At 74.6% G+C, this 57,671-nt stretch carries 41 protein-coding genes and 1 pseudogene (1 of these 42 only partly in view); 25 read left to right on the top strand and 17 right to left on the bottom strand.

Going from position 1 to position 57,671, the window contains the following annotated elements:
• Both HP550_RS22940 and HP550_RS05820 read right to left on the bottom strand, forming a co-directional pair.
• Nucleotides 1–959, bottom strand: partial view of a DUF11 domain-containing protein gene (locus tag HP550_RS22940; protein ID WP_175346643.1) — the beginning only. It extends 2,293 nt beyond the left edge of the window; only the first 959 of its 3,252 coding nucleotides appear in the window; its start codon is at nt 957–959; its stop codon lies beyond the left edge, outside the window.
• A 124-nt stretch (nt 960–1,083) separates the two neighbouring features.
• On the bottom strand, nt 1,084–1,707 hold the full coding sequence (locus HP550_RS05820) for a helix-turn-helix transcriptional regulator (RefSeq protein WP_175346642.1): 624 nt from the start codon (nt 1,705–1,707) through the stop codon (nt 1,084–1,086).
• A gap of 168 nt (nt 1,708–1,875) precedes the next feature.
• Between HP550_RS05820 and HP550_RS05815 the strand changes: the two genes are divergently transcribed.
• The 3 genes from HP550_RS05815 to HP550_RS05805 are packed head-to-tail and all read left to right on the top strand — an operon-like array spanning nt 1,876 to nt 5,452.
• Nucleotides 1,876–3,204 (top strand): COG1470 family protein, encoded by a 1,329-nt coding sequence (locus HP550_RS05815; RefSeq protein ID WP_175346641.1) that lies wholly within the window; start codon nt 1,876–1,878, stop codon nt 3,202–3,204.
• Between the two features lie 52 nt (nt 3,205–3,256).
• Complete coding sequence (locus tag HP550_RS05810; protein WP_246280597.1) at nt 3,257–3,523, top strand: PAAR domain-containing protein; 267 nt, start codon at nt 3,257–3,259, stop codon at nt 3,521–3,523.
• 12 nt (nt 3,524–3,535) lie between these two features.
• Nucleotides 3,536–5,452 carry a zinc ribbon domain-containing protein gene (locus tag HP550_RS05805; protein WP_175346639.1) on the top strand — a complete coding sequence of 639 codons (1,917 nt, stop codon included), beginning with the start codon at nt 3,536–3,538 and terminating at the stop codon, nt 5,450–5,452.
• 10 nt (nt 5,453–5,462) lie between these two features.
• On the opposite strand, the gene HP550_RS05800 is transcribed toward HP550_RS05805, so the two are convergent.
• The 4 genes from HP550_RS05800 to HP550_RS05785 form a co-directional block, all read right to left on the bottom strand.
• Nucleotides 5,463–5,840, bottom strand: a complete 378-nt coding sequence (locus HP550_RS05800) for a DUF2255 family protein (RefSeq protein WP_175346638.1) — start codon at nt 5,838–5,840, stop codon at nt 5,463–5,465.
• Nucleotides 5,837–6,244: a (R)-mandelonitrile lyase gene (locus HP550_RS05795; protein WP_175346637.1), complete on the bottom strand. Its 408-nt coding sequence runs from the start codon at nt 6,242–6,244 to the stop codon at nt 5,837–5,839. The genes HP550_RS05800 and HP550_RS05795 overlap by 4 nt, the downstream gene beginning before the upstream one ends.
• Nucleotides 6,245–6,274: 30 nt before the next feature.
• On the bottom strand, nt 6,275–7,288 hold the full coding sequence (locus tag HP550_RS05790) for a zinc-dependent alcohol dehydrogenase family protein (RefSeq protein ID WP_175346636.1): 1,014 nt from the start codon (nt 7,286–7,288) through the stop codon (nt 6,275–6,277).
• 151 nt (nt 7,289–7,439) lie between these two features.
• Nucleotides 7,440–9,113: a sensor histidine kinase gene (locus HP550_RS05785; RefSeq protein WP_343048003.1), complete on the bottom strand. Its 1,674-nt coding sequence runs from the start codon at nt 9,111–9,113 to the stop codon at nt 7,440–7,442.
• A gap of 220 nt (nt 9,114–9,333) precedes the next feature.
• Between HP550_RS05785 and HP550_RS05780 the strand changes: the two genes are divergently transcribed.
• The 6 genes from HP550_RS05780 (at nt 9,334) to HP550_RS05755 (ending at nt 25,825) form a co-directional block, all read left to right on the top strand.
• Nucleotides 9,334–10,806, top strand: coding sequence for a glutamate synthase small subunit (locus HP550_RS05780; protein ID WP_175346634.1), 1,473 nt, complete (start codon nt 9,334–9,336; stop codon nt 10,804–10,806).
• A 93-nt stretch (nt 10,807–10,899) separates the two neighbouring features.
• A complete protein-coding gene (locus HP550_RS05775) occupies nt 10,900–13,716 on the top strand; it encodes a metallophosphoesterase family protein (RefSeq protein WP_175346633.1) in 2,817 nt (938 codons plus the stop codon).
• The gene (locus tag HP550_RS05770) at nt 13,713–17,156 is read left to right on the top strand and encodes a DUF6603 domain-containing protein (protein ID WP_175346632.1); all 3,444 of its coding nucleotides are present in this window, start codon (nt 13,713–13,715) and stop codon (nt 17,154–17,156) included. Before HP550_RS05775 ends, HP550_RS05770 begins: the two co-directional genes overlap by 4 nt.
• Nucleotides 17,153–19,972, top strand: a complete 2,820-nt coding sequence (locus HP550_RS05765) for a hypothetical protein (RefSeq protein ID WP_175346631.1) — start codon at nt 17,153–17,155, stop codon at nt 19,970–19,972. The genes HP550_RS05770 and HP550_RS05765 overlap by 4 nt, the downstream gene beginning before the upstream one ends.
• Nucleotides 19,969–24,087 carry a hypothetical protein gene (locus HP550_RS05760; RefSeq protein WP_175346630.1) on the top strand — a complete coding sequence of 1,373 codons (4,119 nt, stop codon included), beginning with the start codon at nt 19,969–19,971 and terminating at the stop codon, nt 24,085–24,087. Before HP550_RS05765 ends, HP550_RS05760 begins: the two co-directional genes overlap by 4 nt.
• 1 nt (nt 24,088) lies before the next feature.
• Nucleotides 24,089–25,825 (top strand): hypothetical protein, encoded by a 1,737-nt coding sequence (locus HP550_RS05755; RefSeq protein WP_175346629.1) that lies wholly within the window; start codon nt 24,089–24,091, stop codon nt 25,823–25,825.
• Here HP550_RS05755 and HP550_RS22935 read toward each other — a convergent pair.
• Complete coding sequence (locus HP550_RS22935) at nt 25,822–26,832, bottom strand: ketopantoate reductase family protein (RefSeq protein WP_175346628.1); 1,011 nt, start codon at nt 26,830–26,832, stop codon at nt 25,822–25,824. The two genes, HP550_RS05755 and HP550_RS22935, sit on opposite strands and share 4 nt — an antisense overlap.
• A 95-nt stretch (nt 26,833–26,927) precedes the next feature.
• Here HP550_RS22935 and HP550_RS05745 point away from each other — a divergent pair, with 95 nt between their 5' ends.
• The gene (locus HP550_RS05745; protein ID WP_425484420.1) at nt 26,928–29,612 is read left to right on the top strand and encodes a phosphoenolpyruvate carboxylase; all 2,685 of its coding nucleotides are present in this window, start codon (nt 26,928–26,930) and stop codon (nt 29,610–29,612) included.
• 3 nt (nt 29,613–29,615) lie between these two features.
• Here HP550_RS05745 and HP550_RS05740 read toward each other — a convergent pair whose 3' ends face one another.
• The 3 genes from HP550_RS05740 to HP550_RS05730 form a co-directional block, all read right to left on the bottom strand.
• Nucleotides 29,616–30,362, bottom strand: coding sequence for a ferredoxin reductase (locus HP550_RS05740; RefSeq protein WP_175346658.1), 747 nt, complete (start codon nt 30,360–30,362; stop codon nt 29,616–29,618).
• A gap of 59 nt (nt 30,363–30,421) precedes the next feature.
• On the bottom strand, nt 30,422–31,024 hold the full coding sequence (locus tag HP550_RS05735; protein WP_175346627.1) for a sulfite oxidase-like oxidoreductase: 603 nt from the start codon (nt 31,022–31,024) through the stop codon (nt 30,422–30,424).
• Between the two features lie 137 nt (nt 31,025–31,161).
• Entirely contained in the window at nt 31,162–32,547 is a 1,386-nt protein-coding gene (locus tag HP550_RS05730; RefSeq protein WP_175346626.1) for a DEAD/DEAH box helicase, read from the bottom strand.
• Between the two features lie 212 nt (nt 32,548–32,759).
• Here HP550_RS05730 and HP550_RS05725 point away from each other — a divergent pair, with 212 nt between their 5' ends.
• Genes HP550_RS05725 through HP550_RS05715 form a run of 3 tightly spaced genes read left to right on the top strand, consistent with a single transcriptional unit; the run spans nt 32,760 to nt 36,758 of the window.
• Complete coding sequence (locus HP550_RS05725; RefSeq protein ID WP_175346625.1) at nt 32,760–33,512, top strand: ABC transporter ATP-binding protein; 753 nt, start codon at nt 32,760–32,762, stop codon at nt 33,510–33,512.
• A complete protein-coding gene (locus HP550_RS05720) occupies nt 33,512–36,058 on the top strand; it encodes an ABC transporter permease (RefSeq protein ID WP_175346624.1) in 2,547 nt (848 codons plus the stop codon). Before HP550_RS05725 ends, HP550_RS05720 begins: the two co-directional genes overlap by 1 nt.
• A gap of 55 nt (nt 36,059–36,113) precedes the next feature.
• Complete coding sequence (locus tag HP550_RS05715) at nt 36,114–36,758, top strand: CYTH domain-containing protein (protein WP_175346623.1); 645 nt, start codon at nt 36,114–36,116, stop codon at nt 36,756–36,758.
• Here HP550_RS05715 and HP550_RS05710 read toward each other — a convergent pair.
• Nucleotides 36,755–37,018 carry a hypothetical protein gene (locus HP550_RS05710; protein ID WP_175346565.1) on the bottom strand — a complete coding sequence of 88 codons (264 nt, stop codon included), beginning with the start codon at nt 37,016–37,018 and terminating at the stop codon, nt 36,755–36,757. The two genes, HP550_RS05715 and HP550_RS05710, sit on opposite strands and share 4 nt — an antisense overlap.
• Before the next feature lie 68 nt (nt 37,019–37,086).
• Nucleotides 37,087–37,629: pseudogene (locus HP550_RS23195) on the bottom strand (CHAD domain-containing protein); the annotation flags it as partial.
• A gap of 158 nt (nt 37,630–37,787) precedes the next feature.
• Here HP550_RS23195 and HP550_RS05700 point away from each other — a divergent pair.
• Nucleotides 37,788–39,533 carry a hypothetical protein gene (locus HP550_RS05700; RefSeq protein ID WP_175346622.1) on the top strand — a complete coding sequence of 582 codons (1,746 nt, stop codon included), beginning with the start codon at nt 37,788–37,790 and terminating at the stop codon, nt 39,531–39,533.
• On the opposite strand, the gene HP550_RS05695 is transcribed toward HP550_RS05700, so the two are convergent.
• Nucleotides 39,520–39,723: a hypothetical protein gene (locus HP550_RS05695; RefSeq protein WP_343048000.1), complete on the bottom strand. Its 204-nt coding sequence runs from the start codon at nt 39,721–39,723 to the stop codon at nt 39,520–39,522. The genes HP550_RS05700 and HP550_RS05695 overlap by 14 nt on opposite strands.
• A 57-nt stretch (nt 39,724–39,780) precedes the next feature.
• Between HP550_RS05695 and HP550_RS05690 the strand changes: the two genes are divergently transcribed.
• Complete coding sequence (locus tag HP550_RS05690; protein WP_175346621.1) at nt 39,781–40,218, top strand: MarR family winged helix-turn-helix transcriptional regulator; 438 nt, start codon at nt 39,781–39,783, stop codon at nt 40,216–40,218.
• Here HP550_RS05690 and HP550_RS05685 read toward each other — a convergent pair.
• Nucleotides 40,205–40,573, bottom strand: coding sequence for a VOC family protein (locus HP550_RS05685; protein ID WP_175346620.1), 369 nt, complete (start codon nt 40,571–40,573; stop codon nt 40,205–40,207). The two genes, HP550_RS05690 and HP550_RS05685, sit on opposite strands and share 14 nt — an antisense overlap.
• A 108-nt stretch (nt 40,574–40,681) precedes the next feature.
• Here HP550_RS05685 and HP550_RS05680 point away from each other — a divergent pair, with 108 nt between their 5' ends.
• The 5 genes from HP550_RS05680 to HP550_RS05660 all read left to right on the top strand — a co-directional run bounded on the left by HP550_RS05680 (nt 40,682) and on the right by HP550_RS05660 (nt 46,785).
• The gene (locus HP550_RS05680; RefSeq protein ID WP_175346619.1) at nt 40,682–41,458 is read left to right on the top strand and encodes an LLM class F420-dependent oxidoreductase; all 777 of its coding nucleotides are present in this window, start codon (nt 40,682–40,684) and stop codon (nt 41,456–41,458) included.
• A gap of 28 nt (nt 41,459–41,486) precedes the next feature.
• On the top strand, nt 41,487–43,109 hold the full coding sequence (locus HP550_RS05675; RefSeq protein WP_175346618.1) for a metallophosphoesterase family protein: 1,623 nt from the start codon (nt 41,487–41,489) through the stop codon (nt 43,107–43,109).
• 70 nt (nt 43,110–43,179) lie between these two features.
• The gene (locus tag HP550_RS05670) at nt 43,180–44,751 is read left to right on the top strand and encodes a D-alanyl-D-alanine carboxypeptidase family protein (RefSeq protein ID WP_175346617.1); all 1,572 of its coding nucleotides are present in this window, start codon (nt 43,180–43,182) and stop codon (nt 44,749–44,751) included.
• Between the two features lie 36 nt (nt 44,752–44,787).
• Nucleotides 44,788–45,465, top strand: a complete 678-nt coding sequence (locus HP550_RS05665; RefSeq protein WP_175346616.1) for an iron dependent repressor, metal binding and dimerization domain protein — start codon at nt 44,788–44,790, stop codon at nt 45,463–45,465.
• Nucleotides 45,466–45,552: 87 nt separating this feature from the next.
• Nucleotides 45,553–46,785, top strand: a complete 1,233-nt coding sequence (locus HP550_RS05660) for an MFS transporter (RefSeq protein ID WP_175346615.1) — start codon at nt 45,553–45,555, stop codon at nt 46,783–46,785.
• On the opposite strand, the gene HP550_RS05655 is transcribed toward HP550_RS05660, so the two are convergent.
• The gene (locus HP550_RS05655) at nt 46,723–48,513 is read right to left on the bottom strand and encodes a helicase HerA-like domain-containing protein (protein ID WP_175346614.1); all 1,791 of its coding nucleotides are present in this window, start codon (nt 48,511–48,513) and stop codon (nt 46,723–46,725) included. The genes HP550_RS05660 and HP550_RS05655 overlap by 63 nt on opposite strands.
• A 78-nt stretch (nt 48,514–48,591) precedes the next feature.
• Here HP550_RS05655 and leuS point away from each other — a divergent pair, with 78 nt between their 5' ends.
• The 5 genes from leuS (at nt 48,592) to holA (ending at nt 56,173) form a co-directional block, all read left to right on the top strand.
• A complete protein-coding gene (gene leuS / locus HP550_RS05650; RefSeq protein WP_175346613.1) occupies nt 48,592–51,492 on the top strand; it encodes a leucine--tRNA ligase in 2,901 nt (966 codons plus the stop codon).
• Nucleotides 51,493–51,527: 35 nt separating this feature from the next.
• The gene (locus HP550_RS05645; protein WP_343047999.1) at nt 51,528–52,457 is read left to right on the top strand and encodes a DegV family protein; all 930 of its coding nucleotides are present in this window, start codon (nt 51,528–51,530) and stop codon (nt 52,455–52,457) included.
• A 107-nt stretch (nt 52,458–52,564) separates the two neighbouring features.
• On the top strand, nt 52,565–53,608 hold the full coding sequence (locus HP550_RS22135) for a ComEA family DNA-binding protein (RefSeq protein ID WP_343047998.1): 1,044 nt from the start codon (nt 52,565–52,567) through the stop codon (nt 53,606–53,608).
• Nucleotides 53,605–55,143 (top strand): ComEC/Rec2 family competence protein, encoded by a 1,539-nt coding sequence (locus tag HP550_RS22930; RefSeq protein WP_175346611.1) that lies wholly within the window; start codon nt 53,605–53,607, stop codon nt 55,141–55,143. The genes HP550_RS22135 and HP550_RS22930 overlap by 4 nt, the downstream gene beginning before the upstream one ends.
• Nucleotides 55,144–55,162: 19 nt before the next feature.
• Nucleotides 55,163–56,173, top strand: coding sequence for a DNA polymerase III subunit delta (gene holA, locus HP550_RS05630; protein WP_175346610.1), 1,011 nt, complete (start codon nt 55,163–55,165; stop codon nt 56,171–56,173).
• A 10-nt stretch (nt 56,174–56,183) separates the two neighbouring features.
• On the opposite strand, the gene HP550_RS22925 is transcribed toward holA, so the two are convergent.
• Together HP550_RS22925 and HP550_RS05620 are read right to left on the bottom strand one after the other, a co-directional pair.
• Nucleotides 56,184–56,807, bottom strand: a complete 624-nt coding sequence (locus tag HP550_RS22925; RefSeq protein WP_175346609.1) for an EAL domain-containing protein — start codon at nt 56,805–56,807, stop codon at nt 56,184–56,186.
• Nucleotides 56,808–56,906: 99 nt separating this feature from the next.
• Nucleotides 56,907–57,635 carry an EAL domain-containing protein gene (locus tag HP550_RS05620; protein ID WP_175346608.1) on the bottom strand — a complete coding sequence of 243 codons (729 nt, stop codon included), beginning with the start codon at nt 57,633–57,635 and terminating at the stop codon, nt 56,907–56,909.
• Nucleotides 57,636–57,671: the final 36 nt, after the last annotated feature.

Genomic DNA, 57,671 nt, shown 5'->3' with positions numbered 1-57,671 from the left:
TGCGTGCTGGTGAACGCGACCGAGCTCCCGGCCGGGCTCCAGCTGCCCTCCGACCCCTGGGGGCGGCAGCACGAGGACGCGTAGGGGTCGACGACCGTCGCCGGCAGCAGGTCCGGACCGCCCATCACCAGGAGCGCGAGCGAGCCGTCCGCCCGGAACTGGGTCGTCGTGAACACCAGCCGCCAGCCGCCGGAGATGACCTGGGCCGCCGGCTGGGTCTCCGAGATGCCCGGTGTCGCGGTGAGCTGGGCGATCGGCGTCGCGTCGGCGGTCACCCCGAACAGGTCGGGCTGTCCACCGTCGCGTGCCCCGGCATAGACGATCCGCTCGTCGTCGAGCCAGGTCGGCCACGTGTCCTGCGAGCCGGGGCCGGTGAGGAACGTGAACCCCGCCGACGCCCGGCACCCCTCGCCCTCGGTCGGCACCGGTGCGATCGCGACGTCCCAGTCACCGCGCGCGTCGGTGGCGAAGGCCACGAGCGTGCCGTCCGGGGACAGCACGGGGTGCGACTCGCGGGCGGGGTCGCACGTGACGCGCTGGTCGGTGGGCAGCTCGGCGGCGGGCTCCGGCAGCACCGAGACGTACACGTCGCCGGCGTCGTCCGGGCCGGCCGCGTCGACGGTGCTCACCCACGCGACCCGCGGCCGTCGCTCCGGGGACACCCACGACGAGCCCTCGCCGTCCTGGCGGCGACCGGTGGCCAGGTCCTGTGACGACACCCTCGTGCCGGCGACCCAGGTGTGGTCTCCCGGGCCGTCCACCTCCGCGGACAGGGTCGCCTCCCGCAGGAGGCTGGACCGGTCGACGAACCCGAGCCGCGGGTGCGACACCGCCGGGACCGGCAGCCCGGGGGGGTCGGCCGTGGGGAGTGTGGGCAGGGCGATGGCGGCGGCGCCGCCGACGGGCAGCAGGAGCAGGGCGCACAGGCCGAGGCCCACCCACGCCCGCGCACGTGCCACGAGTTCGCCCCTCCCTGTCCGACGCCGTCTGCGCTCGACCCACCCTGCGCGTCGGCCGGTCGCGACCACAGCCGACCCCGGTCAGCCCTCCGGGCACGCGTGCCTTCCCGAAAGTGCAGGTGCCTCAGATCAGCCCCTCGCGCAGCGCGTACGCCACGGCGTGCGAGCGGTTGCGCAGCTGGAGGCGGGTGGTCACGTCGTGCAGCACGTTCTTCACGGTCCGCTCGGAGTACGCCAGGTGCTGCGCGATCTCCGCGGTGTCGTAACCGTCGGCGACGAGCTTGAGCACGTCGATCTCGCGCGTCGCCAGCCCCGTGAACGTCAGCCCCCGCGGGCGCAGCACCTGCCGCTGGAGGGTGCCCACCTGGTCGAGGAGCCGGCCGAGCAGGTCGGGGGGCACGCTGCCCTCGCCGGTCGCCGCGCCGCAGATCACCCGCACCAGCCGGTCGGGCGTCGCCTCGCTGCGTCGCACCAGCCCGAGCACGCCCGCCTCCACCGCGGTCACGACGTCGCCGTCCTCCAGGCGTCCCGCGACCAGCACGGCCTGGCTCGGGCTCTGCCGGCGCACCATCCGCACCAGGCGCAGGGCGTCGTCGTCGACGGCGTCGGCCACCACGACGGCGACCTGCGACGACGCGGCCTCGTCGGCCGGCAGCACGCGCACCTCCGGCCGCGGCCGCAGCGCGCTGACGACGCCCGCCTCGGAGATCGGGTCCCGGGCGCTCACCCACACAGCCACGCGTTCCATGTCCTGCTCCTGCCCCCCTGCGGCACCCCCTCCGGGTGCTCCGTCCGGACAGCATGCGCGGCGGGACTGATCGTGCAGTCAACATCGGCTCAACGGGCAGGGGCGCTGCCCCATCGGCCGTGCGGGGAGCCGTTCTCGCGCGTGCCAGGTCGGCCTAGCGTCCGCAGCATGACGACGACGGCGAAGCTGGACTCGGCGCGGGTGGAGCTCAGCCCCGGCACCGAGGCGGTCGTGCCGCTCCAGATCCGCAACACGGGTGAGCGCGTGGAGGGGTACCAGATCGAGGTGCTCGGACCTCCCGCGGCCTGGACGACGGTCGAGCCCGCGCTCATCGAGGGTCTGTACCCGGGCACCGCGACGACGGCGACGGTGCGGTTCTCCCCGCCGCGCTCGTGGTCCGTGCCCGCCGGCCAGCTCGACTTCGGCATCCGGGTGGTGCCGTTCGGGCACGCCGAGGAGGCCGTCACGCCCGAGGGTGTCTGCGAGGTGCTGCCGTTCCTCGACACGACGGCCGAGCTGCTCCCGCGCTCGTCGCACGGTCGCAGCGGGGCGAAGCACCAGGTCGCGCTGGACAACCGCGGCAACGTGCCGGTGACCATCTCGCTCACGGCGGCCGACGACGGGGGCGTCCTGGACTTCCGGGTGCGCCCGCAGATCCTCACCGTGCCCCCCGGGACGGCCGAGTTCGCCGACGTCCGCGTGAAGCCGGACGGACGGGTGTGGCGGGGCGCGGACCGGACGATGCCGTTCATCGTCACGGTGGCCGCCGAGAACTCCTCACCGGTGCTGCTCGACGGCACCCACGTGCAGACCGCGACCATCCCTCGGTGGTTCTTCAAGGCGCTGCTCGCGGCCCTCGCGCTGCTGGCGCTGCTCGTGCTCCTGTGGTTCACGGTGCTCAAGCCGGCCGTGGTCTCGGCCGCGGAGTCGTCGGTCGAGGACGAGGTAGCCGCGGCGCAGGCGGCGGCCGACGAGGCCCAGGAGGCCGCCGCGGCCGCCCAGCAGTCGTCGGCCGGCGCCGGTCAGGCCGCCGCCGCGGCGCAGCAGCAGGTGGCCGAGATGCAGGACCTGACGGAGAACTTCCTGCCGCCCTCCGAGATCCTCGCGCCCACCATGCAGCGCATGACCGTGCAGACCGGCCCGGGGACCTCGGCCTCCGCGGACGACTTCGTCGTCCCTGCCGGCTCGACGCTGCGGCTCACCGACCTGGTCCTCAGCAACCCGCAGGGCGACTTCGGCCGGCTGGTCCTCTCCCAGACGCCCGCGGGCAGCAGCGACGCCGTGGTGCTCTTCGACGTGGCGCTGGAGAACTTCCGGGACAACGACTTCCACTTCCAGACGCCGATCGTGCTGCCGGCGGGCACGACGCTCACCATGACCGTCCAGTGCCGCCTGCCGGGGACGCCGCAGAACCTGACGCCACCGCCCGGCCAGTGCGACGATGCTCTCGTGTTCAGCGGGACGCTCGCCACCCCGGCACCGGCACCGGCGCCCTGACATGCCCACCGGCCCGGCACTGCGCGTCGGTGACATGGCGATGTGTCCGCTCATGGACGGTCCCAAGCCGCACGTCGGCGGCCCGATCACCCCGGCCGCAGGGGTGATGACGGTCCTCATCGGTGGTCAGCCGGCGGCGGTCGCGAACGCGATGCCGGGCTCGATCCCGTGCGTGTCCCCGGCGCCCAACGGCATCGCGATGGGTTCGCTGACCGTCCTGATCGGCGGCTTCCCGGCCGCGCGCGTGGCGGACCTGAGCATGCACGGCACGCCCGTCGTTCCCGGGCCGGGCTTTCCCACGGTGATCATCGGCGGCTGACTGGAGGACCTGATGGCGGACCGGATCTGCCCGGCCTGCGGGGCGCCCAACACGGCGACCGCGACCTTCTGCCGTGTCTGCGACACGTACATCGACTGGACCGACCCGACGACCGCACCAACGGCGGACCCGGCCGACGGGGCGACGGGCGAGCCCGACGAGGCGTCGGCCGAGCCCGACGAGGCGGAGACCCCGACGGCGACCCGCCGGGACCCGCGCGCCGAGGTCCCGGTCGTGACGGTCGACGACACGGTCGTGGTCGTCGCGCCCGGTGCCCCCGGCACCACGACCGTCGACCTGCGGAACGCGTCGGACATCGTCGACGGCATCGTCATCCATCCCGAGGCGGCGCCGTCGTGGCTCGTCGTGACGCACGACGACGCCCACCTGATGCCGGGCGAGTCGCGCGCGGTCGGCGTGACGTTCACCACCCGGCCCGGCGTCCTGGTCGTCGCGCAGGAGACGTCGGTCCCGCTCGTCGTCCGTTCGTCCGTCGACCCCGAGAAGCTCACCCAGGTGGTGGTCCGCGTCGCGGTCCCGCGGGTGGGTCCGCCCCCGACCGTGTCGTCGCGACCCGCGCTGGTGCATCTCCAGGACACCACCGACGGGTGGTTCACGGTGTCGTTCGACAACCGGGGAGCCAACTTCCCGCGTCGGTACCGGCTGGCCCTGCACGATCCCGAGGACGTCGTCCGAGCGCACTTCCTGCCGCCCGTGGTGGACGTGCCCGCCGGCGAGACCGTCGACGTCGGCGTGCGGTTCGCGGCGCCCGCCCCCGAGCCCGGCCGGGACGTCACGCGGCAGCTCACGGTCACCGGCACGGGCGACGACGAGCCGGTGAGCGCGACGGCGACGCTCACCCAGCGCACGTCCGCGGCGCCGGTGCACGTCCCGGTGACGCTACGCCTGGAGCCCAGCCACCTGCGGGCCACGGACGGCGAGGCCCCCGTCTTCGACGTCCTGGTGGACAACCGCGCGGGGCACAGCGGCGCACGGGTCACCCTGACCGGTCGGGATGCGCAGGGGGCCGTCGCGTTCTCGTTCGCCGAGACCAGGGTCGTGGTCGCGCCGGGCACGGTCGCGACGGTCCGTGCCCGCGCGCGATCGACCCCGCCGGCGCCCGGGACCACCGAGTCCCGACCCTTCGCCGTCGTCGCGAACGACGGCACGTCCGAGGTGGAGACGGCGGGGATCCTCGAGGTCTCCGCCCGGGCCGCGCCGATCACGACGGCCCGGATCCGGGTGGAGCCGGCGACGCTGGCCACCGAGCACCGGCAGGGCAGCTTTCTGGTCCAGGTGGACAACCGTCACGGCGCGGACACGCTCCAGGTCCAGCTGGCCGGTGCCGACGAGTTCGGCCGCGCCCGGCTCACGTTCACGCCCCCGGTGATGGCGATCGCACCGGGGCAGGTCGGCACGGCGCGGCTCGTCGTGGACAGCCCGACCCCGCCGGCGGGGAAGACGTCGTCGCGGCGGCTGCGCGTCTCGGCGAGCGACGGCCGGGCCGCGATCGAGGCGGAAGCCGTGCTGGCCCAGTCGACCCCCGACCACCGCCCCGCGGCCAAGCGCTGGCTCGTGGTGCTCGGCGCGCTGCTCGCGATGGTGGGGGCGCTGATCCCATGGCTGGGGGAGATGATCGATCCGGACAGCATCGTGCGGGACGCGACGAACGCGTTCGGGGGCGACGCGTCGGCGTACGCCGGCACGGCCACCGCCGGTTCGACCGTCCTCGTCTTCCTGCTGGCTCTGCTGATGCTCCTCGGGCTGAACGGTTCGTCGGGCCGCGGGATCCGCTTCGCGGCTCTGCTCATGGTGATCGTCGCGGTCGCGGCGGCCGTGGTCGGCGCGGACACCCGTGGGCTCCCGCTGGTGCTGCTCGGCGCCGTCTTCGGGTTCATCGGCGGCGTCCTCGCCCGCAGCCCCAGGTGACGGGCGTCGGTCAGGGCGTCGGGACGACGCGCAGGGTGACCCCCGCGGCGCTCGGGCCCGTGATGGCCCGCACGGGTGCTGGCCCGTAGCGGTCGTACTTGGCGTGCAGCGCCGCGTCGAGGGCGTCGTGGGGCGCGTCGTCGCCGTTCTCGAAGGCGACGTCCTTCTCGATGGCGCCGACGCGCACCCGGCCCGTGCCGGACTCCGTGGCGCGACGGAACCAGCCGTTCTGCGGTCCGTGGGCGGACCGGACGTAGACCTCGTCGCCGAGGACGGTGAACCAGATCGTCACGAACGGTCGCAGGCTGGCGTCCGCGCGCCGGGATGCCACCCCCAGCTCGTCGACCCCTCCGATCGTGCGCAGCTCGTCCGGTGTCCAGCCGCTCATGCTCCCGCCCCCTCGTACAGCTCGTCGGTGACCTCGTCGGCCCACTCGGTGTCGGGGCCGGTGCCCCCGCCGCCGACCTCCCACATGGCCAGGTGGGTCATGAACCGGTCGGGTGCTGCGCCGTGCCAGTGCCACTCGCCCGGTGGCGTCCAGACCGTCTGGCCCGGCTGGAGCTCGATGACGCGCCCGTCGCGGGTGCCGACGCGCGCGGTGCCCTCGGTGACGTGCAGGGTCTGGCCGCTGGAGTGGCGGTGCCAGAACGTGTGCGCACCGGGTGCGAAGCGCACCGCGTACACGCGGAGCCGGGCGGGCTCGGGCGGTGCACCGAGGACGTCGATCCACACGTCACCGGTGAACCACTGCTCGGGGCCCTTCTGCGTCGGCGGCGGGGGAGTGATCTCCATGTCGGCCTCCTTCTCCTCTCGGTGCGTGGCTCAGGGCTGCAGCAGGACCTTGATCGCCCGCCGCTCGTCCATCGCGCGGTAGGCCTCCGCCACCTCGGACAGCGGGAGGGTCAGGTCGAAGACCTTGCCGGGGTCGATCTGGCGGGTCCACACCAGGTCGATCAGGTGGGGCAGGTACGCGCGCACGGGCGCCGGGCCGCCGCGGATGCCCGTGTTCGACCAGAACAGCCTGTCGGTGGGCAGGTCCCCGTGCGGGACGCCGACCAGGCCGATCATGCCGCCGGGACGCGCGAGGTCGACGGCCTGCAGCCGCGCCTCCTCCGTGCCGACGCACTCGAGCACGGCGTCCGCGCCGATGCCCTCGGTCAGCTCGCGGACCTGGGCCAGGCCGGACTCGCCGCGCTCGGCGACGATGTGGGTGGCGCCGAACTCGGTGGCGACCGCCTGCCGGTCTGCGTGCCGGCTCATCGCGATGATCGTCGTCGCGCCCAGCTGCGCCGCGGCCAGCACGCCGCTCAGGCCGACCGCCCCGTCACCGATGACGACCACGCTCGTGCTGGGGCCCACCCCGGCCGAGACCGCGGCGTGCCACCCGGTGGCCATCACGTCGGACAGGGCCAGCAGGCTGGGGATCAGGTCGGCGGCCGGCTGCCCCGGGGTGGCGATGAGCGTGCCGTCGGCGTTCGGGATGCGGATCAGCTCGGCCTGGCAGCCGTCGAACCCGCCGCCGTGCTGGCAGGCGGAGTGCATGCCCTTGCGGCACACCGGGCAGGTGTTGTCGCTGTGCAGGAACCCGCCGACGACGAAGTCCCCGGGCGTCACGGTGGGGACCGCGTCGCCGACCTGCTCGACGATCCCGACGTACTCGTGCCCGATCGGGACCGGCCTGGGCACGTCGGCCAGGCCGCGGTACCGCCACAGGTCCGAACCGCACACGCACGCGGCGACCGTGCGGATCACCGCGTCGGTGGGCTCGACGATGGTCGGGTCGGGGCGCTCCTCGAAGCGCACGTCGTTCGGTCCGTAGATGACTGCTCCTCGCATGCACCCATCGAACCCGGCTTCGCGGAGGTTCGGGAGGGCCTGTCGGTACCCCCCTCAGCGCGCCGCTGCGTCCCTCCGAGGTGGTGGACGAGTGCGTCGCCCACCTGACGGAACCCGCGTCGCTCACGCGGGCAGCGGTCTGCGGCGCCGCTCAGTCCAGCGGTGCCGTCCACCGCAGCAGCGCCCCACGGCCCGACGGCGGCCTCTGCAGCGTGAAGGTGCCGCCGGACTGGCGCGCGCGGATGGCGAGGTTCTTCGTCCCGGAGGCGCGGGTGGGCGCGGCCGGGACGCCGACGCCGTCGTCCTCGACCTCCACGACGATGGAGCCCTGGGGCGGCGACGTGAGCATGAGCCGGACCGCGACCGAGTTGGAGTGGGCGTGCCGCGCGGTGTTCGACAGCGCCTCTCGGACCACCGCCACGACGTTGTTCGCCCGCCCGGGCGCCACGAGGTCGTCGAGGAGGGACGCCGCGGGCGCCCCTGGGGCGCCGTCGGCCAGAGGGGCCCCGTCGACGCTGATCAGCAGCGAGGGGGCGAAGCCCAGGGAGGTCCGGGCGAGCTCCACCTCCGCCGCGACACGCTCCACGAGCGGGGTTCCCACCCCACCGTCGTCCAGGGTCCGCACGACCACGCGGATCTGCTGGATCCCGGCGTCGACGAGGCTCAGTGCGGAGGCCAGCGTGCGGGCGAGCGCGGGCGGGACGGGCTCGTCGGTGCTCGTACGAGCGCTCTCCAGCTGCATCCCCGCGGCGAAGAGCTGCTGGATGGCGAGGTCGTGCAGGTCGCGGGCGATGCGGGTGCGCTCGTCATCCAGCACGGCCCGGCCCTGGGCCCGTCGGCCCTCGGCGAGGACGAACGCCAGCGCGGCCTGGGACGCGAAGGTCCGGGAGAGCGCGAGGTCGCTGTCGGTGAAGGGGTCCGCGCCCGCGCGCCGCAGCAGCAGCATGACGCCGACCCCCTGGCCGGCAGCGCGCAGCGGCGCGAACAGGGCGGGCCCGTACCGCGCGAGGGCCGGGTGTGCGCCCTCCATCCTGCTGACGAACTGACCGGTGCCGTCGTCGAACGCCGCGCGGACGCGCTCGTCCTCCGTCAGGTCGAGACCGAGGAGCTCCTCCTCGCCCGCGCCGGACACGATCTCCAGCACCAGCTCGCCACGACGGCCGGGGAGCACGAGCGCGGCGGTGTCCGCCTGGTCGATCTCCCGCGCCGACGAGGCGATGCGGACGAGCACGTCCTCGTCGCCGGCGTCCTCGAGCAGCATGGTGGTGATCACCTGCGCGGCGGTCAGCCACTGCTGTCGGCGACGCTCGAGGGCGTAGAGCTGCGCGTTCTGCACCGCGACCGCGGCGGCTGCGGCCAGCGCCAGAGCGACAGACTCGTCCCGGTCGTGGAACCCGCCGGCCTTCTCCGAGAGGTACAGCGTCCCGAACCTCGCACCGCCGACGCGGACGGCCGCACCCAGGAACGAGCCCATCGGCGGGTGACCGGGCGGCAGACCCCGGAACGCCGGGTGGGCCGACAGGTCCTCCAGACGGAGGACGCCGTCGTCCGGGATGCTGCCCAGCACGCCCCACGCGTGCGGCGGATGACCCAGGAACGCGGCCGTGGCGTCGTCGACGCCGCTCTGCACGAAGGTGGTCGACGTCCCGCTCTCGTCGACGATGTTGATGGCGCCGTACCGGGCGCCAGTCAGCTCCGTGCTCGCCACGACGAACCTCGTGAGCAGGCTCTGGATGTCCAGGTCGGCCGCGAGGCCCAGGATGGCGTCGAGGAGTGCGACCTCACTGTCGGAGGGTGCATGGCCGATCGACTCGTCGACGCTCACGCTCGGCCTCCCGGAGTCGGTGCGCACCGGTTCCGGGTGCGCGAGGGACCAAGGTCCCATGCCCGAAGGTCGGCGACCAACTGCCGCGCCACGCCGCCGAGCGTCCACCGGGACCTTCGGCTCCGCGGGCACGCCTTCGTGACCCATAGGGTGCGTCCAGGTCAGGATCGTCGCGGGCGCACGCCCGAGGCCGAGGATCCCGGCACGAGGAGGCGGCGACGTGGCGGACCCCCGGGGATTCCTGAAGACCCGGCAGCGCGAGCTGCCGACGGACCGGCCCGTCGACGTCCGCATCATGGACTGGCGCGAGGTGCACGCCCACCGCGCCGGCAACCCGGACGACCTCGCGATGGTCACGCGCCAGGCGGGTCGCTGCATGGACTGCGGCATCCCGTTCTGCCACAACGGCTGCCCGCTCGGCAACGTCGTGCCCGACTGGAACGACCTCGTCTGGCGAGGGCAGTGGGCCGATGCCAGCGACCGCCTGCACATGACGAACAACTTCCCGGAGTTCACCGGGAGGCTCTGCCCCGCCCCGTGCGAGACGTCGTGCGTGCTGGGCATCAACGCGCCGCCGATCACCATCAAGAACGTCGAGGTCACGATCGTCGACGAGGCGTTCGACCGCGGCCTCGTCCAGCCGCAGCTCCCGCAGTGGATGACCGGCAAGACGGTCGCGATCGTCGGTTCGGGACCGGCCGGGCTCGCCGCGGCGCAGCAGCTCACCCGGTCGGGGCACACGGTCGCCGTGTACGAGCGCGACGACCGGCCCGGCGGCCTGCTCCGGTACGGGATCCCCGAGTTCAAGATGGAGAAGCGGCACATCGATCGCCGCCTCGCGCTCATGGCGACCGAGGGCACCCGGTTCCACAACGGAGTGGCGGTGGGCACCGAGGTCACCGGCCAGCAGCTGCGCGATCGCTACGACGCGGTCGTCCTGGCAGTCGGCTCGACGGTTCCGCGGGACCTGCCCGTGCCCGGCCGGGACGCGGGCGGAGTGCTCCAGGCGATGCAGTACCTGGTGCCTGCCAACCGGGCCGCGCTGGGTGAGGTCCTGCCGGGGCAGCCCGTCGCGACGGGCAAGGACGTCGTGGTGATCGGCGGCGGCGACACCGGTGCGGACTGCGTCGGCACGGCGATCCGTCAGGGCGCCAGGTCGGTCACGCAGCTCGAGATCATGCCGCGCCCGCCGCAGGAGCGTCCCGCCACGCAGCCGTGGCCGACGTACCCGATGCTCTACCGCGTCGCCAGCGCGCACGAGGAGGGCGGCGAGCGCGTCTACGCGGTCAGCACGCAGGAGGTCCTCGCCGACGAGGACGGGCAGGTGCGCGCACTGCGTCTGGTCGAGGTCGAACTGACCGACGGGCGGTTCCAGCCGGTCGAGGGATCGGTGCACGAGATCCCCGCGCAGCTCGTGCTCCTGGCCATGGGCTTCACCGGTCCGGAGCGGGGATCGCTGCTCGACCAGCTCGGCGTCGACCTGACGGAGCGCGGGACGGTCGCGCGGGACGACGAGTTCGCCACGAACGTCCCCGGGGTCTTCGTCGCGGGTGACGCCGGTCGCGGCCAGTCGCTCATCGTGTGGGCGATCGCCGAGGGCCGGTCCGCCGCGGCGGCCGTGGACGCCTACCTCTCCGGTCTCACCGAGCTCCCCTCGCCGATCCGCGCGAGCACGGGCGCGCTGCGCGCCTGACCGTCTTCCCCGCCTGACCCTGGCCCCTGCGGGCGATATGGGGCTAACGTCCGAACTGTCCGGGGATGCCTCGTCAGTCGGGCAGGGGGCCTGATGCAGCTTCCGCTCCTCCTCGCGGGTCCGATCCTGCGTCGGGTCGACGCGGGGCTCGTCGCGGTCCAGGTGGTGCTGAGCGAAGCGGCCGACGTCAGGCTCACGGTCTGGGAAGGTCGGGTCGCCTCCGACACCACCAACGCGCCCTTCGCCAGCAGCGGCGACCCCCCCGACCCGAACGCACCCGAGCCGCACCCCGGCGAGACGACGGTGCGGATCGGCGAGCGGCTCCACCTCGGGCTCGTCTCCGCGCGCCTGCCACCGGCCTCCGGCAAGGTCTTCGAGTCCGACCGGCTCTACTCGTACAACGTCACCATCACGGCCGCCTCGGGCACCACCGATCTCGCGAAGCTGGGCCTGCTCGGCGCGCACACGGTCAGCGGCGTCGAGGCCGGACCCCTGGGGTACGCCGACCGGATGCTGCCGAGCTTCGCCCTCCCGCCGTCCACGCTGGACGACCTGCGGCTGGGGTACGGCTCGTGCCGGCGCCCGGGCTACGACGACGGCGACGCCCTGGCGTGGATGGACGAGTACCTGAACGACCGGGTGGACGATCCGCGCGCGCGGCTCCACCAGCTCTTCCTCGGTGGTGACCAGATATACGCCGACGACGTGGACGCCGTGATGATGCTGCGGGTCGTCGAGCTGGGCGTGGAGCTCATCGGCACCGCGGGCGGGGTGCCGGTGGAGCGCGTCACGGTCGGACAGGTTCTCCGGCGGCCCGCGAGCAGCACGCCGACCGAGGCCGACCCCACCGCGGTCTACACCCCCGAGACGCCGCAGGAGACGGCGCTGGCGGGGGACCTGCCGGCGGGCCCGCCGTGCTTCCCGGTCGGCGGCCGGCTGCACCTGACGACGGTCAGCGGGCAGCTCACCAGCGTGGACGGCGCCAACCACCTGATCTCCCTGGGCGAGTTCGCCGCGGCCTACGTCCTGGCCTGGTCCCCGGCCTGCTGGGGCGTCGAGGTGCCGGGTGCGACCGCGGTCGGCGGCGGCGTCGTGCGCTGGCTGGACACGCTGGGCGACGACCAGGACGTCGTCCTGCCCCCGACCGTCTATCCCGAGCGCATCCCGCAGCACCTGTTCGCGGGTGCCGCGGCGATCGCTGCCAAGGCCGCCGAGGACGCGAAGACGCCCCCCGCCGAGCGTGCCCGGTCCCGGCGCCGGAGCCACCGGGTGCATCGCGAGCTCCTGCTCGGTCTGGCCCGGGTGCAGCGCGTGCTGGCCAACGTGCCGTCGTACATGATGCTCGACGACCACGACGTCACGGACGACTTCTTCCTCAACCCGATGTGGCGTCACCGCGTGCTCGGCAGCGCGCTCGGGCAGGTGATCCTGACCAACGGGATGCTGGCCTACGCCCTGTTCCAGGACTGGGGGAACGACCCGCGCCGGTACGACCAGGTCACCACGCCCGAGCATCCCGAGCTCGGGGGCCAGCTGCCGGGCGACCTGCTCGACCGGGCGGCCGCGCTGTTCCCGGGGTCGGCGCCGGGTCCCGACCGCGACCTGTTCGCGGCCATCGGGCGGATGTTCGGCCACCACCTGGAGAACCAGCCGCAGCCGGACGGCCGGTTCGGTGTCGTCGACGCACCGATGACCTGGCACTTCACCGTCGACGGGCCCAAGCACGTCGTGGTCGCGCTGGACAACCGGACCCGACGCAGCTTCGTCGCGGAGATCGGGCCGCCGGGCAACGTCGCGACGGAGGCGCTCGTCGACCAGATCCCGCGTCCGCCGCTGCCGGCCGGGCGCGAGGTGCTGGTGGTGATCGCCCCCCTCCAGGTGATCGGACCGCCGGTGATCGACGAGGTGGTCGCCCGGGCCATCTACCGGATCTTCGACCTGGCCACGGCCGGCGACCTGACCGACCCGGAGTCGGCCGCCGGCGCGCGCCGGATGCCCGGGACCAACCCCGACGCCCTCGAGACCTGGGCGTTCGACGCACTCACCTTCGAGCACCTCCTGGCCAGGCTCGCGGAGCACCAGCGGGTGGTGGTCCTGTCCGGCGACGTGCACAACGCCGCGTCCAACGTGATGAGCTACTGGCGGGGTGCCGAGCGCCGACCGGCCCGGATCGCGCAGTTCACGTCCAGCGGGTTCAAGAACGTCATGCCCGTCTACCTGCGGGCGCTCGACCGCAGCGCGATGCTGCTCCAGGAGCTCCTGCGCGCGGGGCTCGGCGTCGAGCGGCTGGGGTGGGCGCGGCCGGACGCCGAGCTGGTGCTCCTGCCCCAGGGGCGGACCGAGGCGGACCTGGTGGCGACGACGCGGGCCAAGCTGCTGCGCAGCCCGGTGCTGCTGGCGACGCACGGCTGGCTCGACGACAACCCCGAGGGCGACGAGCCGGTGCCCGCGCTCACCTCGCGGCTCAACCCGGCGAAGCCGCCGGAGTGGCGGTGGCGGGTGACCCCTCTGATCGACGGCCGCCTCGACGCCGACCGCCCGGCGCCGATCCGGCCCACGCCGCTGGACGACGCGGCGATCGAGGCCCAGCTGGCCGACCCGGCGACCTCCTTCGAGGCGATGCAGGCGGTCGCCGCCCGGCACCAGGCGGCGCTCGACCGGATGCGGAACACCCGGCAGATGATGTTCCGGTCCAACTTCGGCATCTGCCGGTTCGAGTCGGCCGCGGACGGCTCCGTGACCGCCGTCGGCGAGGTGTACACCTCCGCGGTCGACCCCGAGACGCAGCTGCCGGTGCTCGGGCCGTACATGGTGCACCGGGCACCCCTGGGGCCGCTGGACGAGGCGCCGCCCGAGACGTTGCGCGAGTCCGTGCTGAGCCGCGTGCCGATCCCGGAGCCAGGGCCGTGAGCGCCGGCTCGGTGCTCCGCGCGGTCGCGGGCGAGGTCCTCGACTTCGTCTCGTTCTCCGCCGACCTGCTGGGCCGGCCCGCGGTCCGCAGCGCGGTGCTGGCCGACCTCGGGGCCGCGCCGGACGCGACCACCCACGCCGTCGTCCTGCCCGAAGCCCCTCTCGCGGCGATCAAGGCGTACCGCGAGCAGGTGGACACCGACCTCCAGGCGGACATCGAGGCCCTCGGCAACCTCGCCCTGCTCCTCGGGGCGGTGATCGACCAGGTGGAGGCGTGGCAGGGCACCGACTGGGCGGGCCGCGGGGACACGTTCGTGAACAGCCTGCTCGACCTGCTGGGCAGCACGTACGTGCGGCGCCGCTGGCCCAAGCTGTTCCTGATCATGCAGGCGGTCTCGATCACGTCCGAGCTCACCAGCTCGCTGGCGCCGGGCGAGCAGGCGCACACCAGGTTCCGCAACGCGATCGGCACGATCCTCTCGTTCGTGTGGAACCCGGGCCGGACCCTGGACGACCTGGACGACACGCGGCCGGACGCCGAGGGCAGCACGCTGAACACCGCGCGCGACACGTCGTTCCTCGTCGTCGACGGCCTGGTCCGCGGCATCGTCGCCGCGATCGCCGTCGTCGACCAGACCAAGGACGAGGACGCGTCGAACGCGCTCGGGGACGTGATCGTCGGCTGGGACGCCGCCGCGCTCGACGTCGACTCGCCGGCACGCCCGACCGCGGCGGACGTCCTGGCGGCTCGGATGGTCTCGCTCGCGCTGCGGCGCGCCGGCGCCACCGACTCCGAGCAGCTGCGGGTCACCTGGATGTACCTGCCCCGGCGCCTGGGCACCCCCGCCCGTCCGCACCAGCTCTTCCTCGCGCTCGGCGGCACGCTCACGCTCGACCAGGTGCTGAACCCCGGCGCCATCGACGCCCCGACCTGGAGCTTCCGGGTGGACATCCGCAGCGACGCCGGAGCGGCGCTGCTGATCGGTGGCGAGGACGGCGTGCGGCCGAACGCGACGGCAGCCAGCACGAGCGTGTCGGTGGGCTACCGCGCGGTGCCCGACGAGACGGGGATCAGCTACGCCCTGCCGCGGGCCACGGGCACCCGGCTGGAGCTCGGGGAGCTCGCCGCCGTGCTCACCCTGAGCGCGTCCGGCGCGCGCATCCTGCTGCGGCTGGACCACTGCGCCCTGGTGATCGACTCGGCCGACAAGGACAGCTTCGTGCGCAAGCTGCTCGGCGGCCGGCCGATCCGGAAGGTGTTCTCCCTCGGCCTGGGGTACGACGCCGCCCTCGGGTTCATCCACGAGGTGCACGTCCCGGCGGGCGTCGACGCGACGGGTCCCGAACCCCCCTTCGACTCCTCGGGTCCCGCCGGTCCGCCCGCGCTCGAGAAGACGCTGCCGCTCGGCGGGGGCGGCGTGCTGGGGATCAACGTGCTCGAGGTGGTGCTGCGCCTGGCCGGGCGCCGGGCCGAACCGCCCGAGAGCGGCTGGGCGGCGGCCGCCGGCGGGCTGGTCTCCTTCAGCACGCAGCTGGGTCCGCTGTACGTCCGGGTCGACCGCCTGGGCCTGCTCGCGGCCATGGACACCATGACGCCGTCCGACGAGCGCAACCTGCGGGTGGTCGACGCCCACGTCGACGCGTCGCGCCCGACGGGGATCGCCCTGGACCTGCGGACCGGACCGGTGAGCGGCGGCGGCACCATCCAGCACGACCCGACCACGGGGGACTACGTCGGCGCCCTGGTGCTGCGGTTCGGCAAGCAGATCACGATCACCTGCGTCGGGCTCGCGTCCACCCGGGACCGCGAGGGCAACCCGCTGTCGTCCCTCCTGCTGATCGGGACCGTCGAGCACCTGGGGTGGCAGGCCGGCGTGGTCACCCTCGACGGGTTCGGGCTGCTGTACGCCGCGGACCGGACCCTGGACGTCGCCGCCGTCCGCGCGGCGCTGCCGTCCGGCCAGCTCAAGCACGTGCTCTTCCCGGCCGACCCGGTCAAGCACCTCCCGGAGCTGGTCTCCGCCCTGCGGACGTTCTTCCCGCCGCGGGAGGGGACGCACATCTACGGCTTCCTGGTGAAGCTGACGTTCGGCAGCGCCCACCCGCTGCTGCGTGCCGACCTCGCCCTCATGCTCGAGCGGGACTCCGTCTCGGAGACCAGCCGGCTGCTGGTGCTCGGCCGGGTCTCCTCGGTGCTGCCGCAGGAGGACAACGCCCTCCTCACGCTGAACCTCGACGTCGTCGGCGTGTTCGACCTCGACACCGGTTCCGCGGCCCTCGACGCGGTCCTCTACGACTCGAAGCTGTGCGGCCGCTTCGTCCTGACCGGCGCCGCCGCGTTCCGGCGCGAGCGCGGCCAGGGGTTCGCGCTCGCGGTGGGCGGGTTCAACCCGCGGTTCAGCCCGCCGGCCAGCTTCCCGGTGCTGCCGCGCGTCTCCGTGGCGCTCACCACGGGCGACAACCCGAAGCTGGTGATCGAGGCCTACCTGGCGATCACGACGAACACCCTCCAGTTCGGGGCGAAGGCCTCCCTGTACGCGGCCGCCTACGGCTTCAGCATCCAGGGGTACATCGGGTTCGACGTGCTGGTGAGCTTCTGGCCGCCGCACTTCATCGCGGACTTCGCCGCCGGCGTGCAGCTCAAGCGCGGGTCCCGGAACCTGTTCAAGGTCGACGTCAAGGGCATGCTCGAGGGCCCCATCCCGCTGCGCGTCGCGGGGAAGGCCACCTTCGGCATCCTGTGGTGGGACTACACGGTCTCCTTCGACAAGACGCTCATCGGCGGGAGCGGGTCGGTGGTCACCGAGACCATCGACGTGGTGGCCGAGCTGCTCACCCGGCTGGCCGACGCGGGCAGCTGGCGGGCGGAGCTGCCGGCGGCGGCCACCCAGGTGGCGGGGGTGCGGAACGTGCCGCGCGCCGGCCTGCTGCTGCACCCCCTGGGTCGGCTGGTGGTGCAGCAGGGGCTGGTCCCGCTGAACACCACGCGGGAGATCGACCGCGTCGGCGCGTTCGTGCCCCGCGACGCGCGCCGGTTCGCGCTCACCGAACCCCGGATCGGGGGCGCGACGGCCAACGTGTCCCCGGTCAGCGACGAGTTCCCGGACAGCCAGTTCTTCGAGATGAGTGACGCCGAGCGCCTGGGCGCGCCCGGTGTGGTGATGCGCGAGGCGGGCGTGAGCTTCGGGAACGACCGCTACGCCGCGGACGCGTCGACGGGGGTGGCGGAGCCGTTCCGGTACACCGAGATCGTCGTCGGGCCGGACGGCGTGCCCGTCGTGCTGCCCGACCCGAGGCCGGCGGAGCCTGCGCAGCTGCGCGCCGGGCTGCGGCTGGCCGCGGCCGCCCGGGCGGCGACCCGCACCTCCGTCACCGAGCGCTACGCCGGGCAGGACCGGCCGGACGCGCCCCGGCTGGCCGGGCTGGTGGGGGTGTCATGACCGAACCGAGCCTGCTCTTCCTGCCGTGGGTGCGCCGTGGTGGCGCGCTCGACCTGCCGGAGGACGCGCGGGACCGGCACCCGGCCAGCCAGGCGACCGCGAACGCCGAGGTGAAGGTGAACGGCGCCGGGCCGGTGCGGGTGCCGGTCCGGCTCCTGGGCCCCGGCGACGTCACCGGGCTCCCGGCTCAGCAGGTGATCCGCACGGACCCGGCACCCGGCTCCCGCACGTTCGAGGCCAACTACCTGCCGCTCGTGGAGTTCGACGAGCCGGCCCTGCCGTGGCTGTTCACCCCGGCGTCGGCGTCGGCGGGCCGGCTGCGGCCCTGGCTGTGCCTGGTCGTCGTCCGCGAGCAGCCCGGCGTGCAGCTGGCGGCCCCCGCGCGGGGTTCGCTGCCGGTCCTGAGGATCGGTGCCCCGGCCCACGTGGAGGAGGAGCTGCCGGACCTCGACGACAGCTGGGCCTGGGCGCACGCGCAGCTGGCCACCGACGTCGCGCTGACCGACGCGGCCCTCGCCGACGCGCTCGCCGCCGACCCCGGCCGCAGCCTGTCCCGGCTGGTCAGCGGGCGCCTCCTGGCCGAGCAGACCGAGTACCTCGCCTGCGTCGTGCCCACCTTCGAGGCGGGCCGGCTCGCCGGGCTGGGCGACGACCCGGGGGCCGCCGAGGGCCCGGCCTGGAGACGCGCGCCGGGCATGGATCCCGTGGAGCTGCCGGTGCTGCACCACTGGCGGTTCGCCACCGGCCCGGCCGGTGACTTCCAGTCCCTCGCGATGGCGATCCGTGGCCGCCCCGTCGCAGACGGCTTCGGCACCCGTGCGGTGGACGTGTCGACCTCGGGACTCGGCATCCCCGGCTCGCAGGATGCCCAGGTGAGGCTGGCCGGCGCCCTGCTCGCCCTCGATGCGCCCGTCCAGCGGTGGTCGGACCCGGCGATGGCCGAGCGGTTCGCGGCGGCGCTGCTGGACGTCCTCAACGCGCCCGACCGGGTGCCGGCGAGCAACCCGCTGCTGGCGCCGCCGCGGTACGGCTCGGCGTACGTGACGCCCACGCCCCTGGACCCGGCGTCAGCCGGACGCTGGTACGAGCAGCTCAACAGCGACCCCGCCCACCGGGTGGCCGCCGCGCTGGGCACGCTCGTGGTGCAGCAGCAGCAGGAGACGCTGGTGGCGGCGGCGTGGGACCAGGCCGCGGACCTGCACACCGCGGGCCGGGTCTACGGGCTGGCCGAGCTGGGGTTCACGCTCGCCGACAGCCTGCACCGACGGCACGTGGCGCCGCTCCCGCCGGAGTCGGGCCTGTTCGTCCTGGCGCCGCTGCGCGCCCGGCTGCTGAGGGCGCCCGCGACGGGGTCGGGAACGTCCGGCCTAAGCTTCGCCCAGCACTGGGCCGAGGCCCGCCTGCCGGACCAGGCGCTGAGCCCGGCGGTCCGGCGACTGACCCGGTCCCGCGGCCCGGCCGTGCGGCGGGTGCGTCGCGGGGGGCGGCCGTCGGGGCTCGACTTCCTCGGCCGGATGGCGCCCAGCGAGATGATCGGCCGTCAGCTTCCCTCCACGGCGGGACCGCTGACCTTCGAGGCGGGCGGTGCGTCGCTGCCGACCCCGCTCGACCTGTCGTGGGCGCAGGTGAGCACCGACGCGGTCGTCGGGGCGCCGCCGCGACCGGGGTTCGAGATCGGTCCCACCCCGACGCCGGCCCCCGGACCGAGGCCGCTCCCGCCGATCGACGGAGGCGTGCCCGGCGGTGGGGTGCTCCACGCCGACCTCACCCGGAGCGCGTCGCCCGGGCCTTCCTCGCTAGCGCGCCGGCGGCCGGGGGACCCCTTCGAGCCGCCCGACCCGATCGACCCCGACCCCATCGACCCGGAGCCCGAGGATCCCGACCCGCACCCGCACCCGCCGCGGCGCGACAGCCCGGCCGCAGCGGCCTTCCGGGAGCTGTCGGCGCGTCACCTGGCGGCGTTCCTGGCCACGGCCGCACCCCAACGCGGCCCGCTCGGCACGCTCGCCGCCGGGGCGATGTTCGAGGAGGCCCTGGCGCTCACCACCCCGGCCCGCACGTTCGCGGCCCGGGTGTCCGGGCTGCTCGAGACGCCGGCGCCGCCGGACCCGGCCGTGACGGTGCCGGCGCTCCGGTTCGCCCCGCGGTTCGACGCACCGATGTCGCGCTCGCTGATCGAGCTGGGTCAGCAGTGGCTGCTCCCCGGACTGGACGGCGTGCCGGCCAACACCGCCCTGGGCCTGCGCACCAACGGCGAGTTCGTCGAGGCCTTCCTGGTCGGCCTCAACCACGAGCTCGGCCGTGAGCTCCTCTGGCGCGAGTTCCCGACGCCCATGACCGCCACCTTCTTCGACCGGTTCTGGGACGCCGCCGTGGCCCCGGAGGCACCGCCGGACATCGTCCCTCTGGACTCGTGGGCCGACCGGGCCCTGGGCGCGCCCACGGTCGCCGAGGACCGGTTCGTCCTGCTCCTGCGCAGCGAGCTGATCCGACGGTTCCCCGACGCCCTCGTCTCCGCGGCCCGACCGGGCCCGCCCGCCGAGCAGCTGCTGCCGGTGTTCCGCGGCTCGATGGACCCCGACCTCAGCTTCTTCGGGTTCGCCGTGCCGCTGGCCGACGCTGACGACTGGTCGATCGTGATCGCGGAGCAACCCGGCGCCCCCCGCTTCGGCTTCGAGGTGGGCGAGGCGCCCGACGGCGTCAGCCACGCGCCCGCGACCGAGGCCACGTCGGCGGCGCAGGCCGGGCGCCTGCGGCAGCTGCCCGCCCGGATCACCATCCCGGTGACCGTGCTGCTGCGGAGGCCGACGCCATGACCGACCCGCTCGACCTCGCACCGCTCACCGCCGACGCCCTGGCGACCGACGCGCGCCTCACCGCGCAGGTGGCCGAGTCCCGGCACCCCCTGGTGCTGCTCCCGGTCCGGCTGGAGACGCGCTTCCGCGACGGTTCGCTCCTCGTGCGCGTCTACCCCGACCAGCTGCACGTCGACGCCCACGACCCCCGTCTGTCCGCCGCCGAGCTGGCCGCCGGCGAGGACTTCTGGCGCGCGCAGTGGCGGACGGGCACCGATCGCGAGCGGGCGCAGCGGGCCTGGGCCGCGCTCGCGGACCGGTGCGGTCGGGGTCGGGCTGCCTGGGTGGTGCGCGCCACCACACCCACCAACCCGCAGGACCGGCCGGACGCCGCCGTCGGGGACGGTGAGCCGCTGTCTGCCGACCCGACGTTCCCCGTCCTCGCGCCCACCGAGCAGCGCAGCACCCCGGTCGCCCGCCTGCTGCCCACGCGCTGGACCGCGACCGCGTACGCGCAGGGGGCCGTGGTGGCGGTCGGCACCGGCCGGGAGATCACCGCCGACCTCGCCGTCGGACCCGACCTGTCGGCGCCGCTGGTGCACGACGAGGGCGGCGACGAGGTGGCGGCCGTGGACCAGGCGATGAGTTGGCTCGTCGACTTCGACACCGCGGAGGAGGTCGGCATGGCGCTGCGGCTCCCGGTCTCCGGGCCACTGGACCTGCTGCTGGTGACCGGCGTCCGCGAGGGTTCCGCCGACGACGGGGCGGGCGGGCTCGCCCGGCTCCTCGACGCCCAGCGCTACAGCGAGGGTCTGGCGTTCCTGGACGCGGAGACGCCGACCAACAACGCCGAGGGCGCGTCGTCCGGCTGGTCCAGTGCCGCCGCGGGGGCCTGGGCGCCGACGTCCGAGCCGGTGCCGCCGGGGACGGCAGGGGCACGCACCGCAGCCGCCCTCGGGGTCGGGGGGTCCGCGGACCTGGGGTCGCTTCCTGCCGGGGGCAGCGCGGACGAGCGGCTGGCCGAGGCGATGAGCACCGCCCTGTGGCCCGCCACCTGGGGCTACTGGCTGCCGCAGCTCGCCGGGGTCGGCCTCGACGACGCCGACTGGGCGCGGGACCACGCCCGGCGTTTCGTCCGACCGGGCGGGCCGTTGCCCACCCTGCGCGTCGGCCGTCAGCCGTACGGCCTGCTGCCGGTGACGTCGCTCGGCCGGTTCGCGGGCGACGAGCGCGCGAACCGCGTGCGGCGGACCGTGGCCGGTCTGGTCGAGGGCGCCTGGCGGCCCGTCCTCGCGCAGGCCCCGCGGATCGGTCGCGGCGATGTCGCGGCGGACCTGGTCGACGTGCTGCGGCTGGGGGCTCGGTCCGACCGGGTGCGCCTGCGACGCGCGTTCGGCGTCCGCTTCGCCCAGCACGTCCAGCTCCTGCTCGGCCGCCGGCTCGGTGACGCCGGGTTCTGGGAGGTCGCCCGGGACCGGGCGCTGCCGGTCGCCGCGGCGGCCGGAGCCGGGCTGCTCCCGGGTGCGCTGACGGTGCACGAGCCGGACACCGCACCGGTCACCGTGCCCCTGGTGGGCGACGCCGACGACCTGCGTGAGCTGCTCGCGGCCGACGTCGACCAGCTCGCTGCCGGGGGCGACGACCCGCCGCCGTCGCTGCTGGCCGCGCTGGTCCGGCACGGTCTCCTGCGCGAGCACGCCACGGCGGCGGCCCGCCTGCTCGGACCGGACGCACCGGACGTCACCGACGCGGAGCTCTACGGCTTCGGCGAGGCCACGCCAGGGTGGCGGGAGCGGCGTGACGCGACCGTGCCGGACGGCGGGACGGTCCGCGAGCGGCTGGCTGCCGGGACGGAGGAGCTGACGACCTTCCGCGCGGCGGTCGAGGTGCTCGCGGCCGCCGACCCCGGGGACCTGGAGCGGCACCTGCTCGGCACCCTGGACGCCGCGGCCTACCGGGTCGACGCCTGGGTGACGTCCCTGGCGAGCCGGCGGCTGGCTGACCTCCGGGCGGACCAGGAGCGTGGCGCGCTGGTCGGCGGCTACGGCTGGGCGGAGCACCTGACGCCGTCGGCTGCCGACGTCGTCACCGAGTCCCCGACCGGGGAGCCGGGCGAGCTGCTGGCCGCGGTCGACGACCCCGGCTTCCTGCACACGCCGTCGATCCACCAGGCGCAGGTGGCCGCGCTGCTGCGCAACGCCCACCTGGCCAACGGCGGGGGAGAGCACGACCCCTTCGCGATCAGCCTCACCTCGGAGCGCGTCCGGCTGGCCAGGAGCGTCTTCGACGGGGTCCGCGCGGGGCGCTCGGTGGGGGCGGTGCTCGGCTACCTGGTGGAGCGCGACCTGCACGAGCACGGGCTGGCCAAGGCCGTCGACAACGCCCGAGAGGTGTCTCCCATGCCCGGCGAGGAGCACCTGCCCCCGGCCGCCCGCCGGCTGGACGGGTTGAGCCTGCACCGGCTCTGGGCGGCCAGCGAGGACCACGCCCTGGACCACCTGGTGGGGGGAGACCCGAGCGTGGCCGACCGGGTCGCGGCGCTGGGAGTCCTGCGCCGACTGGGCTCGGCGGTGGACGCCGCCGCCGACCTGCTCCAGGCCGAGCAGGTGCACCAGTTCGCCCTGGGCGACCTGGACCGCGCGGTCAGCACCGTGGCCGACTTCGATCGCGGGCTCGTGCCACCGGCCACCCTCGACGTCGTGCAGACCCCGCGGTCGGGCGTCGGGGTCACGCACCGCGTGGGCATCCTGCTCGACCCCGGCGCGGCGGCGACCGGGGGCTGGGCCGGACCGACGCGGTCGCCGCGCGCCGCGGCCGAACCCGGGCTCGACGCCTGGTTGGGCCGCATGCTCGGCGCAGCCACCGGTCGGTCGGTCACGGTGCGGGACGCGGCCGGCGAGGCGTCGGCGCAGGTGCCGCTGTCGGAGCTCGGCATGTCGGCGGGCGACCTCGTCCGAGTCGCCGGCGCGGGGGAGCACGGGCTGACCGAGCTGGCGGCGCGAGCGGCCCTGGCGTCGGGCGCCGACCTGCTGCGTCCCACCCTGGAGCCCGACCGGGCGCTGCTGGACCTCCTCGAGATGGGGCGGTCGCTGGCCGCGCTGCTGGGTCCGGCCACGCCGATGGCCGGCGGGACGCTCCAGCCGCCGCACGCGGACGACGAGCCCGGCGTCGACGTCGCCGAGCTCGAGGGTCGGGCGGCTGCGGCGTCGGCGGCCGTGCAGGCTGCGGTGGACGCGCTCGACGACGCCCTGGTGGACCCGACGCCGCCCCGGCTCGAGGCCGCGGTGGCTGCCTGCTGGTCGCTGGGGGTGGGCGACGCCGCGGTCCCCGTCGAGACCACCGTGGACGGGTGGTCGGCGGCGGCGGTCCGAGCCCGCGACCAGCTCCAGGGTCGGCTCGTCGAGGCGGGTGCGGTCCAGGCCGGACCGTCGGCGCCTGCCTGGGACCTGTCGCTGCGTCGGTTGCGGGCGCTGCTGGGGCCGGGCTTCGTGGCGCTCCCGCGGTTCGTCCCGCCGACGACGGCCGACCTCGTGGCGTCGCGGGACGATCCCGCGCTGCTGGGCGGGGACGCGCTCGCCGTGGAGGTGTGGCTGACCCGGATGGAGCGCGTGCGGGAGCCGCTGGGGCGGCTGGGTATCGCGCTGCGGGAGGCGGAGGCGCTCGGTGGGCCAGCCGTCTCGCTCGCTGCCGCGCAGGTGCCGCACCGCCCGGGCGCCGTGTGGAACGCGCTGCCTGCCGAGCAGTACGTGGACGGGGCGGTCTCCCTGGCGCTGTCCGGTGCCGAGCTCGTCGCGCCGGGCCGGGAGGTCGCCGGGCTCCTGGTCGACGAGTGGACCGAGGTGATCCCGTCCGCGACCGAGACGACGGGCGTCGCGTTCCGCTACGACCCCCCGGAGCTGATGGCCCCCCAGGCGATCCTGCTGGCGGTGCCCCCGGTGGCCGGTGAGCCGTGGACGCTCGGCACCCTGAACCAGGTGCTGGTCGAGACCCTCGAGCAGGCGCACCTGCGGGCCGTCCCGCCCACCGCGCTCGGGGCGGTCCGGCAGTACCTGCCGGCCACCGTGCTGGCGTTCAACGCCGAGCGGGATGCCGTGTCGACCAACCCGAACGCGCTCACCGCCCCGGTGGTGGGCTGACATGGCCTCGGTCACCACGTTCTCGCGGCTGGAGCCCGACCCGCTGCGCCCCGACGTCACCGACGGTGCCACCGCGCCCGTGCACGACCCGCTCTGGCTGCTGGCCCGGCAGTGGCAGGTCGGGGAGTTCGCCGGGCACGACGGCGGCACCCCGGTGCTGGCGCGCTGGCGGGGCGAGGCCGCGCGACCGACGCGGTTCGTGGCCGGACCCGTCCCGCCCGGCACCAGGACGCAGGCGCCGCGGTTCGACGCGATGGCGGCCCCGCTCGAGACGCTCGTCGAGCGCGCGGGCACCCCGCTCCCGGAGACCACCGAGTCCGCCGAGGGCCTGCGCCTCGCCGTCGACACGGGCCGGCTGTTCCTGCGCGTCCTGGCCCAGCAGACCACCTCCCGCGACTACGGCCCCGACGTCGTGCGTGCGTTCGCCGTGCCGGAGCCCACGCCCGACGTGCTCGCGGGACTCGACCCCGCGACGGCCGCGTACGCGCGGCTGCACGCCGGCCGCAGCGTCGACGGGAGACGGCTCCGGGGCGAGCTGCGGGGCCGCGACCTGCTGCGCCTCGGGGTCGAGGTCGCCCAGGCCGACCGGGCCGAGCTCCGCGCTGCGGGCGCCGACTGGCTCCGGCTCGTCACGGCCCTGTTCGCCGACGCCGATCCCGTCGCCACGAGCTGGCAGCCCACCCGGTTCGAGCACACGGCGTCGATCTCCACCCGGAGGCCAGCCGAGCCGGGCAGCGAGCTGACCCTGACCGCCCACCGCTACGACAGCGACACCCTCGACTGGTACGAGCTCGACGCCAACGGGGACGTGAACCTGGGGACCACGGCCACGGAGGTCGGTCGGCCGGTCACGCGGACGGTCATGCCCGCGCCCGTGACAGCCCCCGGTCTGCCGGCCCGCCGGTTCTGGGAGCTCGAGGACGGACGGCTGAACCTCGCCGCGCTCCAGCCCGCCGAGACGGACCTCGGACAGGTGCTCCTGATCGAGACCCTGTCCGGCTACGGGAACGACTGGTTCGTCATCGGGGTGGAGCTGCCCGTCGGTCACGTGGTGTCGTCGACGTCGCTGGTGGTCACGGACACGTTCGGCACCCGGACGCTGCTGCGACCGCACGGCGACCACCGGCTGAACACGCCCAGCCGGTGGGGGCTCTTCCAGCACTCCAGTCCCTCCAGCGACGGGTCGGAGGGCGTCGGGCTGACCAACCTGCTGTACCTGGCCCCTCGGCTCGCCCAACCGGTGGTCGGCCCGGTCGTGGAGCAGGTGGTGCTCGCCCGGGACGAGCAGGCCAACCTCGGCTGGGCCGTCGAGCAGAGCAGGGAGTCACCGCTCCAGGTGGGCGTCGAGCTGAGTTCCGCGCGGCCGCCCGACCCGCCCGGCGACCCCGACGTCGCGCCCGACTACCACCTGGCCCAGGCACCGCCGCCCCACTGGATCCCGCTGCTCCCGGTGCGCGTGGAGGGCACCGAGCAGGTGGCGCTCGCCCGCGGGTCGGTGCTCGACGTGTCCGGCGGCAGGCACGTCGTCAGCAGCGTGACCCGGCTGCTGGGCGGCGGACCCGACGGCGCCCTGCTCATCCCTGAGGAGGAGGTGCCCAGCGGGGGTCTCGTCGTGCAACGGACCTACCAGTCGGCACGCTGGGTGGACGGGTCGCTGCACGTCTGGGCCGCGCACCGGACGAGGGTGAGCACCGGCCTGCCCCCCAGCGGCGTGCGGTACGACTACCTCGTCGACTAGGTCTCTCGGCCGGCCGCGGCGGCCAGGAGGTCGCGGGCCGCGACGGCGCCCGGTGGTCGTCCGGTGGCTGCCGCCGCTCGCGCCCGGCGCTGGAGGAGCGCGTTCACCGGGGTCGGTACGCCGTGCAGCCGGCCCAGCAGGACGATCTCGCCGTTGAGGTAGTCCGACTCGATCGACCCCGTCCCGCGCGCCAGGGACTGCCACGACGACCCGCCGCCGCGCTCCTGGCCCGCCAGCGCCTCGACGCGGAAACCGGCGCGGGCCGCGTCGTGCACCGCGTCGTCGAGGGCCACCAGGCCGGCGGCGCGCAGGACCGCGCGGCCCTCGGCGTCGGCGCGGGCGGCGAGCTCGAGGGTGTCGTCGTCGCGCAGCGGACCGCAGAGCGCCTCGACCGCGTTGGCGAGGTTGGTCAGCAGCTTCGTGTACTTCCAGGCCATGACGTCCGTGGCCACGGGTGCGCGGAAGCCGGCGTCGACGAGGTCACGGGCGTAGGCGGTGAGCAGGGCGGGGCCGTCGGCGGGCGGGGTCGCCGCGTGGCCGACCGTGAGGACGCCGGGCACCGGGGTGCCGCCGGCCGACACGCGGCCGGGTTCGAGGTAGGTGGCCGGCAGCCAGACGCACATGGCGACGACGTGGGCGAACCGGCGCAGCGCCGCCCGCTCGTTGTCGACGCCGTTCTGCGCGCAGACCACCGCGAGCCGCTCGGCGGCCGTCCCCCCGCCCGCGACCGGTCGGTCCGCCCAGGCGTCGAGCGCGTCCGCGGTGTCCTGGCTCTTCACGGCGAGCACCAGGACGTCGTCCGGGCGCAGGTCGACGTCGTCGGGACCGGCGGCGAGCGCGGGCCGCACGCGCACCGTCCCTGCCACGGTCGTCACCTCCAGCCCGGAGGCGCGCAGGGCCGCGAGCTGGGGCCCGCGAGCGACCAGCACGACGTCCGTCCCGACGCTCGCGAGCAGCCCTCCGATGACCCCGCCGACCGCACCTGTCCCGATGATGATGTGACGCACCGGCCCACCGTACGGAGTCGGGCATCGGGTACGTCACACTGCCCATCGCCTGGACGAACGGGCACCCATCGCGGTACGTGCCCTAGTTTTGGCCCGTGACTGCACCTCTTCCCCCGAGCGACGCCGTCCAGAGCTCTGCCCAGAGCCCCGCGAGCCACGAGATCCCGGAGCCGCTGCGCAACGACGTCCGTGTGCTGGGCGAGTTCCTCGGGCGGGTGCTGCGCGAGGCGGGAGGGGAGGACCTGCTCGCCGACGTGGAGGCGCTGCGCGAGCTGGCGATCCGCGCCCACAACGGCCCCGACGCGGAGGCGCTGGCGCAGGCCGAGGAGCTCGTCGCCGGCTTCACCCTGTCGCGTGCCGAGCAGGTGGCGCGGGCGTTCACCTGCTACTTCCACCTGGCCAACACCGCGGAGGAGTACCACCGCGTCCGCGTCCTGCGCGAGCGCGAGGCCAGCCTCCTGCCGCACCACCTGGCGCCCGACGACTCGCTGCCGGCCGCGGTGGCGCAGCTGGCCGACGAGGTGGGCGAGGACGTCGCACGGCAGCGGCTCGCGGAGCTCGAGTTCCGGCCCGTGTTCACCGCGCACCCGACCGAGGCGCGTCGGCGGGCGGTCTCCGGTGCCATCCGCCGGATCGCCGAGCTGGTGGCCGAGCGTGACCTGCGGTACGTCGGCGGGATGTCGCTCGCGGAGAACGACCGGCGCCTGCTCAGCGAGATCGACACGCTCTGGCGCACGGCCCCCCTTCGCGAGGCCAAGCCGTCGGTGCTCGACGAGGTCCGCACCGTGATCAACGTGTTCGAGGCGACCCTGGCCGACGTGCTGCCGGCCGTCTACCGGCGCCTCGACGACTGGCTGCTGGCCGACGCCGCGGGCACCACGGCACCCGCCGTGCGACCGTTCGCGCGGCTGGGCACATGGATCGGCGGCGACCGGGACGGCAACCCCAACGTCACGGCGCAGATCACCGAGGAGGCCGCGGCGATGGCGTCCGAGCACGCGCTGCTCGAGTTGGAGTCCTCGGCCCGCAAGTCGGCCCACGGGCTCACCCTCGACGGCTCCGGAACCCCCGCCTCGCACGAGCTCAGCGCGCTGTGGCAGAAGCAGCGCGGCCTGTCCGCGACGCTGGCGGCGCGCATCGCGGGCGACGCCCCGAACGAGCCGCACCGCCGGGTCGTGTACTTCCTGGCGGAGCGCATCGCGGCGACCCGGACCCGGAACGCGGACCTCGCGTACGGCGCCGCGCCGGAGCTCGAGGCCGACCTCGCCGTGGTGCAGCGCTCGCTCGCCGAGGCCGGCGCCAACCGGGCGGCGTACGGCGACCTGCAGCGGCTGATCTGGCAGGTGCAGACGTTCGGGTTCCACCTGGCCGAGCTCGAGGTGCGACAGCACTCGCAGGTGCACGAGGGTGCGCTCGCGGACCTGCGCGCGAACGGCATCGACGGCACCCTCGAGCCCCGCACGGTCGAGGTCATCGACACGTTCCGCGCCATCGGGGCCGTCCAGCGGCGCTACGGAGTGCTGGCCGCCCGCCGGTACATCATCTCGTTCACGCAGTCGGCCGAGCACCTCGCGGCCGTCTACGAGCTGGCGGAGATCGCCTTCGCGGGCATGGACGCGCCGATCATCGACGCGGTCCCGCTGTTCGAGACGTTCGCGGACCTGGAGGCCAGCGTCGACATCCTCGAGGGCGCGCTCCTGCTCCCGCAGGTGCAGCGCCGGCTCGCGGAGAACGGGCGCCGTGTCGAGGTCATGCTCGGCTACTCGGACTCCTCCAAGGACGTCGGCCCCGTCTCCGCCACCCTCACGCTGGACACCGCGCAGCGACGGATCACGGAGTGGGCGCGACGCAACGAGATCGTGCTCACCCTGTTCCACGGCCGCGGCGGCGCGCTCGGGCGCGGGGGCGGCCCCGCCAACCGTGCGCTCCTGGCGCAGCCCCCGGGGTCGGTCGACGGCCGGTTCAAGCTCACCGAGCAGGGCGAGGTCATCTTCGCCCGGTACGGCGACCCCGTCATCGCGGCCCGGCACATCGAGCAGGTGGCCGCGGCGACGCTGCTGGCCGGCGCGCCCTCGGTCGAGCGCCACAACGCCGCGGCCACCGAGCGGTTCGCGGCGCTGGCCGCGCAGCTCGACGAGACGTCGCGGGTCCGGTTCCACGAGCTGGTGAAGTCGCAGGGGTTCCCGCAGTGGTTCGCAGAGGTCACGCCGCTGGAGGAGGTCGGCATGCTGCCGATCGGCTCCCGCCCGGCACGCCGAGGCCTCTCGGTGGAGTCGCTCGACGACCTGCGCGCGATCCCGTGGGTGTTCTCCTGGTCGCAGGCCCGCATCAACCTGGCCGGCTGGTACGGCCTGGGCACGGCGCTGGACACGGTGGGCGACCTCGACGAGCTCCGCACGGCCTACGCGCAGTGGCCGTTGTTCGCCACCATGATCGACAACGTCGAGATGTCGCTGGCCAAGACCGACCAGCGGATCGCGGAGCGGTACCTGGCGCTCGGCGACCGGGACGACCTGGCGCAGCAGGTGCTGGACGAGATGGCCCTCACCCGTCGGTGGGTGCTGGCCATCACGGACAGCGAGGCGATCCTGTCCCGCCGCCGGATCCTCGGCCGCGCCGTCCAGCTGCGCAGCCCCTACGTCGACGCGCTGTCCCTGCTCCAGCTGCGCGCGCTGCGCGGCCTGCGCACGGGCGACGCCCCCGAGCAGGCGGACGATCTGCGCCGCCTGCTGCTGCTCACCGTCAACGGCGTCGCGGCCGGCCTGCAGAACACCGGCTGAGAGTCACGGGCCTGTCGGTCCGAACCGCTCCGTGCGGATCCGCTCCGGGTCGTGCCCGAGGTCGACCAGCGCGTCGGCCACGGTCTCGACGAACGGTGTCGGGCCGCACACGAACACGTGCGCGCGCTGGTCGGGCGGGAAGCACACCGCCTCCAGCAGCCCGTGGTCGACCCGTCCCACGCGGCCGGGCCACCCCTCGGGTCCGCGGCGCGTCCACACCCGGCTGATCTGCACGTCGGCGCCCAGCTGCTCCAGCTCGTCGGCGTAGATCGCGTCCTGCGGCGTGCGGACGGAGACGACCAGCCGGAACGGCGCCACGCTGCGGGCGAGCCGGCGCGTGCGCAGCATCGACATGAGGGGCACCAGCCCCGAGCCGCCGCCGATCAGCTGCACGGGGTGCGGGTCGGTGGGGTGCCAGACGAACCAGTGCCCGACAGGACCGCGGAGCTCGACCTGGTCGCCCACCTGGAGGTCCTCGGTCAGGTATGGGGACACCTCTCCGTCGTCGACCACCTGGACGGTGAGCGCGATGCGGGAGTCGTGACCGGCCGGGTCGGGCGGGACGCCGGGCAGTCCCATGGTCCCGGGGGAGGCCAGCGAGTAGGACCGCTGCGTCGAGTACCCGTCCTCGGCGGTCAGGCGGACGTCGACGTGCTGACCGGCGAGCGCGCCGCGCCAGCCGGGCACGTCGAGCTCCAGCGTCATGGCGGTCGGCGTCTCGGCGGTGCGGGCGAGCAGCGTGCCGACCATCCAGGGGAGGGCGTACAGCTCAGCGGCGGGGGAGTCGTCCCCCGCGGGGGCAGCCACGCTCAGTCCCCCCAGTACCGCTGCTCCTTCCAGGGGTCCCCGTAGGCGTGATACCCCAGCCGCTCCCAGAAGCCCCAGCTGTCCTCGGTCAACAGGTCGAGGCTGCGCACCCACTTCGCCGACTTCCAGAAGTACAGATGGGGGATGAGCAGCCGCGCGGGGCCACCGTGCTCGGGGGGCAGCGGAGCACCGTCGTACTGGTAGGCGATCCACGCCTTGCCGCCGCGCAGGTCCGCCAGCGGCACGTTCGTGGTGTACCCGCCGTCGCAGTGCGCCAGCGCGAACTGCTCCTCGGGGGCGATCTCGACGCCGTCGAGCAGCGTGTCCAGGGAGATCCCGCGCCAGGCGGAGTCGAGCTTGGTCCACTTGGTGACGCAGTGGATGTCCTTGACGATGTCGTCGTGCGGCAGGTGCGTGAGCTCGGACCAGCTCCACGTCGCCCGCGTGGATCCGCCGCCGGTGATCGAGAACGTCCAGGTGGACAGGTCCGCGCGCGGCGTCGGCCCGGCCGACAGCACGGGGAACCCGCGCTCGAGGTACTGGCCCGGCGGGAGGCGGGGGTCGGACTCGCGCTTGCCGCGGAACCCGCGGGAGATGATCGCCATCAGACGGCCGTGCGGTTCGACATGGTCACTCCCGGGGTCGGAGACGCTCCGGCTCATCATGCGGCCCCGCCCCGTGGACGCGCCAGAGGCCGGTCCGCGATACGGACCGGCCTCTGATCTGTGCGTTTGTCGAGCGGTCAGCCGCGCGAGTAGACGACGCGCGGGCCGCCGGAGGCCGATCCGGAGCCTCCGCTGGTGCCACGGCCGCTGCCACCGCGACGGCGGCGCTGACCGGACGCGCCGGCCGGGGCCGCTGCTGCCGGGGCGCCCACGCGTCCGCGGCCACGTCCACGACCGCCGCCACCGCCGCCGCCGCCGGTGCTGGCGGTCACGGGGGGAGCGACGTACTTCACGGGCGCGGCGACCTCGCCGACGAGGCGCGTGAGCGTCGCGTCGCCGGGGAAGACGGGCTTGGGGGTCGCGGTGATCTTGGCGGCACGCGTGAGCGCGCGGACGTCGCCACGCTGCTCCGGCAGGACGATCGTGACGACGTCGCCGCCCGAGCCGGCCCGCGCGGTGCGGCCGGAGCGGTGCAGGTACGCCTTGTGCTCGGCCGGCGGGTCGACGTGCACGACGAGCTCGATGTCGTCCACGTGGATGCCGCGCGCGGCGATGTCCGTGGCGACGAGCACCCGGACGGCGCCGGAGGAGAACGCCTCGAGGTTCCGCTCGCGGGCGCCCTGGGCCAGGTTGCCGTGCAGGTCGACGGCGGGGATGCCGTCCATCGTCAGCTGCTTCGCCAGCTTCTTGGCCTGGTGCTTGGTGCGCATGAAGAGCAGGCGGCGACCGGTGCCGGAGGCGAGGTGGTGCACGACCTGCTTCTTGGCGTCGGCGTCGCGGACCTCGAACAGGTGGTGCGTCATCGCGGAGACGGGCGACTCGGCGCTGTCCACGGAGTGCTCGACGGGCGAGGTCAGGTAGCGCTTGACCAGCTGGTCGACGCCCTTGTCCAGGGTGGCCGAGAACAGCAGGCGCTGGCCGGCCTTCGGGGTCTTGTCCATGATCCGCTTGACGCCCGGCAGGAAGCCGAGGTCGGCCATGTGGTCGGCCTCGTCGAGCACGGTGATCTGCACGTCGTCGAGCGTGAGGGCCTTCTGGTTGAGCAGGTCCTCGAGACGGCCGGGGCACGCGACGACGATGTCGACGCCGCCGTTGAGCGCGGAGGTCTGCTTGCCTTGCGACACGCCACCGAAGATCACGGTCGTGTTCAGGCCGAGCACCTTGGCCAGCGGCGCGATGGTGGCGTCGATCTGCGTCGCGAGCTCGCGGGTCGGGGCCAGCACCAGGGCGCGGGGCCGACGCGCGGCCTTGCCCTTGCCCGCGGTGGCGGCGAGCCGCACGACGAGCGGGAGGGCGAACGCGAGCGTCTTGCCGGAGCCGGTGCGGCCGCGGCCGAGCACGTCGCGGCCCGCCAGCGAGTCGGGCAGCGTGGCGGTCTGGATGGGGAAGGGGGCGGTGATGCCCTGTGCCGTCAGTGCGGCGGTCAGGGCAGCGGGCACGCCAAGATCGGTGAACGAAGTCATAGAGAGAGCCTCTCGGGGCTGGGTCGGGGTCCGCCGCCAGAGCAACCAGAGCGAGTGCTCCGGGGGACCTCCACGACGCGGGGCGCGCAGGTTCGCGCAGCCCTTGGTGTCCCCACCCTCTCACACGACATGTCTCGCGGGGGCTCGCGGTGTCGAGCGTCACAAGGGACGATCGGACCCAACAGCCCCCGCACCAGGAGGAACGCACCCCGATGACCGAGTCTGCGAGCGGCGGTGTGATCGCCTCCGCGCACGACCTGGTCAAGGTCTACGGCGTGGGACCGACCGCCGTGCGGGCGCTCGACGGGGTGGACGTGGACCTGGTCCGCGGGGAGCTCACCGCGATCATGGGGCCGTCCGGGTCGGGCAAGTCGACGCTCATGCACTGCCTGGCCGGGCTGGACCGGCCGACGTCGGGGACCGTGGTGGTGGACGGCCAGACCGTGAGCAGCATGTCCGAGCGGAGGCTCACCGCGCTGCGCCGGACGCGCGTCGGGTTCGTCTTCCAGGCGTACAACCTCGTGCCGACGCTCACCGCGCTGGAGAACATCACGCTGCCCCTGGACATCGCGCGGCGGCCCGTCGACCGCGCCCACCTCGACCTCGTCGTCGGGACCCTGGGCCTCACCGACCGGCTCGGTCACAAGCCGGCCGAGCTGTCCGGCGGGCAGCAGCAGCGGGTGGCCTGCGCACGTGCGCTCGTCGCGCGGCCTGCCGTGGTGTTCGCGGACGAGCCCACCGGCAACCTCGACAGCACGTCCGCGGCCGAGGTGCTCGGCTTCCTGCGGGGCAGCGTCGACGACCTCGGGCAGTCCGTGGTGATGGTCACGCACGACCCCACGTCCGCCGGGTACGCCCACCGGGTGCTGTTCCTCGCCGACGGCCGGGTGGTGGGCGAGCTGCGGGACCCGACGGCGGAGACGGTGCTCACCGCCCTGGCCGCCCTGCGCGTCGGCGCTCCCTGATGGTCCGGGTCGCCCTGCGCGGGGTGCGGGCGCACCTCGTGCGGTTCTGCCTCTCGGTCCTCGCGGTCGCCCTCGGCGTCGCGTTCGTGGCCGGCACGTTCGCGCTGCGCACCATGCTCGGCTCCACCTTCACGGACATCGTGGCGACGACGACGCTCGGCGATGCCTACGTGCAGGGCGCTGACCCGGCGGGGGGCACGGGCGGGCCGGACCGGATCAGCCCAGACGTGCGCAACCCGGTGCCGCTGACCCTCGTCGACGAGCTCGAGGCGGTCGACGGCGTCGCCGCGGTGCTCCCGGACGTGCAGGGACCGCTCGTCCTGGTCGGCGCCGACGGCACGGCCGTGCAGAGCACCCAGGCGCCGAGCTTCGGGTTCGCCTACGACCCGCGGGACCGAGCCGTGGACGTGGTCGCGGGGCGCGCGCCGGAGGGTTCCGACGAGATCGCGGTGGAGTCCGCCACGCTGCGTGCGTCGGGTCTGGCGATCGGCGACGCGACGCGCGTGGTGGTCGGCGGCGAGGTCCGGCCCGTGAGGGTGGTCGGGGAGGTGGGGCTCGGCTCCGCGCTGGCCGGCGCGACCGTGGTGTTCCTCGACGCGGCGACCGCGCAGGCCGCGTTCGCGCCGGACGGGACGGTCGCCACGATCTCCGTGCTGGCGAAGGTCGGGCTGACCGAGCAGGAGCTCGTGGACCGGATCGCCCCCGTGGCGGCGGCGTCGACGGTCCCGGCGGAGGCGGTCACCGGCGACGAGGTGCGCGAGCGCGCCACCGCCAACATCCTCACGGTCCTCGGGTTCATCACGACGTTCCTGCTGGTGTTCGCGGGGATCTCGTTGTTCGTCGGCGGCTTCATCATCGCCAACACGTTCTCCATGTGGGTGCGCCAGCGGACGCGGGAGCTCGCGCTGCTGCGTGCCGTGGGCGCGTCGCCGCTCCAGGTGTTCTCCTCGATCGTGCTCCAGGCCGCGATCGTGGGGGTGGTCGGCGCGGCGCTCGGCGTGGCGGGCGGGCTGGGGCTGGTCGTCGTGCTCCGTACGGTGCTGGGCCGGTTCGGGATGCAGCTGACCGGTCGGGTGCCGCTGGACGGGTTCACGCTGGTGGTCTCCGTGCTCGTCGGCACGTTGGTGAGCGTGCTCGCCGCCGCGGTGCCGGCTCGTCGTGCCGCGCTGGTGCCGCCGGTCGAGGCGCTGCGCGACGAGGTCTCGCTGCCGGAGCGCTCGCTGGTGCGCCGTGCGACCGTGGGGGTGGTGCTGGTGGTGCTCGGCGTCGGCGCCGTGGTGCTCGCGCTGCTGGACCCCACCGCCGACCACGCCGGTGCCCTGCTCGGCTTCGGTGCCGGCGGCGTGGTGCTCGGCGTGCTCGCCGCCTCCCCGGTGCTGGCCCGCGGGTTCCTGCGCGTGGCGTCCCTGCCCATCGCCGGGTGGCGGCCGGTCGGGCCGCTGGCGCGCGGCAACGTGACCCGCAACCCGCGCCGCACGGCGAACACGGCGGGCGCGCTCATGGTCGGGATGGCGCTCGTCGGCGCCGCGGCCGTGATCGCCGCGACCACCCAGGCGTCGACCAGCGCGATCGTCACGCAGGAGGCCACCACCGACTACATCCTGCGGGGTGCCGCCCAGGGCACGGTGCCGGCGCAGGCGGTGGCCGACGTGCGGGCGCTGCCCGGCGTCCGGGCGGCCGACACGTTCTCCACGGCGGGCGTCCTCGTGGGCGGCTCCACGTTCGCCATCACCGGCATCGATCCCACCGCTGTCGGACGGAGCATCCGCACCGAGGTGGTCGACGGGGAGTTCCCCGGCGCGCTCGCAGCGGGCCAGGTCGCGGTGCAGCGGACCACGATGGACGACGAGGACTGGTCGCTGGGGCAGGAGCTCACGCTGGTCGGCTCGTCCGGGGCCGAGACGGTCACGATCGGCGCGGTCATCGACTCGCCGGCGTTCGGGGTGCCGTTCGTGGTCTCGCAGACGGTGCTGGACGCCCTGTTCTCGGTCGACGAGCAGCGCCTGACCACCGTGTTCGTCACGGCCGCCGACGGAGCCGACGTCGGTGCGCTCCGCGGGAAGCTCACCGCGACCGTGCGCCCGTACGTCGTGGTGTCGGTGATGGACAGCGAGGAGTTCGTGTCCGACCTGGCCGCGCAGGTGGACCGCGTGCTCGTGATCCTCTACGCGCTGCTCGGCCTGTCGGTCGTCATCGCGGTGCTCGGCATCGTCAACACGCTCGCCCTGTCGGTCATCGAGCGGACCCGGGAGATCGGGCTGCTCCGCGCGGTCGGCCTGGGCCGGCTCCAGCTGGGCACCACCATCACGCTCGAGTCGGTGCTCACCGCGGTGTTCGGCACGGCGGTCGGGCTGGTGATGGGGGTCGCGCTCGCCGCCACGCTGCCCACCGTGTTCGCCGACGTCGGCCTGCGCACGCTCGCGATCCCGTGGGCGAGCATCGGGCTCATGCTCGCGCTCGCCGTGGTCGTCGGTGTGGTCGCCGCGCTGTGGCCGGCCGTGCGCGCGGCGCGGCTGCCCGTGCTCGACGCGGTCAGCACGGAATGACGAGGCGCCGCACGATGTGCACAGCAATGCTGACCTCGGCCGATACCCTCGGAGGGTGAGCGACACCGGGTACGGCGACTTCGAGTTCGAGCGTCGCTTCTGGGCGCGTGACGTCCCCGCGGACCTGCTCGACGCGGCACCGGCCCTCATCGTGCAGAGCTATGTCCTGGCCGACGCCGGCTTCGCCATCCGCGTCCGGGTGCAGGCCACGGTGGACGGGCTGGCGCTCGAGCCGGGGCTCGACGAGCTCGCGATCCTGGAGCAGTACGCGGACCAGATGGACTTCTGCGCGATTACGGTGAAGGGCCCGATGAACGAGGGCACCCGCTACGAGGCCGAGCGCGAGCTGGACGTCTCCGTGGGCCTCGAGCTGGTGCGGCGCGGCGGCGCCAGGGTGGCCAAGACGCGGCACTCGGTCTGGCTGGGCGACGACGGCTGGGTGGTCGACACGTTCGCCGGCGGGAACGCTCCGTTGGTGGTCGCCGAGGTGGAGCGCGGCGGGCCGGTCACCGACCTGACCATCCCCGAGTTCTGCGTCACCGAGCTGACGTCGGACCCGAGGTTCTCCAACGACGCGCTCGCGGGCACCCCCTACGGCACCTGGTCGGCCGCGTACGAGGCGGAGCTCGCGCGCGTCGGCCCACGGTTCCTGCAGAGCCTCGGCCACAACCACCGCCCGGACGAGCACCTCTCCGACTAGCGCGTCCACCGGCGGTGCCCGCGTCGGACCGCCTTGCGCACCGGCGTCCTCGCGGCCCGCTCCGCCTCCGACGCAGCCACCTGCTCGAGCGCGTGCAGGCGCCCGTACGTGAACGTGCTCTCCCCGTCGAGCTCCGCCTGGTGCGCGAGCCGGCGCAGCGTCTCCTGGCGCACCACCGCGTCGTGCTGGGTCCCGAGGACCTCCTGCACCCGGTGCGCCCGCCGGGCGCTGCGCCGCGCAGCGGGTCCGACGACCGGCACGGCGACCTGCTGGCGTAGCGTGCGCGCCGCGCCGCCTTGCGGACCTCGTGCAGGGCCTCGTCGTGGTCCTCGCCGACCGGTGCCGCAGCGGCCACCTCCACGGCGCGGTCGAACCGGTCCCAGGCCCGGCGGGCTCGCCGAGGAAGGACAGTGGCCGCCTCGCCGGCCGCACGGGGGCCGCTCGACAGATCCCGGGCGAGCACCTCGGTGAGGTCGGCGAACCGCGCCGACGCCAGCCACGCGTCGAGGCGGTCCTGTGCCTGGAGGCGCGCGGCGGAGCGGTCCTCGTCGATCCGCTGCTCGACCGGTCCGACCACGAGATCGGGGTCCTCGAGCGCCAGCCTGCGCCGGAGCGCGAGAAGCTCGACGTGGGCATCCCGGGCAGCACCCAGCACGGTCCCGAGCTCGGCGAGCTCGTCGCGCAGCGGGTCGGTGACCGTGCGGTCCAGGACCGGGCGGTAGACCGACAGGGCAGCTCGCAGCCGCCGGGTGGCCACTCGGGCGTCGTGGACGGCCACGTCGTCTCCGGCGCGGGCGGCGGGGACGGCCGCGAGCAGTCGCTCCGCCTGGGCCGCGACGTACGCCTGCACGACCTCGCCCGCGGACCCCATCCTCCGAGGTTGGCACGCCGGCGCTCCGCCCGCGAGGACCGTCCGCTCGACGCGCACCGTGTCGGACGCACTCTCAGCGCACTTGCGCTCTCCGGGGCCCGGTCCGGTCGGTGGGCACTCCTATGCTGTCGGTCGACCGTCGACCAGGAGGTAGAGCCGTGCCGCAGGGCCGACGACTCGTCGTGCTGCTCGTCGCCGCCCTGGCGCTGACGGGCTGCACGGACGACGGCGGGCCGGTCGAGCCGACCCCGACGGTGTCGCTCACCCCGACCCCGACGCCGACTCCCACCGCGGTCACGGCCGAGACCGGTGCACCGGCGGAGGCCGCGACGGTGCTCCCGGCCGCCACCGCCCAGGACGCCGCCCTCGAGGCGTCGCGGGCGGTGTTCGTGACCGCGCCCGTGGTGGTCGTCGCGCCGGCCGAGGACGTGGCGGCGCAGCTGACCGCCGCGACGGTGGGGGTCGCACTGGGTGCGCCGGTGCTGCTGACCACCGTCGCCGCGGACCCGGCACCGGTGCTGGCGGAGCTCGCACGCCTCGACACCCAGGCCGTGCTGGCGGTCGGTGCGGTGGCGCTCACCCCCGCGCGGTCCGTGGCCGTGGTGACAGTCCCGGCCGGCTCGGACGGGGTGGCGCTGCGCGCGGCCACGGGAGCCAGGTTCGGGGCGCCGACCCCGGTCCCGCCCGGGCAGGAGGCCGCGGCGGTGCGTGCTCTCGCGGCGCCCCGAACGGCCGTCCTGATGGTGCAGGTCGCGCCCGCGCCGGCCACGGCGCCCACCACCCCCACGCCGACCTCGTCGACCACCGCGTCGCCGACCCCGTCCCCAGCCCCGGTGCTCCCGCCGACCCGACCGACCGCCGCGGTCGCCGGGACGGTCGCGCTCACCGGCGTGGGAGCCGATCCCGTCGCCGCGTTCGCGACCCTCCGGGCGGCCGGCATCCCGGTGCTCGACGCCCCGGCCGGCGACCCGCGGGCCACGACGGCGAGCGTGCAGGCCATCGCGGCGGCCGCGCCGGAGCACACGATCGCCGTCGGCGGCGCGTTCGGCCCGGCAGACCGGTTGGCGAGGCGCGTGGCGTCCGCGCGGACCGGCGTGCTGCTGGGAGGCGGAGGGCAGCTCGTGTTCCCGCAGGTCCCGGGCCTGCCGGGCAAGAAGTACGTGGCGCTCTACGGCACGCCCGGATCGGCGGCGCTGGGCGTGCTGGGGGAGCAGGACGTCCCGGCGACGCTGGCTCGTGCGGACGCGACCGCGGCGCCGTACCGCACGCTCACCGCGGACGTCGTCGTGCCGACGGTCGAGATCATCGCGACCATCGCGTCGGCGGGCCCGGGGGCCGACGGCAACTACTCGCAGGAGCGCCCGGTCGAAGAGCTCCGTCCCCTGGTGGAGGCGGCGGGAGCGGCAGGCATGGCCGTCGTCCTGGACCTCCAGCCGGGGCGCACCGACTTCCTCACGCAGGCGCAGCAGTACGCCGACCTGCTCGCGCTGCCGTACGTCGGGCTCGCCCTGGACCCGGAGTGGCGCCTGGCCCCCGACCAGGTGCACCTGCGCCAGATCGGCTCCGTGGGCATCGACGAGGTGAACGGGGTCGTCGCGTGGCTCGCGGACTTCACCGCGCAGCGCGCGCTACCTCAGAAGATGTTCGTGCTCCATCAGTTCGCGGGCCGGATGATCGTCGACCGGGGCCGGCTCGACACCTCACGCGACGAGCTGGCGCTGGTGATCCACGTCGACGGGCAGGGCTCGCAACCGGCGAAGGCGGGCACCTGGAACGCGTTGCGCACCGACGCGCCACCGGTGCGCTGGGGGTGGAAGAACTTCTACGACGAGGACGCGCCGATGCTGGAGCCGACGCAGACGTATCAGGTGCAGCCGGTGCCCGACCTGGTCAGCTACCAGTAGCGGGGCGCTCCACCAGGAACGTGCGGCCGCTGGCGTCGACCACCCGCTCGAAGTCCGCCTGGAGCTCGCTGTCGCGGGCGACCTCGTCCGGCGTCAGCTGCTTGCGCGGACCGCGGATGTTGCCCACCTGCGCGGGACCGAGGTAGGTGAGCCACCACTCCGTCATGTCGCGACGGCGCTTCTTCGGCACGGACGTCTCCTCACTAGTTCGTGCCCTAACTATAAGCCCACGACCTATCATCGCCCCATGGACGATCCGCTCGCCGTCGAGGCCCAGGTCTGCCTCACCGTGTCGGCCGCCGCGCGCAGCCTCGTGGCCTTCTACCGGCCGCTGCTGGAGCCGCTCGGGCTGACGCACCCGCAGTACCTCGCCATGCTCGCGCTCTGGCAGTACGGGCGGCTCTCGCTCAAGGACCTCGCGGCGCTCCTGCACCTCGAGCCCGCGACGGCGTCCCCGCTGGTCAAGCGACTGGAGGGCATGGGCCTGGTCCGGCGCGAGCGCGCCACCGACGACGAGCGCGCGCTGGAGATCGTCGTGACGGAGCGCAGCCGCGAGCTGCGGGCGTCCGCCGTCGGGATCCCGGCCGCGATGGTGGACGGCCTGGGCCTGACCGTCGAGCAGATCGCGCAGATCCGCTCGGCGGCCGAGCTGCTCATCGCGGCGAGCGCCCCTACCCCCGGATGAGCTGCTGCACGGCCCAGCGGTTGCCGTCCGGGTCCGCGAAGAAGGTGAACCGCCCCCACGGGAACTCCACCACCGGCTCGGCGGCCACGCCACGGCCCACCAGGTACGCGAAGGCGGCGTCCGCGTCGTCGACCACCACCTGGAGCCCCTGCTGCGCGCCCGCGGGCATCGAGGTCATGTTCACGTCGAGCACGATCGAGCACGCCGAGCCCGGGGGAGTGAGCTGCACGAACCGCAGGAGCTCGTCGACCGGGATGTCGTGGTCGGCGACGAACCCCACCTGGTCGACGTAGAACGCCTTCGCGCGGTCGATGTCGGTCACGGGAACGGAGACGAGCTCGAGCTTCATGTCCATCGGTCACTCCTTCGCTGGGGTCGTCCCGCCAGTCTGCTCGCCATAGCGGTCAGATCCTGTCCTCTGCTCGAACGGCCCGATCGCTCGGCCGTCCGTAGGCTCGGCACCATGACGCACCCCATCCGCATCGGAGTCCAGCTCCAGCCCCAGCACGCCGACTACGCCCAGCTCCGCGACGCCGTGAGCCGCGCGGAGGACCTCGGGGTCGACATCCTCTTCAACTGGGACCACTTCTTCCCGCTGACGGGCGACCCGGACGGCAAGCACTTCGAGTGCTGGACCATGCTCGGTGCGTGGGCCGAGCAGACCAGCCGCGTGCAGATCGGCGCACTGGTGACGTGCAACTCCTACCGGAACCCCGAGCTGCTGGCGGACATGGCCCGCACGGTCGACCACATCAGCGGCGGCCGGCTCATCCTGGGGATCGGCGCGGGCTGGTTCGAGAAGGACTACGACCAGTTCGGGTACGAGTTCGGCACCGCGGGCTCGCGGATCGCGGACCTCGCGCAGGCGCTGCCGAGGATCAAGGCACGCTGGGCGGCGTCCAACCCGACGCCGACGCGGGAGATCCCGGTGCTGATCGGCGGGGGCGGCGAGCGCAAGACGCTGCGGGTCGTCGCCGAGCACGCCGACGTCTGGCACTCCTTCGGGGACGTCGACACCCTGAGCCGCAAGAGCACGATCCTCGACGAGCACGGCACCGAGGTCGGCCGGGACACGGCTGCGCTGGTCGAGCGCTCGGTCGGCGTGGGTGCGTCGCCGAGCAAGGTCGCGGACGCGCTCGTCGCCGCCGGCGCGACGCTGTTCACGGTGGGCACCAGCGGCCCGGACTACGACCTGTCGCTGGCCGCCGAGTGGGTGGCCTGGCGCGACGCGCAGGGCTGAGGCGGCGCGCGCCCTAGGCTCGGGGGCGATGAGCCACCCGAGCAGCCCGGAGCCGGGCGTCGAGCGTCGATGGTGGCCGCGCGCCCTCCTGGCCCTCGGGGCCGTGCTGGTCGCGCTCACGTTCGGGATCACCACCGCCTCGGTCGAGAGCAGCCTCGGTCCGCACGAGGCGCGCTACGACGTGACCACGGACGACACCGTGACCGTCGACCTCGGACCGCTCGGGACGCTGCAGATCGACTCGCCGCTGCCGCTCACGCTCGGTGTGCGCGTCATCGTGCAGGAGATCCCCGCGTCGGTCACCGAGCTCGACCAGTCCCGGACGCTCGCCGCCCTGAGCGGGGACCTCCAGAGCTACCTCCAGTTCTTCTCCGGCCCGCAGGCGACCGTGCAGGACGTCGCCCGCGCGCTGGCCGTCGAGGCGCTGGAGCGGGCCGGGCTGGCCCTCGCGGTCCTGCTCGGCGGATGGTTCCTGGCGCGGTTCCTGATCGGGGGGACGCGGCGCGCGGAGCTGCACGCGCACGTGCGTCCGCACCTGCGGTCGGCTGTGGTCGGGGCGACGGTGGTCGCGCTGACCGCCACCGTCGTCACGTCCAGCCTGGGGCGCAGGGACCGGCCGTCGGTGTCGCAACCGGCGTCGGCGGTCTTCGACGGGACGCCGCTCGAGGGTGCGCGCGTGACCGGGCGGCTCGGCGGTGTGATCGACACCTACGGCGGGCAGGTGGTGGCCGAGCTGCGCAAGAACGAGGAGTTCTACGCGGGGGCGAACGCCTCGCTCGAGTCCGCGTGGGACGACCGCCGGGACTCGTCGCCGACCGACGGCCCGACACCCAGCGGCAGCCCGAGCGGACCGGACGAGGAGAGCCTGCTCACCGTCGTCGTGGTCTCCGACCTGCACTGCAACGTCGGCATGGCGCCACTCATCCGCACGCTCGTCGAGCGCTCGGGGGCCGACCTCGTCCTCGATGCCGGCGACACGACGATCAACGGGACCTCGGTCGAGCAGTACTGCGTCACCACGTTCGCCCGAGCGGTGCCGGCGGGCGTGGAGCTGGTCACGTCCCCCGGCAACCACGACTCACGGGAGACGTCGAGGAACTACGCGAGGGCCGGCGCCACGGTGCTGGACGGCGAGGTCGTCGAGGTGGACGGCCTGCGCATCCTCGGTGACAGCGACGCGAACGAGACGCGCGTCGGAGCCGGCGGGACCGCGCAGGCGGGGACGGAGTCGTCGTCGGACGTGGCCGACCGGCTGGCCGACGTCGCGTGCGACGACTCCGACGGGGTCGACCTGCTGCTGATCCACACCCCGGCCGTCGGGCAGGCCGCGCTGGACGGCGGCTGCGTCCCGGCGCAGATCTCGGGCCACCTGCACCGCCGCTACGGGCCGGAGCGCGTGGCCCGCGGGGTGCGTTTCGTGAGCTCGAGCACCGCCGGAGCGACGCTGGGGCAGCCCACCGTGGGCCCGCTCAACGGGGTCGCGGAGCTGACCGTGCTGCGCTGGAACCCGGACACGCGCCGGTTCCTCGACTACCAGCTGGTGCAGGTCCGGCCCGACACCACGGTCTCCGTCACCTCGCGACTGCGGTGGCCGGCGACACCTGTGGTGCCCGCCCAGCCCGGTGGTGGCAGCACTCCTTCACCCGTGTGATCCGAGTCACACTGTCCTAGGGTGGAGGTGCGCGCGAACCGGAGCCTCGGCCGCGCGCGGGGGAGGGCGGATGGTCCGGGCTGCGTCGTCGGTCGGGGAGCAGCGGGGTGCGCGGTCGCACCCTGCCGTTCGTGCGGCCCTGACCGGCCTGTGCGTGCTCGTCGGCACTCTCGTGCTCGCACCGGGCGCGTCCGCGGCCCCCGGCGAGGCCGAGCTGCGTCCAGGGGAGGTGCTCGCACCGGGTGAGGGCCTGGTGTCGGCGGACGGCTCGCAGACGCTGGTGGTCCAGCCCGACGGGGTGCTCGCCCTGTACGGCGCCGACCCCGATCCCCGCTGGGTCTCCGGCCCCTCGAGCCCGGGGTCGCTGCTCACCGTGGCCGAGAGCGGGGACGTCACCCTGACCGCGCCCGACGGCACCGTGAGCTGGCGACCGGATGCGCCGGCGAGCCCGGGGTCGACCCTGGTGCTGAAGGACGACGGCGACCTCGTGGTGCTCGACGCGCAGGGTGCGCAGGTGTGGGACACCGGCACCGGCGTGCGCCCGTCGATCCTCCCGCCGGGCGGCGTGCTGGCGCCCGGGGACGCACTCTCCTCGCCGGACGGTCGGCAGACGCTCCTCGTGCTCGACGACGGCTCGGTGGCGCTCCTCGGCCCGGACGCGACGACGCGCTGGTCCACGCAGACCGACGTGCCCGGCTCCACGCTCACCTTGCGCGAGGACGGCAACCTCGTCGTCGCCGACGCCGACGGCAACCGGACCTGGCGCAGCCGGACCGCGGGCCACCCCGGGTCGTCGCTGGTGCTCCAGGACGACGGCGACCTGGTCCTGTACGACGTCGCAGGCGCTCCCGTGTGGAGCACCGGCACGGTGATCGGGCCGTCGTCGCTGGCCACGGGGGCGCCGCTGGCGGTCGGCCAGCAGCTGAGCTCCCCGGACGGACACCTGCGGCTCGGGCTCGCGGCCGACGGCCTCACCCTGACCTACGACCAGTCGGTGGTGTGGACGGCTCCCACGCCCGGCGCAGCCGCGCTCGCGGTCCTCGAGGACGGCACCGTGACGGTGTCGGGTGCCGACGGAACGGCACTGTGGACCACCGGCGCGCCCGCCAGCCCGGGGGCGACGCTCCAGCTCGAGGAGGGCGCCCTGCTGCTGCGCGCGACGACCGGGCAGGAGCTGTGGCGCGTGGACGTCCCGGTCGAGCTCATGGCGCGGACCGAGGTGGCCACCGACTGCGACGAGGTCACGGCGCCGGTCCCCGAGTCCGACACCGTGGTCACCGGGCTCGGCGTCCGGGTGCACCCGTGCCTCGCCGACGCGCTGGACGCCCTGATGGCGGCCGCGCGCGACGACGGCATCGACCTGCACGCCGGCGGGTGGCGCAGCGCGAGCCAGCAGATCGCGCTGCGCGCCGCCAACTGCGGCCCGACCGAGGAGGACCCGACGGTCGTCGCCTGCCGCCCGCAGACGGCTCCGCCGGGGACGTCCCGGCACGAGCGGGGTCTGGCCCTCGACTTCACGACCGGGGGGTCCGTGCTCCGGGCCGGCTCACCGGCGTTCGTCTGGCTCACCGAGCACGCCGCGGACTACGGCCTCGAGAACCTGCCGGGCGAGCCGTGGCACTGGTCCGTCGACGGCTGGTGAACCCGGAGGGCGTGGGGGGCGCCCTACCCTGATCCCGTGAGCACGCCGACCACCCCCGAGCTGAGCGCCGTCACGCAGGACTACCTCAAGGTCGTGTGGTCGGCCCGCGAGTGGTCGAGCCAACCGGTCACCACCAAGATGCTGGCCAGGCGTCTCGGAGTCGGGGCGTCCACGGTGTCGGAGACCGTCCGGCGGCTCGCGGACAGCGGGCTGCTCACGCACCAGCCGTACGGTGCCGTGGAGCTCACGGCGGAGGGCGAGCGGCACGCGCTGGCGGTCGTGCGCCGGCACCGTCTCATCGAGACGTTCCTGGTGGAGCTGCTCGGGTACGGCTGGGACGAGGTGCACGACGAGGCCGAGGTGCTCGAGCACGCGGTCTCGGACCTGTTCGTCGAGCGCATCGCCGCCCAGCTCGGGCACCCGCGCCGCGACCCGCACGGCGACCCCATCCCGGGTGCGGACGGGTCGCTCGAGATCCCGGCGGCCAGCGTGCTGTGGGAGGTGGAGCCGGGGGAGTGGGCGGTCGCGCGCATCTCCGACGCCGACCCAGGCCTGCTGCGCTACCTGGAGTCGGTCGGGCTCGTGCTCGACGCGCCGCTCGTCGTGGTGGAGCGCCGCACGGTCGCCGGCGTGATCTCGGTGCGGGTGGGTGCGCGCACGGTCGACCTCGGCGAGGTGGCCGCCCGCGCCATCTGGCTGGTCCCGTCGGCCTGACACCCCGTACGCTGGGCGGCATCCACCGGAGCTGACGACGACGCACTCCACATCGGGATCGAATCGATTCGTCCGGAGGCTCGTCGTTTGGTCACCCTCACCCCCGCGCGCTCGCGCGCCGCGCTGTTCGCCCTCGCGCTCGGCGGGTTCGGAATCGGGACCACCGAGTTCGCCACGATGGGCCTGCTGCCCGAGATCGCCGACGACCTCGCGGTGTCCATCCCCACGGCCGGGCACGCGATCACCGCGTACGCCCTCGGTGTCGTCGCGGGAGCCCCGACGCTCGCGGCCCTCGGCGCCCGGCTGGACCGTCGTCGGCTCCTGCTCCTGCTGATGGTCGCGTTCACCGTCGGCAACGTGCTGTCGGCGTTCGCGCCCACCCAGGGCTGGCTGGTGCTCGCGCGGTTCCTCGCCGGGCTGCCCCACGGGGCGTTCTTCGGGGTCGGCGCGGTCATGGGGACGGCCGTCGTCGGCCCGGAGAAGCGTGGCCGGGCGGTCGCCGCGATGATGGCGGGGCTGACGGTCGCGTGCGCGGTGGGGGTCCCGCTGACCGCGATCATCGGGCAGGCCGTGGGCTGGCGGTGGGCGTTCGTCGGGGTCGGCGGGCTCGGGCTGGTCACGCTTGCCGCGCTGCACGCGTGGACGCCGTCGCTGCCCTCCCCGGCCGGCACCACGGTCCGCACCGAGCTCGCCGCCCTGCGCAACCGACGGCTGTGGATCGCCTTCGGCGCCGGTGCCGTCGGGTTCGGCGGGATGTTCGCGGTCTACTCCTACGTCAAGCCGCTGCTCACCGAGGTGACGGGGCTGGACATCTCGCTGGTCCCCCTCGTGCTCGCCCTGTACGGGATCGGCATGACGATCGGCACTCTGCTGGGCGGGCGGCTGGCCGACCGGTCGGTGCTCGGGACCGTCATCGGGGGCATGGTCGCGACGATCGTGGTGCTCGTCGCCATCGCGCTCGTCGGGGCGTCCCCGGTGCCCGCGGTCCTGGCCCTCGTCCTGCTGGGCGTGACGTCCCAGGTGCTCGGGCTGTCCCTCCAGACGCGCCTGATGGACGTCTCGCCGGCGGCACCGTCCCTGGGCGCCGCGCTGTGCCACTCCGCGCTGAACCTGGGCAACGCGGCGGGCGCGTTCGCCGGCGGCCTGGTCATCGCCGGCGGCTTCGGGTACCTGGCGCCGGCGTGGGTCGGCGCGGGGCTGACCGCCCTGGGACTCGGCGTCGTGCTGGCGTTCGGGCGCGGACCCGCACCGACGCTCTCAGCGCCGGCGGGTGCCGAAGATCGAGCGCGTGATCTCACGCCCCAGCTGAGTACCCGCTGACCGCAGCAGGCTGTCCAGGGGGCTCGTCCGGCTGGCCGACCGCCGCGGAGCCGCGCGGCGCGCCTCACGGGCGGCCTCGTCGGCCCGGTCCTGCGCCTCCTCCGCCTCCTGCGCGCGGCGGGCCGCCTCCTGCGCCTTCTGGGCCCGGACCGCGAGCAGCTCGTACGCCGACTCGCGGTCGACGGCCACCGCGTACCGGGTGGACAACGGGGACGCGGACACGGCGGCCGCCATGGTCGCGGCGGGCATGGGCTCCATCGACGACTGCGGCGCCCGCAGCCGCGTCCACGCCACGGGCGTCGGCGTCCCGCGCTCGGACTGGACCGTGACCACCGCCTCGCCGGTGCCCAGCGACTGGAGCAGCTGCTCGAGGTCGTAGGGGGAGGTCGGAAAGGTCCGGGCAGCGGACCGCAGGGCCTTGGCGTCGTCGGGGGTGAACGCGCGCAGGGCGTGCTGCACCCGGTTGCCCAGCTGGCCCAGCACGTCCGCCGGCACGTCCTTGGGGCTCTGGGTGACGAAGAAGACGCCGACGCCCTTGGAGCGGATCAGCCGGACCGTCTGCGTGACCTGGGTGAGGAAGTCCGAGGACGCGCCGGTGAACAGCAGGTGCGCCTCGTCGAAGAAGAACACCAGCTTCGGCTTGTCGGGGTCGCCCACCTCGGGGAGCTCCTGGAACAGCTCGGCCAGCAGCCACATGAGGAACGTCGAGAACAGGGCGGGCCGGTCCTGCACGCCGGGCAGCTCGAGCGCGCTGACGACGCCCCGACCGTCGGGAGTGGTCCGCAGCAGCTCGGACACGTCGAACGCCGGCTCGCCGAAGAAGGCGTCGGCGCCCTGGCTCTGCAGCGACACGATCTCGCGCAGGATGACCCCCGCGGTCGCCGCCGAGAGGCCGCCGATGCCCTTGAGCAGCGGTTTGCCCTCGTCGCTGACCAGGTACGCGATGGTGGCCTGGAGGTCCTTGAGGTCCAGGAGCGCGAGCCCCTGGGTGTCGGCCCAGTGCATGATCAGGCCCAGGCTCGACTCCTGCGTCGCGTTCAGGCCCAGCACCTTGGACAGCAGCAGCGGCCCGAAGTCCGTGACGGTGGTCCGCACCGGGGAGCCCGCCCCGATCCCGCCCAGGCTGAGGAACTCGACCGGCGACGCGGTGGCCACCCAGTCCTGCCCGAGGCTCGACGTGCGGGCCAGGAGCTTCTCGCTCGAGGTGCCCGGCACGGCCAGCCCGGACAGGTCACCCTTGATGTCCGAGACGAACACGGGGACACCGGCAGTCGAGAGCGCCTCGGTGAGGACCTGGAGCGTCTTGGTCTTGCCCGTGCCGGTGGCGCCGGCCACGAGGCCGTGCCGGTTCATCATCCCGAGGGGGATCCCGACCGGGACGTCGGGGAACGCCACGTCCCCCTCCACGAGCGCGCCGAGGGGGAGCATCGGACCGGCGAAGGTGTAGCCCGCGGCGATCTGGGCGGCATGGTCCGACAGTGTCGGTGCGGGTGGTGCGGCGGGTGGTGCCGCGGGCGTGGCTGCGGGTGTCGACGTCGGGGGGGCCGCGGGCGGCGGCGCCACGCTCGCCTGCCCCGACGCAGCGGCCTCCGCAGCGGCGAGCGCGGCAGCCGCGGCCTGGGACCTCGCCTCGGCAGCCTCCGCGGCGGCCTGGGCGGCGGCGGCCCGCAGGGCAGCCAGGTCGGCCGGGGACGTGGTGGGGCCTGGCTGCGGGGTGCTGTCCGACATGACCGGAGCATACGACCGCACCTCCACGCCCACACGGCCGCGTACGGCGCCCTCACGGGCGGTCGGTAAACTCGCCGGGTGACCTCGCAGGACGCCCCCACGCCCACCTCCACCGACGACGTCCCGTTCCGCTACACGGCCGATCTCGCGCGCGAGATCGAGCTGCGCTGGCAGGACGAGTGGGCGGACCGCGGCACCTTCTTCGCCGCGAACCCCACGGGCGACCTCACCGACGGCGACGGCCGGAACGCCGACCCCGCGCAGCCGGCGTTCTTCGTGATGGACATGTTCCCGTACCCCTCGGGCGCAGGCCTGCACGTCGGGCACCCGCTGGGCTACATCGCCACGGACGTGGTGGGCAGGTTCCGCCGCATGCAGGGCGACAACGTGCTGCACGCCTTCGGCTTCGACGCGTTCGGGCTGCCGGCGGAGCAGTTCGCCGTCCAGACGGGCCAGCACCCGCGCACCACCACCGAGGCGAACATCGTCATCATGCAGCGCCAGCTGCGTCGGCTCGGCCTGGCGCACGACCCGCGCCGGACGTTCGCGACGATCGACCCCGGCTACATCCGTTGGACGCAATGGATCTTCCTGCAGATCTTCGACTCCTGGTACGACGAGACGGCCCCGCGGCCCGACGGCGGCGTGGGCCGCGCGCGCCCGATCGCGGAGCTGGTCGCGGAGTACGACTCCGGCGAACGAGCGCTCGACGGCGAGGTCTCGTGGTCCGACCTGGACGAGGTCGGTCGCCGCCGCGTGCTCGACACCCAGCGCCTGGCCTACGTCTCCGAGACGCCCGTGAACTGGTGCCCGGGCCTGGGCACGGTGCTGGCCAACGAGGAGGTCACCGCGGACGGCCGCTCCGAGCGCGGCAACTTCCCGGTGTTCCAGCGCAGCCTGCGGCAGTGGAACATGCGGATCACGGCCTACGCCGACCGGCTGATCGACGACCTGGAGCACATCGACTGGCCGGACAAGGTCAAGGCGATGCAGCGCAACTGGATCGGGCGGTCGTCCGGCGCGCGGGTGCGGTTCCCTGTGCAGGGCGGTGACCAGGTCGAGGTGTTCACCACCCGGCCGGACACCCTGTTCGGCGCCACCTTCGTCGTGGTGTCTCCCGAGCACCCCCTGCTCGACGAGGTGCCGGCGGCGTGGCCCGACGGCACCAAGGACATCTGGACCGGCGGTCACCGCACCCCGGTGGACGCGGTGGCGTCGTACCGGGCCGAGGCCGCATCGAAGACGGCAGTGGAGCGGCAGGCCGACGCCGGCCGCAAGACGGGCGTGTTCACGGGTCACCTGGCCGCCAACCCGGTCAACGGCGACCTGCTGCCGGTGTTCACCGCGGACTACGTGCTGATGGGGTACGGCACCGGCGCGATCATGGCCGTCCCCGGCGGCGACGCCCGCGACTTCGCGTTCGCGGAGGCGTTCGCCCTGCCCGTCGTCTACACGGTCGACGCGCCGGAGGGCACCGAGCCGGGTGCCCGCACCGGCGACGGCCTCGCGATCAACTCCTCCAACGCCGAGATCAGCCTGGACGGGCTGTCGGTGGCCGACGCCAAGGCGGCGATCACCGACTGGCTGACCGCGAAGGGCGTGGGCGAGGGCACCATCACGTACCGGCTGCGCGACTGGCTGTTCAGCCGGCAGCGCTACTGGGGCGAGCCGTTCCCGATCGTGTACGACGAGCACGACCTCCCCCTGGCGGTCCCGGACTCGGCCCTGCCGGTGAACCTGCCCGAGGTCCCCGACTACTCGCCGCGCACGTTCGACCCGAACGACGCCCACTCCACCCCGGAGCCGCCGCTGGGCCGCAACCAGGACTGGGTGAACGTCACGCTCGACCTGGGCGACGGCCCGAAGCAGTACCGCCGGGACACCAACACGATGCCCAACTGGGCGGGCTCCTGCTGGTACTACCTGCGCTACCTGGACCCCGGCAACGACACGGTCCTGGTGGACCCGGCTCTCGAGCAGTACTGGATGGGTCCCGGCCACGGTGACCAGCCCGCGGGCTCCGTCGGCGGCGTCGACCTGTACGTCGGCGGCGTCGAGCATGCCGTCCTGCACCTGCTCTACGCGCGGTTCTGGCACAAGGTGCTGCACGACCTGGGACACGTCTCGAGCGGGGAGCCGTTCCACAAGCTGTTCAACCAGGGCTACATCCAGGACTACGCGTACACCGACGCACGAGGCGCCTACGTCCCCGCCGTCGAGGTGCTCGAGGACGAGTCGTTCCCGTCGGGCTACTCCTGGAACGGCCAGGAGGTGTTCCGCGAGTACGGCAAGATCGGCAAGTCCCTGAAGAACGCCGTCTCCCCGGACCAGATGTACGCCGACTACGGCGCCGACACCCTGCGCGTCTACGAGATGTCGATGGGACCGCTGGACCTGTCGCGCCCGTGGGACACGCGTGCGGTGGTCGGGTCCCAGCGCTTCCTGCAGCGTCTGTGGCGCAACGTGGTGGACGAGGGCACCGGGACGACGACGGTGTCCGACGAGGCGCCTTCCCCCGAGACGCTCAAGGTGCTGCACCGCGTGATCGCCGACGTCACGGCGGACATGGGCGCGATGCGGCTCAACACGGCGATCTCGCGGCTGATCGTGCTGAACAACCACCTCACCACCCTGCCGACGACACCCCGCGCCGCGGTCGAGCCGCTCGTGCTCATGACCGCACCGGTGGCGCCGCACGTCGCCGAGGAGCTGTGGTCGAGGCTGGGCCACGAGCGCTCCCTGGCGTACGAGCCGTTCCCCGTGGCGGACCCGGCCCAGCTGGTCGAGGACTCCGTGACGTGCATCTTCCAGGTGCAGGGCAAGGTGCGCGGGCGTGCCGAGGTGGCGTCGGACGCGTCCGAGGACGACCTGCGCGCGCTGGCGCTCGCCGACGTCGGTGTGCAGCGCGCGCTCGACGGGCGCGACATCCGCACCGTGATCGTCCGTGCGCCGAAGCTCGTCAACGTCGTCCCGGCCTGAGCCGCATGCCCGGTCGTCGCCCTGAGCAGCCGTCCGTGGCGATCGTCACCGACTCCACGGCCTCGCTCCCCGAGGGCGCGGCCGAGCGGTGGGGCATCGGTGTCGTCCCGCTGGATGTCGTCGTCGACGGCGAGCGGCACATCGAGGGCGTCGACCTGACCCCGGGCGCCCTGCTCACGGCGCTGACCCGGGGCGCCAGGGTGTCGACGTCGCAGCCGTCACCGGCGGCCTTCGCCGCGGCGTACGACCGGGCCGCGGCGTCCGGCGCCCGAGAGATCGTGTCGATCCACCTGTCGGGGGAGCTGTCGGGCACGGTGCGGGCGGCGAGCCTCGCCGCGGAGGCCGCACCGGTGACCGTGCACGTGGTCGACTCCGGGGCGGTCGCGATGGCGCTGGGCTTCGCGGTGCTCGACGCGGCGCGCTTCTCGCTCGGCCCACCCGAACCGCCCGCGCCGGCACCGGGGGCGGGTCCGTTCGCCGCCGCCCGTGCCCGGTGGCACGCCCGGGGTCGGGTCGGACCGTCCCTGCCGTCGGGGAGCCTGGTGGCCGAGCACGCTCTCGCCGTCGCGGCGTCGACACGGGTCTGGTTCCTGGTGGACTCGCTGGAGCACCTGCGCAAGGGTGGCCGGCTGAGCATGCCGGCGACGGCGTTCGGCATCGTGCTCGGCCTGCGCCCGATCCTCTCGCTCCACGACGGTGCGATCGAGGTGGTGGAGAAGGTGCGGACGCGACGCTCCGCCAGGGACCGGCTCGTCGCGCTGGCCGCGGCTGACATCGCGCGGCGCCCGCACGCCCGGGTGGCGGTGCACCACCTGGGGCAGGCCGAGATTGCGGCGACGCTGGCCGACGAGCTCAAGGCTACGAGCGGCGGGCGGGTCGAGGAGACGGTGGTCTGCGAGTCCGGTGCCGTGCTCGCCGCACACGTCGGGCCGGGCCTGCTGGCGATCGTCGTCGCCGACGCCTGAGCCCGCCCGGGCGCCCCGACCCGCCCACAGCCCGTCCGGCGGGACCGGCGGGCACAGCCGTCCCGCGCTGCGACCGTGCCGGACGGAGGCGTCCGTAGGTTCGGCGCGTGCCACGCCGTGACCGCGACCTCGCCCTGACCACCCGGCGCCGGCTGTCCGCACTCACCACGCACCGCGCGTCACCGGTCGCGCCACGACCACCGCCGTCGGCCTCGACCGTCGGGCCTGATGAACCGCTCGCGTTCCCGAGAGTCGATACACCGCCCCAAGCCACCGGGTGGGTCCCGCACGGCGCGGTGCGCGACCCCGCGCCGCCCCGCGTCACGCCGCCCGCCGCGGTCCCGGCCGTCCCGGTCGACCCGGCCGTCCCGGTCGACCCGGCCGTCCCGGTCGACCCGGCCGTCCCCGTCGACCCGGCCGTCCCCGTCGACCCGGCCGCCCCCGTCGACCCGGCCCTCCCGGTTGGCCCGGTGGCCCGGACGACCGCCGCGCTCCAGGTCGCGGCGGTCGGGTACACCGCGGCGCACGGGGACCCGACCACCCGCACGCCGGCGCCGCGTCGCCGCGTCCGGTGGACCGTGTCGTGGCAGGTCGGCGCTGCCGCGGGGCTCGTCGTGCTCCTGGTGGCCGGGGGTGTCGCGTTGCGGACGGTATCGCTCGCGCCCGGGCCGGCGGTCGTGCTCCCCGTCCCGGCGCCGAGCGGGACCGCCGCCGACCCGACGGGCGCAGCGGCCGAGGTGGTCGTCGACGTGGTCGGTGCCGTCGCTGCGCCGGGCGTCGTCCGGCTGCCGGCGGGATCGCGGGTGGTCGACGCGATCGCCGCGGCCGGAGGTGCGAGCGCCGACGCGCAGGTGAGCGCCCTCAACCTGGCGCGGCTCCTCGTGGACGGTGAGCAGATCGCCGTCCCGCGGCCGGGCGAGCAGGCGGTGGGTGCGGGTGCCGCCACCGCCGGGGCCGGCGACGAGCTCCTCGACCTGAACGGCGCGGACGAGGCGGCCCTCGATGCGCTGCCCGGCATCGGCCCCGTGCTGGCGGGCCGGATCGTCGCGCACCGCGAGGACCGGCCGTTCGCCTCGGTCGACGAGCTCGCCGACGTCACCGGCATCGGTCCCACGCTGCTCGAGCGGCTGCGCGAGCTGGTGCGCGTGTGACCCCGGCCGCGCCGGTCGACGACACGGACCCGCCTCCCACCGTCGACGTGCGGCTCCTGCCCGCGGCCGTCGCCGCGTGGGCGGCTGCCCTGGTGGTCACACGGGTTCCGGGGCGCGTGGCCCTGGTGGGCGCCGGGGTGTGTCTCGCGCTCGCGGTCGGCGGGTTCCTGTGGGGTCGGTCGGCTGGTCGGGGCGCGACGGTCCGGCGGCCGAGCGTGGTCGGTCCCGTGCTCGCCCTCGCCCTGGTCGCGGGATCGGCCGTGCTCGGCGCGGGCGCGAGCCAGACGACCGCACGTGCCGCCGGTCTGCTGCCCGTGCTCGCCCGTGAGGCGTCGGTGGGGCGGGTCGACGGGATCGTCGTCGCCGAGCCGACCGTGCTCGCCCCCGCCTGGCCGGGAGCCCCCGAGCGCGTCCGGTGCCTGCTCGCCGTCGACCGGGTCACCGCCGGCGGACGTGCGTCGGGCGCGACGGGGAGGGTGCTGGTCCTCGGACCGACCTCGTGGGCGTCGGTGCCCTACGGCGCCCGCGTCTCCGGCGCCGGCCGGGTGCGACCGGGGGAGCCCGGTGGCCGGACCGTCGCGGTGCTGCTCAGCAGCGGGGCGCCGGAGATCGTGCGGCCACCGTCGGGCGCGGACGCCGCCGCGGCGGTGTTCCGGGACGGGATCGGAGCCCTGGCGGACCGGCTGCCGGGTGACGCCGGGGCGCTGCTCCCCGGCGTCACGGTCGGCGACACCTCGACGGTCCCCGCGGACCTGGTCGGCGCCCTGCGCACCGCCGGGCTGACGCACGTGACGGCGGTGTCCGGCGCGCACTTCTCGCTGGTCGCCGCCCTCGTCCTCGCGCTCGCGTCCGCGCTTCGGCTGCCCCGGTGGGCCCGCGTCGCCGTGGCCTTCGCGGCGATGGCGTGCATGGTCCTGGTGGTGCACCCGTCGCCGAGCGTGCTGCGCGCCGCCACGATGGGGCTGGTCGCGGTCCTCGGCGTGCTGCTGGGCCGTCCGCACCGGGCGCCCGCCGCGCTCGCCGCGACCGTCGTGGTGCTGCTCGTCGCGGACCCGTGGCTGGCCGGCGAGCTGGGGTTCGTCCTCTCCGTGCTCGCCACGGGCGGTCTGGTGCTGCTGGGCGGCCCGTTGGCCGAGCGCTGGGCGCCGGCGTGCGGCCGTCCTCTCGCCACCGCGCTCGCCCTGCCGGTCGCCGCGCAGCTGGTCTGCGCGCCGGTGATCCTCCTGCTGACGCCCACCGTCGCGCTCTACGCCGTGCCGGCGAACGTCCTGGTGGCGCCCGCCATCGCACCGGCCACCGTGCTGGGCCTCGCCGCCGGCTGCGTCGCACCGTGGTGGAGCGGAGGGGCGCACGTCCTGTCGCTCGGGGCCGGGGCGGCGTGCTGGTGGATCGGTGCGGTCACGCGGGTGGCGGCCGCTGCGCCGGGCGCTCAGGTGGAGTGGCTGCCGGGGTGGGCCGGCGTCGCCGTGCTCACCGTGGCGGGCGCATGTGCCCTCCGGCTGCTCGTGGTCCACCGCGCCGCCGAGCGTCGGTGACGTCTGGCAGGCTGTGCCCGTGCCTCCCGCCACCCGTCGACCCGCCTCCCGCGCCACCGTCGGTGTGCCCTGGGAGGCGGTCGAGCTGGCGCCTGTCCTCCTGGTCAGCGGCGCCGAGGGTCTGCTCGCCGACCGCGCGGTCGACCGGGTCGTCGCGCTCGCCCGTGCCGCCGACTCCGGGGTCGAGCTCACGCGGGTGGACGCGGCCGACTACACGGTCGGCACGCTCGGGGTGGTCACCAGCCCGTCCCTGTTCGCCGAGGACAAGGTCGTCGTGGTCGACGGGCTCGAGCGCGCCACCGACGAGCTGCTGAGCGACGTCACCGCGTATCTCGCGGCGCCCCCCTCCGACGTCGTGCTGGTCCTGCGCCACGCCGCGGGCCAACGAGGCAAGAAGCTCCTGGACACGCTCCGCGCCTCGGGCGTCCCGACGGTGGCGTGCGACGTGATCAAGTCGGACGGAGACAAGACCGCGTTCGTCACCGCAGAGCTGCGGCGGGCGGGTCGCCGGGCGGACGCCCAGGCGGTGCGCGCCCTCGTCGACGCGGTCGGCAGCGACCTGCGCGAGCTCGCCTCGTCGTGCGCCCAGCTGGTCGCGGACACCACCGGCCTGATCGGACCTGACGTGGTCGAGCGGTACTACGGCGGCCGCATCGAGGCGACCGGCTTCCGGGTGGCCGACGCCGCCGTCGCCGGGCAGACCGGGCAGGCCGTGTCGCTGCTCCGGCACGCGCTGGCCACCGGGGTGGATCCCGTCCCCGTCGTCGCGGCACTGGCGGCCAAGCTGCGGGTGCTGGCCAAGGTCGCGGCCGTGCGCGGCCGCGGCGCGGGCGCTCTTCGGGACCTCGGCCTCGCACCGTGGCAGACCGACCGGGCCCAGTCGGACCTGCGCCGGTGGACGCCGGAGGGGCTCGCCAGCGCCATCTCGGCCGTCGCGCAGGCGGATGCCGAGGTCAAGGGGGAGGGTCGCGACCCGCAGTTCGCCGTCGAACGGGCCGTCCTGCGCGTCGCGGGCGCGGTCGGGACCTGAGGATCCCGAGCTAGCCGGCCAGGGTGATCGCGGGGCCCAGCACGTCGCCCTGGAGCAGGTCGAAGCCCCACGCCCGGCACTCCTCGACGAGGGCGACGTCGGCCACGCGCTCGGCCACGAGCTTGGCACCGTGCCGACGCGCGAGCTGCACCAGCGCGGCACCCTGTCGGTGCACGTCGCGGCAGTCGATCTTCACGAAGTCCGCGTACGGCATCATCGCCACCTGGTCCGGCGCGGCCGAGAAGTCGTCGATCGCGATGCGGTACCCGCGTGCACGCAACCGCTGGAGACCGTCGAGCACGTCGTCGTCGGCGACCACGGACTCGACGACCTCGAGCACGAGCCGTCCGGCGTGGGCGGGGAGGGGGCGGTCGTCGACCAGGAACGAGCGGGTGACGTTCACGAAGGCGAACGAGGTGGCCACCGGAGGTCCGTCACCGAAGAGCACGTCGAGCACGGAGGCCGTGGCCACGTCCTGTCGGTCGGAGCGCCAGCGGTCGACCTGAGCGGGGAGCCCGTCACGGGATCGGTAGAGGAACTCGTTACCGAACAGCCGACCGTCCGCGGTCCAGATCGGTTGGCGTGCGATCGGGAGCCGAGAGGGGACGGCGGGGGAGACGACGGTCGCGGTCACACCGGATGAGAGCGAGGTGCAGCGGCTCTATGACGCCGTTCACCCGACCGGAGTAACGCATTGTGACGGGCTGAGTGACGGACGGACCGCACCACGGGCCTACAGGCTCACGCGGCGGGCGCCTGCGCGGTCGAGCACGCCGGCCCGCTCGAGCAGGTTGCCCTGGAACAGCGTGAAGCCGAGGTCCCGGGCGTGCCGGAGGGTGTCGGGGCTCTCCACGTACTCGGCGACCAGCAGCGCACCGTACGACCGGGCGAGGTGGACGACCGGCGGACCCTCGACGTCGAGGTCCCGCACGTCGATCTTGACGAAGTCGGCGTGGGGGAGCAGGCGACGCTGGTTCGGGTTGCTGACGAAGGCCGGGACCGCCACGCGGAAACCCTCTTCCCGCAGCCGCCGGATGCCGGACAGCACGGCGGAGTCGATGGTCACGGCGTCGTTGACCTCGATCACCAGGCGGTCGGGACGCCGCGGGATGGGCAGGTCGCCCACCAGGTAGGCCCTCGGGCACCGCACGAACAGCAGCCGCCCGTTGGCGACGTGCTCCAGGTCCGCCCGCCCGAAGGTGGCGCCGAACACGTGCGCCGTGGCTCGTTCGTGCTGGTGGGAGCTCCACGAGACGGCGGTCGCGGTGTGCTGGTCGGGCGAGCGGAACGACAGCTGGTAGGCGAACGGTCGGCCGTGCTCCGAGAAGATCCCCTGCCGCGCGACGAGCACCGGCTCGTGGGAGATCCGTTGCGACCACTCCTGCCGGAGGGCAAGAGGGATGGCGTCCTCCACCGCGGCTGCGAGGTGCGCGAGCCGCCCGTCGGCGTCGTCCGGTGTCATGGCATCTATGACACCACAACTTCCGCGCTGTGAACC

Source organism: Cellulomonas humilata (assembly GCF_013359775.1).
Lineage (GTDB): Bacteria > Actinomycetota > Actinomycetes > Actinomycetales > Cellulomonadaceae > Cellulomonas > Cellulomonas humilata.
The sequence above is the reverse complement of the archived record's forward strand: the minus strand, read 5'-3'. Positions and strand labels throughout refer to the sequence as shown.

Coding starts and splice junctions, on each gene's coding strand:
- HP550_RS05675 (WP_175346618.1), top strand. CDS start 41,487: ATGAGCCACCCGAGCAGCCCGGAGCCGGGCGTCGAGCGTCGATGGTGG.
- HP550_RS05805 (WP_175346639.1), top strand. CDS start 3,536: ATGGCGGACCGGATCTGCCCGGCCTGCGGGGCGCCCAACACGGCGACC.
- HP550_RS05670 (WP_175346617.1), top strand. CDS start 43,180: ATGGTCCGGGCTGCGTCGTCGGTCGGGGAGCAGCGGGGTGCGCGGTCG.
- HP550_RS05620 (WP_175346608.1), bottom strand. CDS start 57,635: ATGACACCGGACGACGCCGACGGGCGGCTCGCGCACCTCGCAGCCGCG.
- HP550_RS05795 (WP_175346637.1), bottom strand. CDS start 6,244: ATGGAGATCACTCCCCCGCCGCCGACGCAGAAGGGCCCCGAGCAGTGG.
- HP550_RS05690 (WP_175346621.1), top strand. CDS start 39,781: ATGGACGATCCGCTCGCCGTCGAGGCCCAGGTCTGCCTCACCGTGTCG.
- HP550_RS05755 (WP_175346629.1), top strand. CDS start 24,089: ATGGCCTCGGTCACCACGTTCTCGCGGCTGGAGCCCGACCCGCTGCGC.
- HP550_RS05820 (WP_175346642.1), bottom strand. CDS start 1,707: ATGGAACGCGTGGCTGTGTGGGTGAGCGCCCGGGACCCGATCTCCGAG.
- HP550_RS05735 (WP_175346627.1), bottom strand. CDS start 31,024: ATGGCGATCATCTCCCGCGGGTTCCGCGGCAAGCGCGAGTCCGACCCC.
- HP550_RS05655 (WP_175346614.1), bottom strand. CDS start 48,513: ATGTCGGACAGCACCCCGCAGCCAGGCCCCACCACGTCCCCGGCCGAC.
- HP550_RS05730 (WP_175346626.1), bottom strand. CDS start 32,547: ATGACTTCGTTCACCGATCTTGGCGTGCCCGCTGCCCTGACCGCCGCA.
- HP550_RS05720 (WP_175346624.1), top strand. CDS start 33,512: ATGGTCCGGGTCGCCCTGCGCGGGGTGCGGGCGCACCTCGTGCGGTTC.
- HP550_RS05815 (WP_175346641.1), top strand. CDS start 1,876: ATGACGACGACGGCGAAGCTGGACTCGGCGCGGGTGGAGCTCAGCCCC.
- HP550_RS05740 (WP_175346658.1), bottom strand. CDS start 30,362: ATGGTCGGCACGCTGCTCGCCCGCACCGCCGAGACGCCGACCGCCATG.
- HP550_RS05725 (WP_175346625.1), top strand. CDS start 32,760: ATGACCGAGTCTGCGAGCGGCGGTGTGATCGCCTCCGCGCACGACCTG.
- HP550_RS05765 (WP_175346631.1), top strand. CDS start 17,153: ATGACCGAACCGAGCCTGCTCTTCCTGCCGTGGGTGCGCCGTGGTGGC.
- HP550_RS05800 (WP_175346638.1), bottom strand. CDS start 5,840: ATGAGCGGCTGGACACCGGACGAGCTGCGCACGATCGGAGGGGTCGAC.
- HP550_RS05685 (WP_175346620.1), bottom strand. CDS start 40,573: ATGGACATGAAGCTCGAGCTCGTCTCCGTTCCCGTGACCGACATCGAC.
- HP550_RS05810 (WP_246280597.1), top strand. CDS start 3,257: ATGGACGGTCCCAAGCCGCACGTCGGCGGCCCGATCACCCCGGCCGCA.
- HP550_RS05760 (WP_175346630.1), top strand. CDS start 19,969: ATGACCGACCCGCTCGACCTCGCACCGCTCACCGCCGACGCCCTGGCG.
- HP550_RS05790 (WP_175346636.1), bottom strand. CDS start 7,288: ATGCGAGGAGCAGTCATCTACGGACCGAACGACGTGCGCTTCGAGGAG.
- HP550_RS05775 (WP_175346633.1), top strand. CDS start 10,900: ATGCAGCTTCCGCTCCTCCTCGCGGGTCCGATCCTGCGTCGGGTCGAC.
- HP550_RS05680 (WP_175346619.1), top strand. CDS start 40,682: ATGACGCACCCCATCCGCATCGGAGTCCAGCTCCAGCCCCAGCACGCC.